The sequence below is a fragment of the Chryseobacterium antibioticum genome (genome assembly GCF_012927325.1).
In the GTDB taxonomy this organism is placed as follows: Bacteria; Bacteroidota; Bacteroidia; order Flavobacteriales; family Weeksellaceae; genus Chryseobacterium; species Chryseobacterium antibioticum.
Map to the genome: position 1 here is coordinate 1 of NZ_JABBGI010000013.1, position 55,898 is coordinate 55,898.

A 55,898-nucleotide genomic window follows, 5' to 3' on the forward strand; every position below is an offset into this window, starting at 1 on the left:
AAGACCTCAGAGATCAAACAAAAGAAATATAGGTAAATATAGAGCAAGAGCTAAACCCATAGTCTCTAAAAATCAAAAGGATAGCTTGTGATATTTTACTATCTTAATGACATTGGGCTAAAGCCCGCTTTCAATTTATAAGCCAGATAAAGGCTTTAGCCAAAACTTAAAAATTATAAAAGAAAAGGAGGTAAACGATTTTGCCATTTCTACTGTTTCTGCTATCTCCGGGTGGTTGAGGCCCCGAAGCAGTTACAACCTACTAAATAAAAAAAGACCGCTTCCTGAGAAACGGCCTTTGAATTTTTTTAATCTGAATGATTATTTTTTCTTAGCACCAGAAACTGCAGTAGATAAATCAGCTCCTGCTTTGAATTTAGCAACTTTTTTAGCAGCAATTTTAATCGGTTTTTTAGTTGCAGGGTTGATACCTTGTCTAGCAGCTCTCTCAGCTACTGAGAAAGTACCGAATCCTACTAAAGAAACTTTTCCATCTTTTTTCTTTAGAGTAGTTGTTACATTACCAATGAATGATTCTAAAGCAGCTTTAGCTGCAACTTTAGTGATTCCTGCATCTTTTGCGATTGCGTCGATTAATTCAGACTTGTTCATAATTTTTAATATTAAGTTAGTTCGTAATTATAGCAAATATAATACTATTTTCTAATTGTGCAATTATTTTATTAAAACTTATAAAATTTTTTTGCTTTTTGACGAAAACAGTTAAAATATGATAATTTGACTTTTCACGTAAAATCTACGTTACGGCTCACTAAAATCATGCCAAATGCTTATGAGTATTGACTTTAGCAAAAAATTAATATTATTTCATGTATTTATTAAATCCTGAATTTTGTATAAACTATTAATATTTTTACGGATATGTTTGCGTATTTTATAAATAATAGCTTAAAAACTTGTCTAATATAAAATTAAATAGCTGGGTATGTGGGAGTTTTAAAATGATTTCAAATGTCCGTTTTATTAATTTTTATTAATAAATTTGCAGTATGTTAATAGAAGTTTTCAAGTCAAAGATCCATAGGGTACGGGTTACGGCCTCAGACCTTAATTATATTGGGAGTATAACGATCGACGAAGATCTTATAGAAGCTGCCGGTCTGGTAGTGGGAGAAAGGGTCTATATCGTCAATGTCAACAATGGAGAACGTTTTGACACCTATGTGATCAAAGGAAAAAGAAAATCCGGAGAAGTATGCCTGAATGGCCCTGCAGCAAGAAAAGTACAGAGAGATGATATCATTATCATTATCGCTTATGCGCAGATGACGCCCGAAGAAGCGCAAGTCTTCCAGCCGAAAATTGTTTTCCCCGATGAAAAAACAAACCTTCTGACCTAATCCATGGAGAAACAATCAAAGAATCCTTTAAAATCAATACTAACAATAGTAATATCGCTTGCTTTTGCAGGCTTTTTTTTATGGCTTGCGTTAAAAGGACTTGATTTTAAAGTGATTAAGGTATCATTGGCGAAAGCTAATTATCTCTGGGTCCTTTTTGCTTCTGTATTTGGGATTCTGGCTTACTGGTTCAGGGCGATACGCTGGAACCTGATGCTGGAACCTATGGGACATAAAATTTCTAATTCAAACTCACTCTGGTCCATATCTTTTGGATACCTGATGAATCTTACCATTCCAAGAAGCGGTGAAGTGGCAAGAGCTACTGCTTTGTACGGGGTAGAGAAAGTTCCGGTAGATAAATCTTTCGGGACGATCATTCTGGAAAGAGTGGTAGATCTTATCTGCATGCTTGGGTTTTTGGGACTGACCCTGCTTTTTAAATATGAAGCAATTCTGTCTTTTTATGAAAACTCAGGCGTTAACATTAATCCTAATAAAATATTACTTATTGTTTCAGTCCTGGCGGTAGGGACAGTTGCATTCTTTGTATTTAAGAAGAAATTGGCCAACGTTCCGTTTCTAGGAAAGATCGTGAATTTTATTGACGGAATTTTCGAGGGACTGGCATCCATATTTAAATTAAAAGAAAAAGGGAAATTTATTCTTTATACTATAGGAATATGGGTTTGTTATTACTTTGCAGCCTATCTCGTATGTTTTGCACTTCCTGAAACTTCCAATTTCACTATTGCTGACGGCTTTTTCATTATCGTTGTTGGTACTTTGGGAATGATCATTCCTGCCAGTGGTGGAATCGGTGCTTTCAATCTGGCTATGAAGTTCGGATTTATGGCACTCTTTATTTCAATGGGGAAAAGTGCCGAATTAGGAGGTGAAATGGGGCTGACGTATTCATTCATCTCGCTTCCATTACAGATTACCATTATGTTGGTAATGGGGCTTATTTCCATTCCTATGTTGGCGAAAGCAAGAGAAAAACAGTTTCCGACCAAGAAATAAAAGATTAATTCAACAATACCTTTTCACTTCATATCAGTCCAATTTTTTAATTGGACTTTTTTAATGTTGATTTTAGCACCACCAACCTTATAGGTTTTTAAAACCTATAAGGTTTCCTTTTTCATATATCAGAGAAAATTAAAGAATAAATAAAGACAGGATGCTGATTTTTTTAACTGATATCTTTATGTTAAAACCCTATTAAAATTAAACATTACCGCATGCCATTCATTTTTTTATCAATAAATTTGGTCAGTTCACAAATCAAATTTATCTTAAACGAAAAATAATTAATAATCTAAAACACTATGGCAATTAATTTACAGAAAGGGCAAAAGATCGAGATAGGACTTACAAAAATGACGATAGGACTGGGCTGGGACCCAAATGAAGGAACAGGTTTTGACTTCGATCTGGATGCTTCTGCCATCATGATTGATTCCGACAGAAAATTAGTCAATGAGGAATGTTTTGTTTTTTATAATAACCTGCAGTCTCCAGACGGTGCACTGACTCATACAGGAGACGACCCGAGTGGTAAAAACAGTGATGGGGATGATGATGAGGCCATTATTGTAGATCTTGAAAAAGTAGATCCGAAAGCAGAAGAAATTCTTTTTGTAGTGACCATCGAAGATTTTGAAAGAAGAAAACAAAACTTCGGACAGGTGAGAAATTCATACATCAGAATTGTGGATAACAGCACCAACCAGGAGATCGCAAAGTATGAACTGGACGAAGATTTCTCTATTGAAACCGGAGTAGAATTCGGCAGATTATACAAAAAAAATGGAAGCTGGAAATTTGAAGCTTCAGGAATAGGCTACAGAGCAGACCTGGCATTCTTCCTAGAGAAATACTATAAAGGGCAGATCATTAAATAATTATATTTTCAAATACACAAAACTATAACTATGGCAATTAATTTACAGAAAGGTCAAACGATTGATTTAAGAAAAAATGACCGTGGAGAAAGTGTTTACGATCTTTCAAAAGTGACGATCGGTTTAGGATGGGATGTCAGAAAACAGGGCGGTTTCTTTGGGAAACTCTTCAGTAAAGAAACAGAATATGATCTTGATGCAGTAGCTTTTCTTTTAGATGGAAACGGGAAAGTAGCCAACCTTGGGAAAACGGTACAGACCAATGAAGGAAGGCAGATCGCACTTTATCAGGGGGACGTAGTTTTCTTTAATTCTATGCAGCATCCAAGCGGAAATATATGGCTGACCGGAGATAACAGAACCGGCGCAGGAGACGGAGATGATGAGCAGATCATCGTTAAGCTCGACCAGTTGGATGAAAGTTATCAGAAAATATTATTCCTGGTGACCATTTATCAGGGAAAACAAAATAACCAGCATTTCGGAATGATAGAAAATGCCTTTATCAGGGCGGTAGATGCCAAAGGTAAAGAAATTACAAAATATAGCCTTTCAGGGGATGCGAGTATGAACGGGAAATGTGCAATGGTCTTTGCAGAAGCATACCGGCACAATGGCGACTGGAAATTCCGTGCTATTGGTGAACCTCATCAGACAGATAATTTTATTGAAATTCTGAAGCAGTACGCATACAGCAATTAAACCTTACTATTGATCAAACTAAAAAGCCGGCAGCGGAAGTTGAAAACTTCCCTGCCGGCTTCAGAATTAATATCATCTTACCATGAGCAGGAGACTATTAGCATACTTTTTACTGGATACTTCAGGTTCTATGAATGGAGAACCTATCCAGGCATTGAATAATGGATTTAACGGGTTGATAAGCATGCTCCGTGCCGATCCACAGGCCATGGACAGCCTTCATTTGAGTGTAATCACTTTTGACCGCGAGGTTAAAAATATCATTCCGCTGATCGATCTGGCCAGTTTTTATCCGATGGAGATCACTTGTCCGGACAGTGGACCTACCCATACCGGTGCGGCATTGGAAATGGTTTCGGAATTGGTGAAGAAAGAACTTGTTAAGGGTTCATCAGACGAAAAAGAAGACTGGAGACCGCTGCTGTTTATATTTACCGATGGAAAACCTTCTGATATCCAGAAATACAGACAGATGATCCCCGTGATCAGAGACCTGGAATTCGGAGCTATTGTAGGCTGCGCGGCAGGTCCGAAGGCAGATGAGCAGTTTCTGAAGGAGCTTACAGACCACGTGGTAAAATTGGACACTACTGATTCCATAACACTTTCCTCATTTTTCAAATGGGTAAGTTCATCCATTACCATGGGAGGGAAATCACAGGGGACCGGAGAAAGCACACCACTGCCTCCGCCACCTTCCGAGCTTAATATTATTATCTAAATCACTTGTCTTTACTATAACATCATGAGAAGACTGCCCATTTATTTTTTAGTCGATGTCTCCGAATCTATGGTTGGAGATCCTATTGAGCAGGTACAGGAAGGTATCGCCAATATCATCAGAGAATTGAAGAAAGACCCCTATTCACTGGAAACGGTTTATATTTCGATTATAGGTTTTGCAGGAGAGGCTGAAGTCATTACGCCGCTTCAGGATATCATTAGCTTTTATCCACCGAAGATCCCTATCGGAAGTGGTACGTCACTGTCGCAAGGCCTTATTAAAGTAATGGACTGTATAGACAGAGATATTGTGAAAACCACTTATGAAAGAAAAGGCGACTGGAAACCTATCGTTTTTCTTTTTACAGATGGGGTTCCTACCGATGATGCGACAAAAGCTATCGAAAGATGGAACAATAAGTACCACGGGAAAACCAATACCATAGCTGTATCTATCGGTGAAAATACAAACTATAAGTTACTTGGTACTTTATCAGATAATGTTTTGCTGTTCAATAACTCTGATGAAAATTCTTATAAAGAATTTTTCAAATGGGTGACAGATTCCATTAAAACAACCAGCCAGAGTGTTACCGAAGCTAATAAAGAAGGAATTAATCTTTCGAAAATTGATTCCATTATTCTGGAAAAAGTAGATCCCCAACTAGAGCAAAAATTCCCTGACAATAATTTTGTAGTTCTGAATGGTAAATGTTCTGAAACCGAGAAGCTGTATTTGATGAAATTCAAGAAAACATTTGCGGAATCAGGGATACCGGGAATGTCCACAAGATATTACAGACTGGATGGAGCGTATAAAATTGATGAAAAAGCCTATTTCAGACTTTCATCTTCCCAGAAAAATAACCTTAAAATATCCATAGAAGAACTTCAGGGAGGTACTTCCTGTCCTCACTGTGCGAATCCTATCGCTTTAGCAACTTGTTCGTGCGGCGGAATTCACTGTTTGAAAGGGGAAGGGTACAACAAGTGTCCCTGGTGCGGAACTTCGGATTATTACGGGTTTTCAAGCGAAGGATTTGATATTAACAGAACACTAGGGTAGTAAAGAAAATCCTATTTGGGAGATCAAACAAAAGACATGGAAAAAGCGGCTATTTATAGGGAAAAAGAAGAATTTAAAGAAGTCCATCTGGTGCTTAAAAATGCCAGTTCAAAACAGTTTTATGAATTCAGTTTTGAGATGGATGACTTTCCGAATATAAAGATCAAAAATATCGCGAATCTGCATGAGACCGGACTTACATTTGAAAATAACAGGATATCCGGTATTCCATACACCAGCAGCGTTCATGACCTTGATATTGAATTTTACCATACCCATGACCAAAATAGCACGGAGATTAAAAAAGTGCATCTGTTCGTTAATGCCGATCCCAAAGACCTTTGGAAAAATATTCCTTCCGATACCAACGATATTTACGATAAACCCGATGAAATATCTTATCAGGGAAAATTTTCGGATAAAAAAATTACGGTTGTATCCAAACGAGGTCGTTCCCATGCTCATGAAGGAAAATTCAGGGATGATGATTTTGCGGTGAATGAACTTCCCGGAGGCTGGAGCATTATTTCCGTTGCTGATGGTGCCGGGTCTGCTGTAATGGCAAGAGAAGGTTCAAGACTGGCTGTTGTTTCAATAAACAGCTTTTTCAATTCTGGTAAAATGTTAACTGAGATCGAACAAAATACTGAAATCGTTTACAATACTTCTGAATCATCAGAAGAAATAAGGTCCAAAGCCAGAGAGAATATCATAAGATCACTTTATAAAGGAGTCCTGCATGTATATCATGTTTTGGATAAAACAGCTACGGAAAATTCCTTTTCCATAAAAGATCTTCATACAACGTTGATCTTTGGACTAATGAAAAAGTTTTATTTCGGTTATGTCATTCTTACGTTTGGAGTAGGAGACTGTCCCATCAATGTAATCAATCGTGATTTTTCTGAAGTAAAGCTTCTGAATACAATGGATGTGGGTGAATTTGGAGGCGGTACCCGATTTATCACCATGAAAGAGATCTTCAATGATGATATCGTTTCAAGATTTGGAATGACCTGTGTCAATGATTTTTCCTATCTCGTACTGATGACGGATGGTATTTATGATCCGAAATTCATGACGGAAAGCAAGCTTGAAGATACAGACAGCTGGAAAGCATTTTTTAACGATCTGGACGGAAATAATGATGACCGCACAAAAGTAGACTTTATCAACGATACCGATATTGATCAACAACTTCTGACATGGACCGATTTCTGGAGCCGGGGAAATCATGACGACCGAACACTAGCCATAATCTATTAAAACATGAAAAAGACCGTTAAAGTTGTTTCTGTTCTGGACACTGCAAAATCTTATGAATATATAGATGAAAGCCCGATCCGGGGCGGAGTGAAAGATGTTTATTTTTCGCCTGACAGGGAATATGTGGTCGCTTTTTACCGGAATCCTTTGGATGCCGGGCAGAAAGAGCGTATCATGAGGATTGTATCCACCTATCTTGGAAATATACAGTCCGGAAATTCATCAGAGTATTTTCTGAACGAGATATTCAGGTGGCCCTATGATATTGTAGAAAGGGATAAACTGACGGGAATTGTGGTTCCCATTTACCATAAAAAATTCTTCTTTGCGAAAGGATATATAGGATCAGATAATATTCAGGGGCAGGATAAGGTCGGGAAATGGTTCACTGCTCCCATGTTCAGGAATCAGCAGTATCCGTTGAGATTGGATCATTCAGAACTCGGAGATTGGCTGAGCTATTTTCAGATCACCATTAATATCAGCCGGGGAGTGAAGAAGCTTCACCAGATGGGACTGGCGCACTCCGATCTTTCCTATAATAATATTCTGATAGATCCGGTGACGAAATCGGCCTGCATTATTGATATAGACGGTCTTGTAGTCCCGAAACTCTTCCCTCCTGAAGTGATTGGAACTGCAGATTTTATTGCTCCCGAAGTTTTAAAGACGAAACATCTTAGCATGCAGGATCCAGGAAGACACCTTCCTAACCAGAAAACGGATCTTCATGCATTGGCAGTCCTGATTTATATGTACCTCTTCAGAAGACATCCTTTGAGAGGGAGTAAAATATGGGATCTGGATTCTGAAAAAGATGAGGTAATTTCCATGGGTGAAAAAGCTCTGTTCATAGAACATTCCCAGGATCCTTCCAATCATGTAAAAGCCGATCACCTGAGAAAATGGGATGCTTTCTGGGGCGATCCTCAAAAGATTCCTTACACCGCTGCGGGTCCTTATCTTTCTGAACTTTTTAGAAAAGCATTTATAGATGGACTTCACGATCCAATCAGGCGTCCTACAGCCAATGAATGGGAAACCGCATTGCTGAAGACCGCCGATCTGATTCAACCCTGTCACAATCCGGAATGTGCTGAAAAATGGTACGTATTTGACAACAGCAGTAACCCGAAATGCCCTTTCTGCGGCACTCCACATCGGGGAACACTTCCGGTTCTGGATCTGTACTTTAAATTCGATGATGAGGTTTGGAAACCTGAGAATCACCGATTGATGGTGTATCACAATCAGTATTTATTCAAATGGCATGTTTCCAGAAAGGTGATCCGAAACGAAAATCTTACGATGCAGCATAAAATGCCTGTAGGGTATTTTACTTTTCATGAAGGGAGGTGGGTGCTGGTCAATCAGAGCCTGACTTCCATGAAAGATGTTACGGAACAGAAAGAGATTCCTCCCGGATCTATGGTTGAGCTTACGGATGGCAAGAAAATACTTTTGTCTGCTGAAGAAGGCGGAAGGCTGGTCTTTGTTACTTTGGCGAATCAGTCATAAAAAATCCTATAGATTTTAAAAAACTTAAGTGTACTTCTTCTACGCAGAGTGCTAGGCTTAAAAAATAACTTAATTGTAAAGCTTTTGTGACTTTTGTGTTTGAAAAGAATTTGAATTGGTAGAGGCTTCAAGAGCTTCAGTTCCAAGTAATCTTTGTCGTCAGTGATAGTATATTTAAATCCCTCAGATTTCTCAGATAAAGCAGATTTGAATGATGATATAAAAATCTATAGATTTTTTTAAAAACTTAAGTGTACTTCTTCTACGCAGAGTGTTAAGCTTAAAAAATAACTTAATTGTAAAGCTTTTGTGACTTTTGTGGTTGAGAAGAATTTGAATTGGTAAGGGCTTCGGGAGCCTTAATCCCTTTGAAATTCCATAAAATAAGAATGTTCATCTTCACCCACCGTTTTAAAACCTAAACGGGTATATAGATGTTGAGCTTTATTGGTTTTTAAGACACTTAATTCTACTGTTTTCCCTTCTTTAGATGCTTCTTCAAGAATGTCTTTTAAAATCGTTTTTCCGAGTCCTTTGCCCTGTTGGGTGGGATCTATTTGCAGTTGCAGAATTTCCGTTTTATCATCAGCTTTGTTGATTTTCAATAATCCGGCAGGTTCATTATTTAAAAGGATAATATTCGCTTTGTCGAACTGATAAAGAATTCGCTGAAGCGTTGTTTCTCTGTCTGTTGGGAGATGAGAATCGGTGTAATGCGGATTCATGGTTTTCGTTCTGAGATCAAGAAGATAATCAATGTCGTTTTCTGAAGCTTTTCTGTAGGTAAGATCTGTGTTCATAGTATTTACTTTAATCCGATTTTTAGTCCCATTTCATTTTTCATATGCAGCAGAACTTCAGCATTTCCTTTGGCATCATCCACAGGATGGTGCGTATGTTCTGTTTTACGGAGATGCTTCCACTGCGCGAAAGTATCCTTTTCCAGTCCGCAGTAGAGATCAGAAAGCCTTCTTGAAGAATAGCCGAACGGATTTTTTCCGGTAAAATGATGAAAATACCAGCAGATGAACATCCAGTCGAAACCGTTGTTATCACTGATGAAAATTGGCCTTCCTTTCGAATTTTCTTTGATCCATTCTTCAAATTCCAGCATGACTTCTTTAGGATCATCAAAACACATGGTTTCTTCCCTGCTGAACCCGGAAACCGCTAAAGCATCCGGATTGAATTTTTCTGAAATAGGTTTCAGTTTTCCGTAGAAAGTAGTATCCAGTGCATCATTCACAAGGACTGCTCCAAAGCAGACCATCGAAAAATCTCCGGGAATCGGGCCATCCGATTCAATATCGACCATAAAATAGCTCATCTTTCATCTTTAATCAGACGAATATAATTAAAATTATGCACCCAATCCCCCGATTTTACACAAGTTCGAAAAAACTTAGTTTCCCGATTTTTATTTTAGTCTCCTTTAAAAGCTCAATTTCCTGATCAGGATCCGTTATCTTGATATCATTAATCTGAATGCCTCCGCTTTGGATCATTCTTCGGATGGCCGATTTGCTGAGGTCACTTTTAAGCCGGCTGCACAATTCCACTGCTGCCATTCTATTTTGGTGAGGTTGAAATGAGGCTAAAGAAACAGGTTCATACACTTTCTCTTCAAAGTTTTTATTTTGAAACTGACCGCTGAAAAATTCTTCTGCAAGGTCTGCCGCTGATTGATCGTGGTATTGCGTAATGATATTTTTAGCGACTCTCTTTTTGATATGCATCGGATTTTCTCCGTGTTCTAATTTTAATTTTAGATCTGACTTTTCTTCAGAAGTAAAGTTAGAAGCTAGATCAATAAATTCCTCGATCAGGCTATCCGGAATCGACATGGTTTTTCCAAACATTTCATTCGGTTCATCCGTCAGACCGATAATATTGTTCAAAGATTTACTCATTTTTTCCTTACCGTCCAGACCTTTCAAAAGAGGCATGCACATTACAACCTGCGCTGGCATCTGATGAGCTTCCTGAAGCTGTCTTCCCATGGTACAGTTGAAAAGCTGATCCGTTCCACCCATCTCAATATCACATTTAATCTGTACCGAATCAAAGCCCTGAAGGATAGGGTATACAAGTTCATGCATCGCAATAGGCGTGTTTTCCGTAAATCTTTTATTAAAGTCATTCCTGTGCATCAGCTGAGCTACGGTAACTTTTGACAGTAACTGGATGACTTCTGAAAAACTGAGTGCATCCAGCCAGTCAGAATTAAAAACAATTTTCGTTTTTTCCACATCAATGATCTTAGAAAGCTGATTGATGTAAGTTTGTGCATTGTGATTGACATCCTCAACACTCAAAGGTTTTCTGGCCTTATTTTTTCCCGTAGGATCACCGATTCTTGCCGTAAAACTTCCTACGACAATGACAATCTGATGCCCCAGATCCTGAAATTGTTTCAACTTTTTAAGCACGACAGCATGACCCAGATGCAGATCCGGAGCAGTAGGATCAAATCCCAGTTTGATCTTTAATTTTCTGTTTTCCAGTTCCGCCTGTTTGAGTTTTTGTTCCAGACCGTTTTCCGGAAGAATGATGGCTGTGTTTTCTTGTAATGTATTGATCATAATTATTTGGTTTTAAAACAAAAAAAGCCCGGACAATGCTGTCCGGGCTCTATATTGATATTAGATTATTCTTATTAAATTACAGATATAGAAAGTCTTCCCGAACGTTTGGCCGGGTAGTAATACTCACTGAAAAAAGGAAGACGCAATATGCTGTTTAAATGTTTCATTGATAATGTAAATATAAAAGCTTTTTGATGGTAATCCAATATTTAAACCATTAAGTTCCGCTGTAAAGTTCCATATCAGTTAAGATTTATAAAAAACTTACTGTTCTTTAACAGTTTATGAATCCTAATGGTTTAAAATAAAGGTTTCAAAACAATTTTACTTATCGCTCTTGAAGCTAATTCCATGCCATAAATTCCTTATAAGCAAAATAAAGAATCGTTATAAATAAACTGTATTTGATGATTTTTTTGTCAGCTTATAAGTCCTGAATAATAGAGGACTGACTGTCTGCTTTGTTAATGTCTTTTCCATTATTTATCAGTTTAAAGGTTAAAAACGGGTAGTGAATAGGTGTTTCTGATCTGTTCTTTCCATATTTCCACCTCCTCAAGAGAAGCTTTATCAGCTTTGTCAAAAAAGAAATGCTGAATGATTTCAAAACCGCTGTAGATAAAAATTCCGTTATCCGAAGTAAGGGTAAGTGCTTTATCCATTCCCATACGTTCATATTCCTCATGAGATTTTCCGTGGGTATTGATAATGACTGCTTTTTTACCTTTCAAAAGGCCTTTTTGCACCCCTTGGTCATAACGGTAAGCAAAGCCGTAGCTGAAAACGCGGTCGATATAGCCTTTCATGATAGCGGGCATTCCGGTCCACCAGATCGGGTAGATAAAGGTGATCTGCTCCGCCCGGGAAATATATTCCTGCTCCGTTTTTACATCATCCGAAAGCTGTCCTGCCAACTGTCCCTGGATATCTTCCAGTGAAAAAACCGGATCAAAGCCTATTTTGTTAAGGTCTCTTATTTCTATTTCGTGATTTTCTTTTTCCAGACTTTCAATAACGGTTTGAAGTAGATGGTTATTCAGGCTGTTTTCATTGGGATGGGCGTAAATGATTAAATGTCTCATCGTTTTATTGTTTAAATTAATGAGACAAAAGTAGAGCAGCGGGCAAAGCAAAAATTGTAAGAAAACGAAAAGGAATTATTCCGATCCTGAACGACAGATATCCTTCTGAAACTTTATATACTGAGATGGGGAAATACTGATGAAATGTTTGAAGTCATGAATAAGCTGGCTTTGATCGTAGTAGCCACATTCATCTATAATGCTGAACCATTCGATCTTTTTCCGGTTTTCCAGTTCTTTTTCAATCATGCCAATTGCTTTGAGAAAACGGCTGTAACGGGCAAGCTCTTTATAAGAATACCCGAACTGTTCTTTCTGCTTTAGCTGGATGTTTCTTTCACTCTGATGAGTTTGCTCTGCGATGGTTTTTACAGGATTCAGGCTGATGTTTTCAAAATTGCTCAGCAACCGGCTTGTTTCGTCCTGATCCTGAAGATAAGGCATACAAAATTTAAGAATGTGGGTGGTTTTTTCCTCAGGAGAAGAGAATTTTGAGATCTGATGCCAAAGATCCGTAAAACAATTGTCCTTCAAAAGTTCGTCCGGATGTGTTCCTTTATTGGAAATCATAGCTTTTCCAAAGAAGCGGTAAAAAGCATCGTCCTTAAAATTGGCGACCAGAATAGAGCTTCCCGGAGGTAATGTATAGTCAAATACCTGACGAACAGGTCCTAAAACAACACATTGATTCACCTCAACAGTAGTGTTTTCCTGAGTCGTCATAAAAGCATTAGCTCCAAAGCAGAAGAGCATAATCGTTTGGTAGGAGGGAAGCAGTGTCTTGGTAACAGGATTGGGAGAACTATTTTCTGCGAAATAAAAATGCGTGAACACGGTTTCAAATTCTTTGGGAACTGATATTTTAAGCTGGTGATATTCTGGCTGTGGTTCCTGCATTTTTTGGATTCTATGAGTTCAGGTCTTTCTCCATTTTATAGTTGGTAAGATCAATTCCTTTTACATTCACCGTTTGCTCTGTGATCATCCGAAACCCCATTTTTTCAAAGAAAGGTCTTGCTGTTTTGCTTACAGCAGCAGCCAATGTTTTTTCTTTCCGAATAGTGACTTCCTGTTCTATAAAGGTATACATTTTCCGGGCAATTCCCTGATGCTGAAAATCTTTGTGAACGAAAAGAAGATCAATATAATTCCCTCGTTCAAGGGTACAAAATCCTGCCATTTGCCCATTGATTTTGGCTACGATTACAAACTGACTGTTCATCACCTGCATCCATCTTTCTTCATTTTCCGTTCCCGATCTCCAGGCTTCGATCTGCTCGCTGTTGTAGTCGTTTTTACATACCGAAGTAATGGTATCTGTAAAAAGTCTGCGCATTTCCGACAGGTCACTAATATTTCCTTTTCTGATGATCATGACTCGCTGATGTATTTTTCTATATAAAGTTTCTGCTGCTCCTCAGTAAGTAAAGGATAAAACAGATTCATCTGAATAAGTGCATAATGCTTTACCGCTTCCTCTTTATTCATCTTGAAAGCAAGACTGTTGTGAATGATCCAGTTGTCTGCGATGATGAAAATCTGTGTGGTAAGGCTTCTCAGTATAAAATCAGGAATGTTATTTCTGAAAATGTTATTTTTCTGAAAACCTTTGAAAATAACCTGAAATTCATCCTTTCTCGTAATGTTGATGGATTCATACTGGGATTCTATGGCCGGGATGTTTTTTAAAATATCAAAAAAGTTCATAAAAATAAAACGGAAAGAATAAAAAACATCATACGTTGAAAAAGTAAAATGATACAGATCTTCCAGTGTTTTGTTTTCTATTTTCTGTAGATCATTCAGTAAAACATCCATTTTAAGGATCAGTTCAGAAAAAAGGATCTTAATAATATCTTCCGAATATTTAAAATGATAATGCAAATTTCCCGCACTGATATTCAGATCGGCTGCAATATGTCTTGTTGTGATATTATTATAGCCTTTTTCATTAAATAACTCTAATGCTTTTGATAATATTTTATCCTTCGTTTTCATGCATCAAATATAAGAGAGTTTAATTTATATTTCAAAATTAGAGCATTTGTTCTAATTTTAGTATATTTGCATCAGAAAATCGATCAGGATGGAAGGGAAAAAAATGTTCAATTACGAAACCACCGAAAGCAGAGATTCCCCAAAAGGAAAAGATGTGCAGGAGGCCTTAGTGAAAATACTGCAGATTATCATCGGATTGATTATGGCTATACTTCACATGTGATGAAAAATACAATTTCATATTGGTTTTTGTTGGGACTTGCAGGCTGGATATTGGTTGTTTTTCTGAGGGAAAAAGGGATTCTTATTCCGGTGATCAACAATCATTTTACAGATCTCATCACTGTTCCGATGTACGCTTACCTGATAAAATATCTGATGAATGAGGTATTGGGATATCACTGGCAGCCTGATTTTAAATTTATTTTAACCTCTGTACTATATTTGTCTATTCTTTTTGAAGTGGTCTGTCCTATGGTTTCAGAAAGATTTACAGGAGATATTCTGGATATTGTGGCTTATTTGACAGGAGGTATGACCTATTATTTAATGAAACTAAAGAGTTTTCGGCCCGCCAAATTCTATTTTAAAACAGGAAACCGGCAGAAATCCTGAACAAATCAGAATTCTACCGGTTGATATTTCATGATCAAAGTGATCTTCTACTGAAATAAAAATTTTAATTACTTCCTCCGCCTGCTCTGCTGGATTCCTCGAACTTCATTTCTTTCGTTGCTCCTTTCACATTATTGTTCCCAAATTTATACGTTACAGAAAGATAAATATTTCGGGTGATTCCTTTATTAAAATATTCTACATCATAATTAGGGTAATATTCTATCCCTTTGTTACGATTGGTATTCAGAAGGTCATTGACATACAGGTTGATCAACAGCTTTTTGTCCATCAGGTTTAGTTTCATTCCTGTATAAACCGAAGCATTAGCGTAATAATACGTATTTCCGTCCCTGTTCGGAAGATTGCTCCAAAGTCCGAGCATTAAAGTAAGCGTCTTGCTTTTATTCAGAAAGAAATTATTATCTACATTAAAGTTGGCGCTATATCCTTCAGGAGCAGCTATGGCAGTAGGATCGTAAGATTTTGTCTTGGCATAGTATCCATTCACGAAAATATTAGACTCCATCCATTTCAGTTTGTTGTAATTGTAGCTGATATTGATTCCAGCCTGGTCCTGATTGTAGAAGTTTTTAACGATGCTGTATTTTGATTTGCCTTCCACTACCTGGATTCTGTCCCAGTTATCTTTATTGTAGTTATAGTACAGCGTGACATTAAAATTGTTATTTAAAACATATCCGAACTCAAAATTATCTGAGAACGAAGGCAAGAGATAAGGGTTCCCTGTACTGTATTCAAATTCGGAAACATAGAATTTAAAGGGATTCAGGTTTCCAAAATAAGGACGTGAAATTCTCCTTGAATAGTTAAGTGAGAACGCGTGATTTTCATTTGGTTTATAGCTGATGTAAGCGGTCGGGAACAGTTTTCCATATTTAATTTTAGCTGAAGAATCATCATTCATGGAAATTCCTTCCAGAGTTGTATATTCATAACGAAGCCCGGCTTTTGCATCCAGTTTGTCATTGATTTTAAAGCTGGCCGATGCGTAGGCCGCATAATTCTGTTCATTATAAAAGAAAGTATTGGTCCTTTTGGTGTTAAGAATATACTGCTCGTCTTCAATATTGAAAAAATTAAATTCAGAGTCATTTTTGATTTTTGTATACTTCAACCCGGCTTCCGTTTTTACCTTTCCAAAAGTTTTCTCCAAATCTGCCTGACCGGAATAAATTCTGTATTTACTGACCGGGTTCGCGAAAGTGGAAACCTGATCAGAAGTAATGGTATTATAAAAATTTCTCGCATTGGAATTATTGAGCATCATATTCGCTGTTACGCTTAGCTTACTTCCCAACGAATCCAGTTTAACATCATAAAAGGCAGTCGCATTGTGAACATTTCTGCGGTTTTTGTTGCTGTAATTTGAGAATACATCGAGATAACCTTCCTTATCAAAAATATTGGCTTTGCTTTCACCCTTCTCCAATGGATTACTGAACGAATAGTTGTAATTGATTCCTACCAGATTTTTATCATTGATCTTATATTCTCCCTTCAAACCACCCCCTTTATAGCGGTAATTGTTGCTGCTGGTACTGTTGGTTTTCCAGTAATTGTTATCCGTAGTTCCGGTAAGATAATTATAAGAACGGTTTTCCCAATAATTGTCTCCAATAGACAGGTTTCCGGTAACCGACAATTTATCCCCTTGATAATTAAAAGTAGCACCGCTCCGTGTTGATGTTGTTGGCCTTCCTCCATAATAACTTCCTGAAGTCTGAAGCGAGCCGTTCCAGCCCAGATTAGCATTTTTCTTAAGGATAATATTAATCAATCCACTTTTTCCTTCCGCTTCATATTTTGAAGGCGGTGTGGTAATCACTTCAATCTTAAGAATATCATCGGACCGGATGGTTTTAAGATAATTGATAAGCTCCTGTCCATTCAGATTTAGCAATCGGTCATTGATCATCACGGCAACATTACTTTTCCCGGCAATGCTGATGGCATCATCTGTGGCCCGTACCATCGGTGTTTTGGCAAGGGCTTCTACCGCATCAATTCCCTGTGAGGCGACAGAATTTTCCACATTGAAAACCAGCCGGTCTACCTTTCTTTCAAACAGTTTTTTCTTTGCAGTCAGAGTCACCCCTTCAATTTTTTTCTCTACAGGTGCTTCTTTAAGCTGAATATCTTTTTTTGAGTTTCCTTTTACGGTAATTGTTTCGCTGTTGGTTTTTACACCGTCTTTTATGAGTTCAAGGATATAGTTTCCGTCTTCTTTTAAGGGAATTTTAAACATTCCGTTCTCATCTGTGATTGCAGAAAATTTTGTATTTGCTTTAGTGATCAGTACTTCGGTTTCCGGTGCCGGTTTGTTTTGCAGGTCGGTCACAGTACCTTCAATGCTTTGGGCAAAAAAATAAGAGGATGAGACAAGACTTAAAAGAAGAATAATCTTTCGATTCATGGTTGGCTTTTTATACATAACAGTTCATCAAGCGGCGACATTACATGAAAAGTGAAAAATATTTAAAGTGATTGGCCTCGCATCCGGTTTTCTTTTGATTATTTTTGTAAGTTATCCGAAAAATATTCCATCATGCACGACAAGCTTTTACAGTACATAGGTTCTGACTTTCATTTTAATTCTGATGAAATTGAAGCGATCAAACAGTACTTTGAGCCAGTCAGTTATTCTAAAAATACATTGCTGGAAAAAGCCGGAAAAATTCCTGGATATCTGTATTATATTGTATCCGGATATCTCAGGCTGTTTTATATGGATGAGAACGGTAATGAGGTCACTACCCATGTCAATTGCCCTCCCGGATTTTTCACCTCTTATACCCATTTTATCAGCCAGACTCGTTCAGAAGATCATGTAGAATGCATCACCGACTGTGAGCTGTTAAGGATCACCAAAGAGAACCTTGATCAATTGGTCAACAGCAGCCAGAGTATGAAGGATTTTAGCATCTCCGTATTTCAGCAGTCCATTGCTTACCATGAAAACCGTTCCAAAGAACTGTCTGTATTAAATGCAGAACAGCGTTACTTAAAGCTCATAGAGAATTATCCGGAAATCATTCAGAATGTACCCATTCAGTATATCGCCTCTTTTCTAGGCATGAAACCGGAAAGCCTCAGCAGAATCCGGAAAAAGATCATTAACTAACAAAAGTCAAGTGGTTCCCGATCCGGGAAGATGAACTTTGCCGTATTAAAATCAATGGAATGACAAAGAATAATCTGAGCCTCGTTTCCGGGGCCAACGGACATTTGGGAAATAATCTGGTAAGACTTTTATTGAAAGAAGGTATTCCTGTACGGGCTGCTATAAGAAATAAAAACAATACAAAACCTTTTGAAGGGCTGAACTGCGAAATCGTACAGGCTGATATCACAGATAAAGCTTCCTTTGTTAAAGCATTGCAGGGCGTAGAAACATTTTATGCCGTAGGCGCTTCTTTTAAATTGTGGGCGAAAGATCCCAAAAAAGAAATTTATGACGTTAATATCAACGGTACCCGTAATACCATTGAAGCTGCGGCCGAAGCAGGCGTAAAGAAGATCGTTTATGTAAGTTCCATCGCTGCTTTGAATTATACAAAACTTCCGGCAAACGAAAGTGGGGGTTATAATCCGGATAGGAGAGATATGTATTACAATTCTAAAAATGATGGCGAAAAACTGGCTTTCGAATTGGCACAAGAACTGGGTATTGAACTGGTTTCCGTGATGCCTGCTGCCATGATCGGAAGTGAAGCTTTTTTTCCACTGAATGTCTCTTATCATATCCTGAAACTGATTCTGAACAAAGAAATTCCGGTAGATACAAAAATTACTCTGAATTGGATCGATGTAAAGGATGTTGCCAAAGGATGTTACTTAGCGGCTCAAAAAGGACGTTCAGGGGAACGCTATATTTTGGCGAATGAAGAATGCATGACGATTACAGATACGACTGCTTTGGCCGCTAAACTTTATCCCGAATTGAATTTGAAAGTGCCTAGTGCTGTCCCAAAACCATTGCTGTATGCTATTGCAGGGATGATGGAGCTGACTGCTAAACTAAGCGGAAAACCTCCTTTGCTCACAAGGAAAGATATTGCCATGTTTTCCGGACTGCAGCAGAATTTCGACATTTCCAAAGCCAGAAATGAATTGGGATTTGATCCTAAAAGTCCCGAGCTGGCGGTAACCGAAGCACTGGCTTACCTGATGAAAAATAAAAATATTCTGGGGGCTTGAAAAAGCCTCTTTTTTATAAGGTATGAAGCTTGATAATTGTTCCTTTATAGTATTTGGTAAGGTCATAAAGCTCCCCGAAATAATGCTGCAGGTCGAGATGATTATGCTGCTCAGAACCTTTTGTGCGGAACTGATCTTCTGCGAGAGCATATAGAGCAGGGTAATCTGTTTTCAAATAATGGGAAAGCACGGTGCAGCTTCCTTTTTTTTCCAGGGCAATGTCCGTGAAAAACAGACCGTAGACCAAAAACTGGTTGAAATGTTGAGCATCCACCATAAAATCCAGATTCTGTTTTGAATAATTTTCATAATCTGAAAGAATGTCCTGAAATAGCTGTACGTTTTCTTTTTTCGGGATTTCGTAAAAAAGATCAATTCCATGGATGAAAAGCTGGGTTTTAGCCTCTTCACTGTCTGTTGGAAAGGTACTGGTGAACCAGGTAAAAATACTTGAGAGTTCTTCTTTGGAAAGATGGTCTACAGAATCTTTCACCTTATTTTTAATGATCTCAAGACTCACTTTGGCATCATCATGAAGGAAGACGATAACGCCTTCCTCTTCGCGGCAGAGTTTATTGTACAAATTGATTTTGGCAATATTGGGATTGGTTTTGATGAAATACAGTTCTTCTGCCATTGCTTTGTACCACATGATTTATTTGTAAAGTGGTAACTAAAGATACAAAATATGTAGGGACTATAACTGAAAATGTTATGCGATCAATTATTAATTGTTTTGACGGTTTCATGAAGTGCCATTCTGTTTCCTTCAGAATCTTCAAATTCAGCTACTGCGAAACCATATTTTTCATTGATTTTTTTCGGATAGAGGATCTTTCCTCCATTCTGAAGCACTTTACTCAGCGATTCATCGATGCTTTCTGTTTTAAAATAGATAGACTTATCTATTTTTTATATATCTTTGTAAAAATTTTCGGGATGAAAAAAGAAAAAGTACAGGAAAGGATCATCAGGGTGGCTTCAGATCTGTTTTACAGACAGGGGTTCAATTCAACCGGTATTAACCAGATTATTGCTGAAGCAGATATTGCCATAGGATCGCTGTACAACCACTTCACTTCCAAAAATGATCTTCTTCAGGCTTATCTGATCAAAGAAGAGACAGAATGGTTCAAGGGGTTTGAAGAACATTCTGCTAAAATTTCGGAACCCAAACAAAAAATCCTCTCTTTACTAGATTACCGTAAAAAGTTGCAGAAATCCTCAAAATTTGGAGGCTGTCATTTCATTAAAATTAGTGCCGAAGTGGGAGACAGCAGTCCTGTGGTTTCTGATTTTGTAAAAAAACACAAAGGTAAACAGAAAGAAATGATCAGAACACTGGTCAACGGATATGCAGAAAGTAAAAAAGAGTTTGATGCTGATTTAACCACAGAAAGTATTTTTCTATTGATAGAAGGAGCTGTAGTAAGTTCTACCATCAATAAAAATGCAGATTCTTTTGATCAGATTCAAAAAATGATTGAGGTGCAGCTGCCTTAATTTTTTTACTAAATAATATATAGATATATCTATATAAAAATGAATAATAAATATTTAAAATTGATGGTGATATTATCCGGTCAGCTCCTGACTATTATGGATATTTTCATTATCAATGTGTCCATCCCATCCATTCAGCGTGACCTTCATGCTTCCAATGGAGAAATGCAATTGATGATTGCGTCTTATCTGATTGGTTTTGCTTCATTTCTGATTACAGGCGGAAGGTTAGGGGATATGTACGGGCGAAAAAAGATCTTCATGACCGGGTTGGTATTTTTTATGCTGAGCTCTGTGGCTTGTGGAGTTTCGTCCGGTGCAGCTCTGCTCGTCATCTCAAGGTTTATTCAGGGAATCAGTGCGGCGCTTATGGCTCCGCAGGTCCTGTCGATGATACAGATTTTATTTACAGGACATGAAGAAAGAACAAAAGCAATGGGATGGTATGGAATAACAATCGGGCTGGGTACCATTTTAGGGCAGTTTCTGGGTGGTTATTTTTCATCATTGACCGTGATGGAGGAATCCTGGAGACTTATTTTTCTGATCAATATTCCAATCTGTATGCTGGCTTTATTTTTCAGCAAAAGAATCTTAACTGAATCTAAAATGACAGTTGGGAAAAATACCTTTGATTTCTTCGGAGTTATTGTGCTGGCGGCCGGACTGTTCTGTTTTACGTATGCCCTCACTATGTCTGAACATCAGGGAATTCAGATGAAAAGTATACTGTTGGTCTTACTATCAGCAGGTATTTTAGTTTATTTTGTCAAAATTCAAAAGATGAGGTTGAAGTGTGGAAAATCTTATCTGATTGACTTTACATTATTCAACTATACCAATTTCAATCTGGGAATTCTGGCGGTTTCTTTTTTCTTTATTATGCTGGATTCTTACTTTTATATTCTGTCACTGTTTTTTCAGGATGGACTGCAGATCGGGGCCTTGGCTGCCGGAGAAATTATTGTTTTCCAGGGACTTGGTTTTATTCTGGCTTCCTTGTTTTCATCGAAATTCATTTTACGGTATGGTAAAAAATTTTTAGTGAGTGGATTGGTCCTTATCATGACCGTTCTTATGCTGCAAATCTTTTTATTTAATAAGGAAACTCCCTTTTTCATGCTTTGTCTGTTGCTGTTTTTTCACGGAATTGGCGTAGGTTCTATTATTCCCTCGCTGGCTACGATTGCGCTGTCCGGACTGCCGCAAAAGCTGGCGGGAAATGCTTCAGGAGTTTACAACACTTTTCAGCAGGTAGCTGCTATCGTAGGAATTATTGCAGTGGGAAGTGTTTTTTATCATTTCCTTGGAGTAAAGCCTTCACCACAGCATTATCATACTGCTTTTTCAATCGCTTTGGCCGTCAATATAATTTGTCTTTTTATTGTTTTATTTTCTATGGTAAAGGTTCCGGAAAGTATACTTCCAAAAAGGAAGATGTAGTGATTATTTTTTTACGGACTGCAATGTCAATTTTGCGATGTTTCTTGTGATCTCCGTGGGTGAGTGGCAGTCACAGTTGCTGAGTCCTATAACGTAAATATCCTCAGAAGGAATATACACGCCCATACTTTTAAACCCGAAAATACTTCCGCCGTGCTCCCTGTCCGGAGTACCATTGATATCTTTGAGGTGCCATCCGTATCCATAAGTAAATTCCTCGCCACTGTTCAGCTTATATTTCTGAAAGGCTTTTTTCGTTTCAGATGTATTGAGCAGTATGTTCTGGTTTAAAGCTTGTTGCCATTTCACGAGATCATCAACTGTAGACATCAGGGAACCGGATGAGAAAGGAACACTGAAACTGATGACGGTTTTATTGACAAATCCATGTTCTTTCTGATGGTAACCGTAAGCTCTTTTGGGAATAAGTTGTCGGTCGGTGGCATAATAAGAGTGGCTCATACCGGCTTTTTCGAAAATATTTTTTTTGATGAAATCTTCATACGTCTGTCCTGAAACCAGCTCAATAATATGACCTAATACCACATATCCCGAATTGTTATATTCAAATTTTTCTCCGGGAGCAAAATCTACAGGTTCGTTTTTGAAGAAGTCCACCATCATTTCGGGTTTCATTTCTTTCTGTGCAATGGTGGATAAAGCTTTCATTTTTGTAAAATCTTTGATTCCTGAAGTATGGGTCAACAAATGGTGTATAGTGATTTTATCACCGGAAGGATAATCTTTTATGTATTTTGAAAGAGGATCATTGACATTTAGTTTTCCCTGCTGTTCCAGTATCAAAACAGCTACAGCGGTAAACTGCTTGGTCATAGACCCGATCTGGAAAACATGGTCCGGTGTCATATTGACATCCAGCTCGAGATTGGCTTTCCCAAAAGCTTTACGGTACATCGTTTTTCCATTTTTTGAGACCAGAAATGCGCCTCCAGGCTCATTTTGATTGCCGAATCCGCTAAGGATAAGACTGTCTATTTTCTTCTCATAGGTTTGAGCATGACTATTTCCGGAGAAAAATAATAGAAATAGAAGGGCTGTTAAAAGTTTTTGAGTCGTCATAATTATTGTTTTGTTATGCAAAGATATGAATATTTACTATTACTATGTTATGCTTTATAGTGATTGAGTAAAAAAAATGACCGATGTGATCATTTATTATTTTCTGCAGGACTTTACAATCCTGTTTTTATTTGTGGAAATGGATAGTTGCAGCCGTAGTTGATCATGTTTTATCTTTGATTTTGTTTCATGGCCCGGATCAGTTTATCATTACGTCGGTCTGCTCTTGCATTGTTTAAAGATAAAGCAGCCCAGATCGCAGCAGGAAGCCAGCCAATGACTGTGATTTGTAAAATTAGACAGATAATTCCGGTTAAAATTTTCCCGCGGAACATGAAGGAAAGAAAAGGGAGTAAGATAGCTAGTAACATGATTATATTTTAATTTTTATGGTTTTTAACTTTAAATACACTTCTTTTCAGAGAGCATTTGGCTGCTTTCTCCAAAATGGAATGTTCATGCTTAATCAGTTGATCCTCCAATAACTCAGCAATCATTTCCGCGACGTCTTCCGGGCGTCTGCGTTGGTCTAGGGTTTCATAAAGCTGTTCAACGGTCGTCATGATAAAGTCAAAATTATTAAAAAATGTTGATTAAGCCAGAGAGAAAGTCATTTTTTCATTTTCTGATTCAACTGTTTGCTGGTAATGAATATGAAAAGTAATGTTAATAATATTCAGAGATAGATTTTGTTTTCATCATTATCAGTCCTGATAGTCAATGATTTCATATTCAATATTTTCGTTTTCGATGTATGTTTTCAATAGGTCGAGGTCTTTCCATACATAGGAAGAACTGTATTGGCAGATGTACATTCCATCATTCTCAAAGATAATGCTGATATTCGGCATTGTTCCATTGTTTCCGGGCTGCCTGAAATCCCAGAATGTTTTATTGTTAAACTCATATTTTTTGTCAAACGTTTTATCATTTTCAAATAAATACTGAATTTTAATAATCTGTTTCTCGGTAAATTTTGCTGTTATTTTGTACTCGAAACCCATTAATGGTATAGTTTTTAAATTTGCGTGACAGGATTTCCTATTAGTTTGCGATTGAAATGTCTGTAAAAGAAAGTGGCTGAAGCAAGAGCGCAATATTTTTTAGTACTTTCTGATTTTCACACAGGAAGCATTTTTAATTTTTACTTTTCTCCCTACTTTTTTTAATAAACCGGTTGTAGCATCACGTTTGAATACAACAATAGTTCCACTCCCGCCGTTGGCTATGATTAAAAACTTTCCGGACTCATCGATGTCAAATACTCTTGCGTGTTTCCCTAAAATTGACTGGTATCCCACATTTTTTAAGGTTCCGTCTCCAAGAATGGAGAAAATGGCTATATTATTTTCGACACCACGATTGGAAGCATATAAAAACCGTCCATCCGGTGAAATGTGAATGTCGGAACTTTCAAAATTTTCTTTGTATTGGTCCGTATGCGTATTGATTCTTTGAATGCTTTTCAGCGTAGAATTTTCATACTGATATGCATTGACCGTTCCTGATAATTCTTCAATACTGTAGGCGAATTTTCCATTGGGATGAAAGGTAAAATGCCTTGGTCCACCTCCTAAAGTGGTAGGTATGTACGGTGGTTTCGCGGCTTGCATAGGCTCCGCTTTATCAGTTTCAAACGTATAAGATCTGATTTTATCTGCCCCCAGATCTGGTAAGAATACATGAGTGAAGTCCGGTGAAAATACAGCAGCATGAATATGGGATCTGTCCTGCCTGTCTTCATTGATACTTCCCTCGGAAAACTGAAAATTCTGTACCGCAGGATGTAGGGTTCCATCTTCAGAAAGAGGATATATGGAAGCGCTGCCTTCTGTGTAATTGGCATTCACTACCCATTGACCATTTCTGTGAACGCTCACATACACCGGGTTTTCGCCACCACTTTTCTGACTGTTTATAAAAGTAAGCGTTTCATCTTTGGGGTTGAATTTAAAACTGCTGATACTTCCGGCATTGGGCGTTTTACTTTCTGTACAGGCTAATACATATTTCCCATTGGGGGATAAAGTGAGAAATGAAGGGTTTAAAATTCCTTTCACTGATGTTACCTTGGATAATTTCCCTTTGATGGTATCCAGCTTATAGACATAAATTCCCTCGGTTGTTTTATCCCGGTTGAATGATCCAAAAAATACATAGGTATTTTGTGAATATACATTGATACAGATTAAAATCAGGGCGATCAGGCTTACTATTTTCTTCAATTTTATTTAGTTTTTTATAGAGTGGTGGTATTTGGAGAGTGAGTTTGATAAAGGCTTATCTTTTTGACTGTTCTGTTTTATAATCTTCTTCTTCCAGGGATGGCAGCCAGTGGGTCAAATCTGAAAAACGCATAATATGAAAACAATCGTAGCCTCCTAAAAGCTTTTTTTCGGTGGTCAGAAGTAAGGTTACCTTTTTGGGGAAGCATCCGAATTTGGCTTCATAAATAGATAATCCTTCAAAAAAATTATTGAGAATATAGGGAGCCTGGCGACTTCCATCTCCATATTTCAGAACCGAATTGATTATTTTCACCATCATTGAAAAATGAAGTTGGGATGCATTATTCTGATCAAGACGCTTGTACGCATAAGACAATTCTTTGTGGGCGGTGATGTTGTTGGGGCTTTGAATAAGTATTTTTTTTGCTGTTTCAATGGCTTCAGTATAATTTTTATTTTCGTTGAGTTGGTATGCTTTATTGGCTAAACTGTCCAAATACTTTGGATGTATTGCATTCGTATGTATTTTGTATTTGGTAAGGCTGATGATTTGTTCCTCAGTGAGCAAGGTGTCTAGTTTCGCTATTTGAGCTTCAATATTTTTGAAATAATAAATGGAATTCTTCCGGGTTGATTCATCAATGGAGGTCTTAAATTTTGGAATAGTACTTTTTGGAGCTTCCGCTTTATTATTGGCTTTGCTTTTTACCTCTATCACTTTAACAGCAGAATTTCCATCAGGATTATTTTTGGAACCGTAATTTTTTACTTCTTCAGGAGTTGGAGGTAACGGGGGAGCCTGTCCAAAACTCAGGTTGAATAGAAATACAATAAAAAAGGTGAGGTAATAGTTTTTAGTCATTTTGAGAGTCAGTTTTGCTGTTTTATATTATTCAATATCAATTTTATGGTAAGTCATCCATCGTTGCAGATTTCCCACCATTCTTTTTAAATGGTCTTCATTTAGGAAAATATTCGTCCAATACTCAAATCTGTCACATTGGATACTGATGTAGTACGTCATGATGGCTAAACAGGCGAAAGGTAAAAAATCTTTTTCTTCCTGGCTTATTTCAGTAACTGTTACATATCCTTTTAAAAAGCTGTCTGCTTTTATCTGATACTCATTTTCATTGAGGTTGGTAGAGAATAATTGATATAAGAAGTATGAAATGTCTAGACATAAAACACCGTTGCCACTAAAATCAAAGTCAAAAAAAGTGACCTCTTTTTCATGATCTAGGTGCATATTGTCAAACCAAACATCGAGATGTACGGCGCCATATCGCAGTGATGGTTTGCTGATTGTATCAAATTTGAGAGCTAAAAAACCGGACAATTTTTCTAAAAAAATAATTTCATCTGTGGTATTCCTGAAAAAATCTTTGGTCCTCAAAATAGCATCTGAAAGTAAAATTTTGGGATCATAGGTGATTCTGTTGAGCGTGAAATTTTCTGTTGATTGATGAACTCTGGCTAATTCCTGACCTATCAGAAAACTGGTTTCAGGTGAAAATTTTGCAGTTTTTGTCCCCTTTGCATACGAAAATAAGACCCCGAATCTTTTTCCCTCCGGTGCATTAATTTCCTGAATGTATTCATTCGATTGGTCTGCTATTGGATAAGCAACCGGCCTGTTATTTTCTTTTAAATGGGTTAAAAGTCTTAATTCTTCCTCTATTTCTGATTTTGTTCTCCAATCACAAGTGTACACCCGGAAAACATATTTTTCTTCCCCATCTGTAACGATGTAAAGATGGTTCATGGCTGCCCGGAATAGTTTACATTCCGTTTGGTTGCTCAGATGATATTGTTGTTGAATAAACTGGCTGAGTACATTAGGTGAAAGTGTACTGTGTATTACCGGAAATTTCTCTGTCATTCGTGTTTTACGTTGTCATTAGTTGCTATCGTAAAGGATGCTTTAGAAAGCTTTTTTACTGCCGTGAAAATACAAAAAAACTAAATAAAGTAACCTTTTTTCGATTCAAATTTTAACCCCGTATTTTGTGAATACAATTGATGGACAATCTTTATCTATTCTTAATTTCTCATGATTTCCTGTTCAATATTCATTAATCTTTTTGACCAACGATCCAATAGTGTTTTTCTCTCTTCATCCGTAAGCCTTTCTACGGAATAAGTGATTTCCGGCTGTAAAACTGAGAAGCCAAGAAATTCCAGAATGCCACGATGTATTGGAAATAGAATTGAGTTGATATCACCGTATTTGTCCTCCACATAATTTTTTTGAGGTCCGCCGGTTGTCACAGACAGCATTGCTTTTTTTCCCCGTTGAAAAACCATTGTCATAAAATTTTCCATTGTCATAAAATTTCCCCATGGTAAAAACCTTGTCGATCCAACCTTTTAGAATTGCCGGAACCGAAAACCAATACAATGGAAATTGCCAGATCATGATTTCGCACCATTCAATCTTTTCCTGTTCCGAGACGATGTCCGGCATCAATGTAGATTGTTGTACAGCAAATAATTCTTCATTCTGCTGTTTGAAGTAATTTGGATTTTCTAATTGGGTAAAGTTGCCTTTTCCACTTACAGGCTGATAATTTTCCTGATATAAATCAGTGGTTTTAACCTCGTGACCAGCTTCTTCCAGACTTTTGATTGCCGTATTAAACAGAGCTGCATTGAAACTTTTTTTTTCAGGATGAGCAAGGATGATCAGTATTTTCATATTTTTGAATTTGTACTATAATTTATTGAGTTACAAAATTATTTTTAGTACACTACATTTGCAATAACTATCTAAACAGATAGGCTAAATAAAATTGAAATGAAAACAGAATGCATTGGTGATCACGTGAAATTGGAAGGCAAAATCTACCCTTGTACTGTAAGTCTTACTATGGATTTGGTAGGAGGAAAATGGAAAGCTGTTATCCTTTACCACTTGAAAGAGGGGTCTAAAAGATATAACGAACTTCGTAAAGAACTGCCGACAGTTACCGAGATGACCCTGAGTTTACAATTGAAGCAATTGGAAAAAGACGGTTTGGTATCCAGGAAAGTATTTGGTGAAAAACCGCCCATTAAAGTGGTGTACAGCCTCACTGATCTTGGGAAAACTTTTATTCCTGTTTTAGATGCGATCACGGAATGGGGAAACCAGATTGTCACTGAAAAAGGGGAGTTTATCCATGCTTTTGAAAAAGAATAGAATAAAATTTTACATTTAAATCTATTGCTTTCCTATGTCAATAGACGGCTACATATATGGCTTCAGCCCTTATTTTTTCAGATGTTGTTGGAAATATACAAAATGATGTTCTATTGATTTATTCCAGTATTCCGTATTATGATCACCCGGTTGACTGGTAAAAGTTACAGGAATTTTAAGACCGTCGGTTTGCTGTTTCAGTTTGGCAGAATTTGAATATAAAATATCCTCCGTTCCGCAGTCAAAGATAAAGGCTTTCTTAAAATCCGGATGTTGTTTCAAAAGGGTGGATATGCTGTACTGGCTCCAATTTGCCGTTTTTGGATTGCCTATATTGGCTGTTAAATCATCAATCAATCTATTGTTTTGCCAAAAGTGTTGACTTACTTTCTGGAAATTCGGATAATCAACTTCAAGAGCTCCGCTTGTAGAACCTGCTGTATTGAAATAGTCCGGGTGTACAATAAAATACCGTAATGCTCCGTAACCACCCATACTTAGACCGCTGATAAAAACATTTTTATCATCAATATTAAATGAACGATGTACTTTCGGAACTAGTTCTTTGAAGAAAAAATCTTCATACTGCGAGTTTTTATTTGTTGGGCTGTTGATGTAATAAGAGGTAAAACCGTCTGGTGTAACGATGATAAAACCATATTGGTCAGCTAATTTTTGTAAGTCTGTTGTTTGCGACCATTGTTTGTAATTTTCGCTATAACCGTGTAAAAGATAAACCAAAGGGAATTTTTCTTTTTCATTATATGCTTTTGGCTTAAAAACCAGAACGGTGTCCGATGGGGCCAGATATTCAGATTTTATCATCCATTTTTCCTGCGCTTTTAACGAAATGGTTGTTAGTAATCCGATCATGATGCTTATTGCCTTGTTCATATTGCGTATTTTTATTGCAAAATTCAGCAAGTATTTTGTTGTGTACAATAACGAACAAAATTGTGAGCCTTTAAAAATAATAGTTATGCGTAAAGAAAATTCCACCAATGCGGTTAATGAACAGTTTTTGTTTCAGGTCTGTGAGCTCAACTCAGCGGTTGCCATGATCAGCGGACGCTGGAAGTCGCAAATTGTGTATTCCATTTCACAAGGGAACAATAGGTTTCATTTGCTGAAAAAGGAATTACCGAATATTTCTGAACAGGTTTTAGGCCGTCAACTCAAAGAACTGGAAACTCATGCCGTCATTGTCAAAAAAGAAATTCCTGAAACTGTTCCTGTTGGGATTCAATATGTTTTGACTAATAAAGGTCTGGATTTAATTCCTATTTTAGAAAGTCTCTGCGACTGGGGGAAAACGTATGCTGAGGGTAAAGAAATTTCGGCTTGTCCGATGGCTTAGTTGAATTACTTGGTTAGTTCACTTTTCCGTTTTGCGCTTTAAACCCATCCCGTATGGCTGCTTCAAATATATCAAGGTTAATATCTTTGAGCGTTTTGAACTTAATACAATACCCGGTCACGCTTGCTTTTCCTATTTTATCTCCATACGTTTGGGATAGATAGGTCTTATCGGCAATGCTGAGAATATAGACAGAGATTCCGGTTGTGTTGGCACTGATTCCAATTTGATAAAATCCCCTGGTTTTTCCACCGGCATATGGTAGGGTTTGGAACCCATATCCGATATTAGGATTAGAAACTGTTTTGCCTTCACTGTTTTTACCATCCAGAAACCATAATTTACATTCCGGCCCAATTTCCAGAATGATGCGGTGCAGCTCTTGCATATCGCTGCGTTTGGGCTCAGGCTGGCTGGTTATATATTCTATGATTTGTTCTTGTATGTTCATAAATTTTAGGCTGTTTACTTGCAAATACCGGAGAAATAGAGCGGTTAAATATATAAAAAAGTTCAATTTAAACCTTTAACTTACGTTTTGTCAAGATTATGTTGTACGTCAAATTCTTCATTTTTTGAATCTTACGATTATCCTTGTTCTTTGACCTTCATCAACTCCAAAAATGAAACTATATATATGGGTAGAATCATTGTCCCACCTAACAATTTTCTGCCACCATAATCGATTTTTTCGCTTTTTTCTTCGCCTTTTTTCGATAGCTTTTTAGAGATATTATTTTTATTAAATTTATACAACTTATCAATAAATGGAGTCTTTGTTTCGTCTTGATTCCAGCTATATTCAATTAAACGAACAATACTGTCATTTTTAGTGAAAAAATAAGAAACTTCTGTATCTAAATTTGCTGTATCTCTCCGAAAAATTAAAGGTTGATCAAATTCATACTGGTCTAAATCTGGAAAATATTCTTTTGACAAACCAATATTAAATGGTTTTGTATACTGAATTCCGTTATTTGTTTTTTCGATTTTCTTAATATCTGAGAATTTTATTTGTTCAAATTCAATTGCAGTATTTTTAATTTTCACATTCTCAAGATTATTTTTATTCTTACAACTTATTAATATTGCGAGTAAAACAAAAAATTGGATATATATTTTCATGAGCTCATATTTAATAAAATGTTGTATAGCATATTGTCGCTTACTGTCAGTCGTTGTATTTTTACTACTTTATTATAAAAATAGAGAAAATTTCAACTTAGTAATTCCATGATTCTTGTTCATCAATAGACAGCTTTGATGTAGTCAAAGTCGCCAATGTAACTTACTTTTTTTGTTTCATATAGTTTAAAAGATCAAGGATGTGTTGTCGCGTATGTCCGTGAAAAATAAGTTGGAAATACCAAAGTCCATCAGCCCAGCTATTGTTTTCAATTCGCCATTTGATTTGTAAAAGGTCCGTGATTATATCGCTCAAGTCGTCAATGGCACCACCAATTCCGTTGTCCTTTTGATTGCTAATATCGTTGATGTCAAGGACTGTTTTGTACAAACCAAAATGTTCAAAATTAGTTGCAACATTGTGCCTGATGTCCGGAAGTTGTGATTTGTCAAAGTCTGGATAATTTGCTTCGTCAAATGTGTATTCTATGTCAAAATAAAACTTGTAAATTTTCACAAGCTGTTGTTCCAGCAATTTTTCTTTGTCATTGACTTTCAAGTTGGGTTGAAGTCCATACTTAATAATTTCGTTTATTGTAGGAATTAACTCTGTCATTGCAATATTGTTGGTGTAAAATATCTGCTAACAGAAAATGGAGCAAATATTAGATATGTATAGGAATTACTAAGAGATAGAAGCTTCATAACGGTATGCATATTAAGGATTTAAAGAAAAAGAGAATAAAAGTCCTTTAGATTTCTAAAGGACTTAAGTCTTCAGATAAAACTCAGAATTACCCAAACGCTCTCTTCAGCAAGCTCTCCACTTTAGGTTCACTTCCTCTGAAGCTTTTATACAGTTCCATCGGATCTTTTGTTCCGCCTGAAGAAAGCAGTACTTTGTATTTGGCAGCAGTTTCCGGATTGAAAATTCCGGTTTCCTTAAAATACTGGAACGCATCTGCATCCAGAACTTCAGCCCATTTGTAAGAATAGTAACCCGCAGAATATCCACCCTGGAAAATATGGGAGAAACTAGGACTCATCGCCGTTTCCGGATTGATAGGATAAAGCGTTGTTGCTTTTGTGTACTTATCCTCAAACGCTTTCACGCTTTCACCTTCCAGTTCTGCCACTTTCGTATGGTAGTTCATATCCAGAAGTCCGAAACCAAGCTGTCTCATCGTTTGATAGCCTTCCATAAAGTTTTTGGATTGCTCTATCTTTTCGATCTTTTCATCCGGAAGCACCTCTCCGGTTTTATAATGTTTGGCAAATGTCTTTAAAAATTCAGGCTCGTAGCAGAAATTCTCCAGAAACTGAGAAGGCAGTTCTACAAAATCCCACTTCACAGAAGTTCCGGAAAGACTTGGGTATTGCGTATCCGCCATCATCCCGTGAAGCGCATGCCCGAATTCATGAAATAAAGTCGTCACTTCCTGGAAAGTCAGTAAGCTCGGTGTATCTTTTGTTGGTTTGCTGAAATTACAAACGATAGAAATATGTGGACGGAAGTTTTCGTCGTCTTTTTTATACTGATTTTTATAGCTGGTCATCCAGGCTCCGGCTCTTTTACCTTTTCTCGGGAAATAATCTACATAAAGCAAAGCTTTGAAGCTTCCATCTTCAGCCTTCCCGATTTCCGTCTCAGACACTTCATACACCTTTACATCCTCATGGTATTTCGGAATATCATTTCTCTCCTCAAAATGAAGTCCAAAAAGTTTTCCAGCCAGCCCGAAAACAGCATCCTGTACCTGATCCAGTGGGAAATAAGGCTTCAGTTCTTCATCATTAAAGTCATATTTCTGTTTGCGGAGTTTTTCGGCATAGAAAGTATGATCATAACCCTGCAGTTCTTCGATTCCGTCTGCTTTAGCCAAAGATTTTAATTCCTCAATCTCCTTGTCTGCGTAAGGTTTCGCTTTCGTTAAAAGTTCATTTAAAAAGTCAAAAACTTTCCCCGGAGATTTAGCCATTCTTTCTTCCAGAACATAATCTGCATAGTTTTGATAGCCTAATAATTCTGCTTTTTGTTGTTTTAATTGTAGAAGTTCCTTAATCAGTTCCTGATTGTCAAATTCTCCACCATCAAAAGATTTTTTACCGCTCGCCAGAGCAATTTCCTTTCTCAATTCACGGTTTTCAGCATACGTCATGAAGGGAATATAGCTTGGATACTGCAAGGTAACAACCCAACCTTCAAGTTCTCTTTCTTTAGCTTCTTCGGCATATTGGTCAAGGATAGCCTCCGGAATTCCTGCCAGATCTTCTTTATTCGTGATATGTTTGAAATAAGCATTGGTAGATGCTAACACATTCTGTCCGAACTGCAGAGATTTTAAAGAAAGATCCATATTGATCTTCTGTAGTTTTTCTTTGTCTTCCTCATTTAGAAGGGCACCACTTCTGACAAAACCTTTATAGGTTTCGTTCAAAAGCATTTGTTGTTCTTCATTCAGGGTATAGTGCTCTTTTTCGTCGTATACTTTTTTGATTTTGCTGAAAAGGGCTTCATTTTGAGAGATCTTTGACGAATATTCCGTTAAAAGTGGAGAAACTTCCTGAGCCAGCTTTTGGATCTCGTCGCTTGTTTCTGCAGAATTTAAATTGAAAAAAATATTGGAAACCACATCAAGCTGTTCTCCTGAGTAAGCCAATACTTCGATGACATTTTCATAGGTTGGTGCCTCAGAATTGTTAACAATAGCATTAATTTCATCTTCAGATTTTTTGATCAGTTCCTGGAATGCAGGAAGGAAATCTTCATTTTTAATACCGTTGAAAGGTGCTGCGTGATATGGTGTGGTAAATTTCTCTGTTAAAATATTCATTGTTCGATTTTTAGGTAACGTAAATTTAATGATTCATTGAGAATCACAGCTGAAATGCGCAAAAATAATGCCCCAATATCAAGATGTGACAAAAATGCTTTATCTTTAATAATCTTGTCATATGAAAAGAGGCGAGGAGGGTGGAATGACTAATTTTGAAAATAATAAACCACAAAAGACTGAACAATGAGATTGCTCAAGTATTTCAAGCTTTTAGGGTTGAAAAATAAAACAAGTAACTCAAAATATCAAAACTATGAAAACACTCTTAAAAATTCTTGGCGTAATCATCCTTTTAGCTGTAGTATACGCCGTGATTGCAATGCTGGTTTTCAGTAAGAATTACCACTTTGAAAAATCAGTAGTCATCAATGCACCAAAAGAAAAAGTATGGCAGCATGTAGGTTCATTAAAAGAATACAATGTCTGGGATCCATTTTCCAAAGCTGATAAAGATATTGTGATCACCTATTCCGGAGCCGGAGATAAGGTAGGAGATTCTTACCACTGGAAAGGCAATGACAAAGTAGGAGAGGGTGAGCAATCTATTACAGAAAGTGTACCCAATGACAAATTAGTAACTAAGCTTCATTTTATCAAACCTTTTGAAAGTGATGCTAAAGCGTCCTTTGTTTTGGCTCCAGAAGGAAACGGAACAAAAGTCACCTGGTCAATAGATTATGAACTGACTGCAATAATGAAAATCATGAAACCTATGATGGATATGAATATGAAAAAGGTATTTGATCAAGGGCTGGGAGACCTTAAAAAGCTTTGCGAAAAGTAAAAAAATATAAGCCTTGTAGAAAATACAAGGCTTTTTTTTGTGCATTTTTTCAAGAATCAAAAAAATCTGCGGGAATTCAAGTTTAATCAGCTTCTGCTATTCTGTTTTAGCAATACAGCGGGTAAGATTCTCATTGCCGTCTTTCTTGATCAGGATATTATCTTCAATACGAACTCCGCCGATGTCATACCATTTTTTAAGTTCCGTCCAGTTGATATCATCATGGAATTTCTTCTGCTGATAGGCACTTTCGAGGATAGCGGGCATGAAATAACAACCAGGTTCCACAGTGATAAGATGATTCTCTTCAAGTTCAAGGTCAACCCTCAATCTCGCTCCGAAATACGTCTGCGGATTAATATTTTCATCCTGTCCCGTATCACGCACTCTCAATCCTACCAGATGTCCCACGCCGTGAGAATAGAAAAGGGAAACAATTTCCTTTTCGATCAGGTCACTAAGATTTCCTTTTAACAGACCAAGCTGCAGTAAGCCTTCTGTAATGACTTTAGCCGAATGGATGTGAACATCTCTCCATAAAACCCCTGCTTTTGACATGGCGACACATTCATGATAAGCTTTTAATACGATAGAGTAGAGATCTTTGTGCTGAGAAGACATTTCTCCCGAGGAATAAAACGTTCTGGTAACATCTACACAGTAATCAAAAATATCAGCGCCTGCATCCACCAGGACAAATTCATTTTCTTTGATGATCTTTTGAGAAGGCAGTGCATGCAGAATTGCGGCATTACTTCCGCTACCCACAATGGTTTCATAAGGAACCGTGTCGGCGCCTTTTCTGAAAATTTCAGACTCATATGCGATCTGAAGTTCCCTTTCCGTCATTCCCGGTTTCAAAACGGAAGCTATTTTCTGATATCCGGCGTTGGCTAATTCTGCAATGTGTCTGATAAAACGGACCTCTGCTGCATCTTTTTTTCGCCTTGTTTGGTCTAATAAAGTTCTCAGTTCAAAAGCCTCAGGTGAAGAATCTTTTGCCTGTCCCAAATGAAAAACCTTCGAAAAATGCTGACTTTCCAAAAATCTTTCGAGAGTATTGATGTTTTTTCCGGGAGAGGAGACAAGGACGTCATTTTTTTCTCCCTCCCAAAAGATCTCCTCATTGGAAATTTCTTTATGGAATTCAATCCATCCAAGATCTTTGCTGTATAATACAACTTCAGTTTCACGTCTTCTTAAAGTAAGCCAGAAATAAGCCGGATGAGGCAGAAAAGGATACGTGGAATCAAGCCCTCCCGGTTTTTGTATAGGATGTCCTGAATGGATCAGGACAGCATCTTGGGCGTTGAGTACAGTATTCCATTGAGAACCGACCTGTTCTCTCCGTATCTTAATTTGTTCTTCAGAAAAGTATAAATTGTGAATCATTGGTTTGTTTTTATGAAGAACGAAAATATCAATTATTATTTTAAAAAATTATTATCTTTATGTAAAGATTAGATTTATGGAGAAGATCGTATTTGTGAAAAGTGATATAAGAAATTATGTCAAAACAGTTATCTCTGAGAAAATAGAAAAACTTAAAAATTTCATAGAGTTTACCCTGGAAGCAAGTCGTGATATTAAAAAGACCCCAAAGTATGACAGTATGAGAGAGGAGATGCAGGAGGAGATCTACCAGATGCAGCGCCAGCTGGGAGCTTTGAATGATCTTAACCGAAATATGTCCAAGGTTCTGAATAATTCCACAGAAAAGATACAGCTGGGTTCTTTGGTGATCACCAACAAAGCCCGTTTCTATATTTCAGTTTCATTGGGAGAGTTCTTTTTTGAAGGAGACCGTTTTTATGCCATCTCTCCGGAAAGCCCCATGGCTAAAAAGATGATGGGAATGAAATCCGGAGATGCTTTCACCTTGAATAATATCCATCAGGAGATTGTGGAGGTGATTTGATTGTGGAGAAGAGAATAAAGAATAAAGAATAAAGAATAAAGAATAAAGAATAAAGAATAAAGAATAAAGAATAAAGAATAAAGAATAAAGAATTTTACGGTAAACTTAGCAATCAACAACTAAAACATTCATCTACTCTAAACTCTAAACTCTAAAACTCTAAAACTCTAAAACTCTAAAACTCTCAAACTCTCAAACCCAATAACCCCGCAATCCGTACAACTATGACATTTGAAAAATTACGAACCAATAGATTGAATCAATGGGTGATGATTCACTTACGATATTTAATAGGATTTGCATTTTTCCCTTCCGGGCTGACAAAATTAATGGGAAATAGATTTACGGCTCTTTCAACGGATACACCGATAGGGTATTTCTTTGAAGCCATGTATCAGACGGGATTTTACTGGAATTTTTTAGGACTTTCCCAGGTTGTGGCAGGAATTTTACTGATGACACAGCGGTTTGCCCTTCCTGGAGCTCTTATGTTTTTAGCGATATTAAGTAATATATGGATCATTACCATAAGCCTTTCCTTTACCGGAACATGGATCATCACTTCTCTGATGATGATGGCTGTTATCATACTGCTGATCTGGGATCATCATAAACTGTTTCCTATCCTTGGGTATAATCAGACGATGGTCGTAAAAGCATACCCGGATCCGGGCCGTTCCTGGATCAATGCTGGACTCATTTACACAGTTTGTCTTCTCTTCTTATCATTTCCAGGGTCTGTATCTCAAGGTGTAGAGCGATGGATTTCGAGAGGATGCGTGATGATCATTGTCCTCACATTGGTATTCACTCATTATAAAGTATATAAAAACCGAAGCGTATTGTTGAAAAATCAGGCTTAAATCAATGTAATGCATTCAATTACATATCGTAAATTTGCAGCATGAATAAAGCGGAAATTTTAAAAGAAATCATAGAGCAGAGAAGAAGTATATTCCCGAAAGATTATTCTGAAACTGAAATAGCTCAGGAAATTATAGATGAAATACTCCATTCAGCGACATTAGCCCCGAATCATAAGCGCACAAAACCATGGCGTTTTAAAACTTTCAGAGGGGAAGAAAAAGCGGCACTAGCTTCAGAAATGCAGGCTATTTACAAGGCTACACAATCTGAGCAGACTTTTTTAGAGAAAAAATATCAGGATATTGGTTTTAAAATCAATAAAGCAAATGCTGTCATTTCTATTACAGTCAACTTCAGTGGTATGGTTCCGGAATGGGAAGAGATCGCTGCCGTTTCTATGGCCGTTCAGAATATGTATCTTACCTGTACCACCAATAATGTAGGCTGCTATTGGAGTTCTCCCGGTCTTGTCAATCACCTTAAAGACTCTCTGACCATTGAAGAAAACCAGAAATGTCTGGGACTTTTCTATATGGGAAGTGTAGACCAGTATAACAATTGATCAGCTGGACAGTTTACCAGTGAATTCTTCGTTCAAGAAGATCAAAACACGATTACATCACCAGATCGGTAAATTGTTACATTTAATAATTGTCGGATAATATTTTTTATATATCTTTGCACTCTTAAATATTTAACTGGGACGAGTTCCCATAAAATTCACAACATTATGTCAGTAAAAATCAGATTACAAAGACACGGTAAAAAAGGTAAGCCTTTTTTCCACATCGTGGTTGCAGATTCTAGAGCAAGAAGAGATGGTAGATTCATCGAGAAACTAGGAACTTACAACCCAATTACTAACCCTGCAACTATCGATTTGAACGTTGACGCTGCTGTAAAGTGGTTAAACAACGGTGCTCAGCCAACTGATACTGCAAAAGCAATCCTTTCTTACAAAGGTGCTCTTTACAAAAAACACTTACAAGGTGGAGTTGCTAAAGGTGCTTTTGACGAGGCTGAAGCTGAAAAAAGATTCAGTGCTTGGGTAGAATCTAAAGAACAAAAAGTACAAGGTAAAGTAGAAGGTTTAACTAAAGCTCAAGCTGATTCTAAGAAAGCTGCTTTAGACGCTGAAGCTAAAGTAAACGAAGCTAGAATTGCTGCTGCTGCACAAGTTGAAGCTGATGCTAAAGCTGCTGAAGAAGCTGCTAACGCACCTGCTGAGGAAGTTGTGGAAGCTACAGAAGGAGAAGCTCCTGCTGCTGAAACTGAAGAAAACACTGAAGCTTAATAATAAACCTGTATGCGTAAAGAAGATTGCTATTTACTAGGAAAAATCACACGCAGACATGGCCTTGCGGGAAATGTTATCCTTAAACTGGATACCGATCAACCCGAGCTTTACAATAAATTGGAATCAATATTCGTTGAAATCAACGGATTATTGGTTCCATTTTTTATTGAAAGATCAGCTTGGAGCAAAAATGATGCTCTGAACCTTGCCTTTAAAAACTCTTCTGAAACACTGGTAGACCAATCTTTAGGGAAAAGCGTTTACTTACCGCTTACTACACTTCCGAAACTTTCCGGAAAACAGTTTTACTATCATGAGATCATCGGTTTCGATATTCTTGATCAAAATGATAAAGAATGCGGTGTGATAAGATCTGTAAACGACCAGACTGCCCAAAACTATTTCGTTACCAACCTGGATGGAAAAGAAGTAGTGATTCCTATCATCAAAGACTGGATTCTTGAAGTGGACAGAGAAGAACGGTTTATTAAAATGCAACTTCCGGAAGGACTTATCGACGTTTTTTTAGTGTCCTCTAAAAAAGACGAATAATCTAGTTTTTCAGATAATAGACCTGAAATTTCCCCTCTTTCATATTACTTACTAAAAAATATTTCCCCGTTTTGGTCTTTATAGGCTCAGAAGCGACTATTTTCGTATGGTCTTCTTTGGTGGAAACCGTTTTGTCACCGAGTTTTACATCATAATAATACATATAAACCGGATTATATCCGAAAGAAGCTACAAAATGATTTCCTGTGCTGAACCATTGGTTTCCGGAAACAATTTTATCCTTTACGCTAAACGATATAGTATCTCTGTACTCTTTACGGATTTTGGGTGAAAAATTGTTCTCTTCCTGAGACAGTTTTATCTTATGGCGAAGTTCTATATACAAAGAATCACTTTCTTCAGAAAATTTTTCAGAAGTTTTTTTCAGAGATCCCAGAAGATTTGAAGATACGAAGTAGGCCTTTTTCTGATTAGGATTAACCAAGTAATTGTCATCATAAGCCGCGTAATTCAAAATTTCGGAGTTTACATCTTCCGGGATCAGCAGGATCTGATCTGCTTTCTTCAAAATGTTTTTTTGAAGAACAGCCTGCTCATCAGCTATTTTTCTCAATAATACAGAATCTTTTTCAGGCTCTCCCACATGAAGAAGATGCTCATATTTCTTGCTGACATCATTGAGATCATATATAGGAAGAATTTGTTTGTAACGGAAATCCGGAGCCAGATATTTCCGGTTATTAGCATATAGATTACCGGCTGTATCCACGAAAGCAAGATTGTTGATATTCGGTCTGTTTTTCCAATGCTCAAAAATGGCCAGCTTGCCTTCAGTCATTATAAAAATCATGTTGGTGCTGTTTTGGTAAGAATCTGTGAGCGGGAAATTATAAACAAACAGGTAATTATCTTTAACCAGATACCTGCAGTTGTCCTTCTGTGAAAGCGGAAGCTCCATGACCTTTTCTAAAACAATGGTTTTATCTGAAAAATGGGGAAATTCTGGGATCTCAGGATGTTTGTCTTCTTCTACATCAGTTTTGGGACTGTAGCATGATGATAAAACGAAAAGTGACAGTATAAGTGAAATCCTCATGGGTTATTTTTAATAAAGATACATTTTTTACCTATTCATTCGTATCCGGAAATTCCTGTTCTGCTTAAATAGGATATTAAAAAATATAAAATACCTCAATAACAAAGACTTCACAAAAAAAAATGAGTGACTATCATTAATCACTCATTATTTATTATTCATTACGATTGCTCATTACTTATTGTGAACAGCCGGCAGAAGATATTCCTCAACTATTTTATCTGCCTGTAAATGGGCATAAGGTCTGTTGTAGGCTTTAGCTGTAATGACAATCACAACAGGAATTTCTGTGAAAATAATAATTTTATTTCCTCCGTTTCCACTGGATTGATACGCTTCAAAATTTTGATTGCCTACTTTATACACTTTCCTCCAGAATAAATAGCCATATCCTTCAAAATCCGGATTGTCTGTGAAGTAATTGGTGAAAGATTTCTTTACCCAATTTTTGTCAATAATATTTTGACCATTCCACATTCCGTTGTTTTTATAGAGCTGTCCGAATTTTGCAAAATCCAGCGTTCTCATGCGAAGTCCACCAGCCAGAGAAGGCCTGTGTTGTGGCGTAAACTGCCATTTGTAATTCGTAATTCCAAGAGGTTGGAATAACTTTTTTCCGGCATAGTTTTGCAAGCCTTTAGGAACTTTTTTATCTAAAATATCCCCTGTCAGTACAACACCGGCAGTGAAATAGCTCCAGCTTTTTCCAGGTTTGTTTTCGGTGGTCGGTAGATCCAGGATAAACTTCACCCAATTTTCTGTAGGATACATATTTTCTTCATTTCCCGGAGATTCTTCATCCATATCATTGCCATCAAAGCCGGAACTCATGGTCAAAAGGCTTTTTATGGTAATGCTGTCTTTGTGAGAAGAATAATTTTTGAACGGTTTCAGATCATAGAATTCTTTCAGTATCAGGTTTTCATTTTTAATATATCCATCTTTAATGGCGATACCCATCAGAGCTGAGGCAAAGGATTTACCAACCGAACGCGTATCCTGCAATGAATCTCTTCCGGACTGACTGAAATATTCCTCCAGAAGAAGCTTTTCATTTTTGATGATAACAATACTGGTGATATCTCTGAACCTGTTCTCTGCAATTTTCGTATTTAAAAGCCTGATTTTTTCCTGATCAAATTTTTCATCAGACACTTTCCATCCGCTGTCAGGTTGTATCTTTTGAATGGCAATTTGCTGCTCCGAAATACTTTTATGAGGAACCTTTAACTGAATTTCACCCGCTGCAATCGTATTTCCAACCTTTAACGATGACGTTTTCAGGTAGGGCTTGATTTCAATTTTTAAAAGATGATTCCCTTCTTCCAGTGCATCAATTCCACCATTACCCAGATAAAATCTCATCCACATATATTTCCCCCATGAATCCTCATTTTTTGAACTTAATAATGGAATTCTTAAAGTGGTTTTCTTCTTTTTATCTTCCGGTAGTCCTGCTCCGGTATTTAAATTTTCTGTATAAATTAATTTCTCGTCTACATAGAAATTGAATTGATAATTTCCTTTTTTCAGCAATTCATCAGAGGACAAAGACGGATCGATCTGATGTAAATAATTGACCAGAGAATTGTCCATAAAAACACGAATGTCGAGATCTTTATCCTCCTGAAAGACCATCGTTTTGAGAAAATCCGATTCTTTTATCTGGTCTGGAGCAATAACTTTATCCAGAAAAATAATCTTGTTGATGTATTTTTTATGAATAGGTTGTAGGATAACATTAGGCTCTGCAACATTTTTTGACTGGCCTGAAGAAAGTCCAAAACTAAGAAGCAAAACAAACACTAGAATAGATTTCATTGTAATATTTTATCTGAGCAAAAATAGGAACTGCTCTTCACAAAAAATAGAATGAAATTAACATTATTATTTCTTCAGAAGGTTTTTGTACCGCAAAGGAGTAATGCCCGTATTTTCTTTGAACGACCGGATGAAGTGACTTTGATCTGCAAAACCACATTCCAGGGCTACTTCGGCCAAAGATGGGTAAGTATTGAGAAGTGTTAAAGATTTATTGATCTTCAGTTTTCTGATATACGCTCCTAAACTGCAGTGAAAATGTTTCTGAAAGTCCCGGCTTAGATGGACCGGATGAATGTCTATTGTTTTAGAAAGATCTGTCAGGTTCAGTTTTTCTGTGAAATTTTCATGCAGTATTTCATCAATCTTACGCACCCAACCTGGTTTTTTATCGGAGTGTTCAACCTTATCTGATAATTCACTGAAAATATTAAGCAAAAGCTCGTGAACAGATAGCTCAAAAGAAGGGTCATTTAATTTTGTTTCTCTGAAAATCTTATACATCAACAATTTTAAAGCTGGATTTTTCAAATTAAAGCTTCCTTCAATACTGTCTTTTGAAATCTGAAATTTCTCAAACCAGTTTTCAGTCACTTCAAGATGAAATCCTCTCGTAAATACATCCGGTTTGATGTTGTAATGAGCATCTTCCCAGTGGTGATAGAGCAGTGTTCCTGCCGGACAGTCATAGATTTCTTTTTTGTTGCCTTCTTTCATATTTCCCTGCAATATAAAAGTGAAATAAGCATTTTCATGATAATGCCAGTCGACGAAAGGGTGCGTGTATTCGGTATCCGTAATGGTCAATCCATCAAAACGAAGCGTTTCATTAGTCTGTCCAAAAAATTCACCATTATAGAGGTTTTTCATACTATAGTTTTTGTTTTAAATTTTCAATCTGTTCGTACATTTTATTGAAAAATATTTTTCTATCCCTGTTTCCGGACGTGTTCAGAGATTTTGAATTTTTAATCTGATGTTCAAAATAATTTATTGCTTCGTTACAGGTTTTAGCATCATTGATCAGAATATAACCAAACATATTCACAGGTATAGCAAAAAGGGATTGGTGAGGATGATGAAAAAAGATGTCATTAGAAAGATGCATCAACTCATTTTCATACAGGTGAAATTTTGGATTGTTTTCTGTTTTTTGTTCAATATATTCTATAAGTTCTTTGAGCTCTTCCAGAATAACCTGACCCTCATTTTTTTGTAAAAGCCCCGTTTCATAATAAAATAAGACCTGTTGCAAAATACTGGAAATGGTCCTGTCATTCCATAATTCTACGATATTTTGCGCTTCATACTTTTTCTTGAGTTCCTGAGTGTTTGATTCAAAATAAGGAGGCGAAAACTTCAGAAAAGGAATAAAAACCTGCTTCGCATTAAGCAGATTCATCCAGACATAAATTTTAAAACGTGAAAGCAATGTATCTGAAAGTGTATAAAAAAACGGAATGTCCTTGGCGGAATAATAAATAGTCATCTCATCAGAAAGGGGCAGATTTTCAAAAATGTTGAGATTATTCTGAAAAAAAGACTGTAAATCTTCTGTTTCGTTCACCACTGAAGTTTTCTGAACCACAAGCTGCTGGTCTGAGGTTATAAATTGATTGAGAGAAATCTGATAATATTTGGCCAGTTCCAAAGCCTCTTCAAAACTGAACTTTGCTTTCAGAGACGTTCTTCTGTGTGATGCATCATAACTTATATTCAGAATATTGGCAATCTCATCATTCAAAGATTTATCACCGATTTTTCTGCGAATTTCCTTAAGTAAAAGTTCCTGATACATGGTTTTGTGATTTTCACAAATGTACTTCTTTATTTTAATTTTTTTTCGCATTCGGATTGGTGTTTTTCACAGATACTTTTGAAGTGTAATTTTAAAACAATGAGTTATGAAAACAAATTTTATGATCATGATCTCCCTCTTTGCAGGAAGTGTGGTCAGTGCTCAGGACAGTTTAAATACGATATCATATAAGCCTAAGTTTATTGCTTTTTCACCTTCCAAAGAAACTAAAAATGTTAATGGAGTGCTTATTAAATATTACGATGAGATTGATCAGGAAATACAGCCTAAGAAAGTCAATGGGGTTGGATTGGGGTTTAATGGTTTAGGGATTTTCTTTCCCGTATTGTTTCTTGTCAATATTACATCCATCAACAATTGGGGCATTAATGATATTGGTTCAGAACCTTTACCCGATAAAATGAATACAATTAACGGGATGCAGCTCTCTATCGTCAATATGGAGCCTACAGTTACGAATGGACTGGAATTGAGTTTGTCCAGTAATATAAGTGCGCCTTCGGTGATCAACGGAGTTGCCGTTTCACCACTGTACAATTTTCATCATACCACAAAAGGAGTGACCGTTTCCACTTTTGCGAATGTAAGTCAAAAGTGCAGAGGTATTCAGGTAGCTTTGATTAATGTCTGCAAAGATTCAAGGGGAATACAGATTGGCTTTTGGAATGAAAATGAAAAAAGAAAAATGCCTTTGATCAACTGGAATTTTAAAAATAAAAAGTTATGAAAAAGTTACCATATCTGCTTATCGCAATCAGATTTATCCTTGCTCCAATCATTTTGTTATTAGCGTATTTCAAAGGTACAGAATCAAGATTTTTAATTTTAGGATTCATGTATTTCGGATTATTAACCGATATCTTCGATGGAATCATAGCTCGAAAGGTGGGCGTTTCATCAGAAAAATTAAGAAGACTTGATAGCCAGACCGATTTGATTTTTTGGCTTTCGTTGGGATTTGCGTCCTATTTCCTGAATCCTGAATTCATTAAAAATGAATGGTGGGGAATTCTTTTAATCTTTGTCATGGAAGCACTTTGCTACATCGTCAGTATCTGGAAATTTGGGAAAGAAACCTGCACTCATGCTTTTCTGTCAAAAATGTGGGGCTTGAGTCTGCTGATTGCTTTTACGTATTTAATAGGTTTTCAGCAAGCAGGTTGGGCATTTTATCTTACGGTTGTACTGGGATTTGTATCTCATATCGACGTGATTTTAATTGTCTTGCTGCTTCCAAAATGGCAATACGACATCCCAAGTTCCTATCACGCCTGGAAAATCAGAAACGGAAAAGAGAGGAAAAAAACAGTATTCTTTAATTAAAGTAAGGAAGTTCGGAGATGGAAGAGGGAAGTCATTGAGGCCGAAAAGAGCAATGCCAGTCTTATTTTAAACGCTGCTTTATCAAATTTTACCACAACTGTCAGAAATTATAAGCCCAACGTTAACTTCCAGCCCCCTCTTCCAACTTCCTGCCCCTTAAATCTACCCAAATAATATTTACAGCATAGTTTTAGATTGAATATTTTGATAAATGATTTTTTAAAAAGACAGCGTAATCATCAAGTTGCGCTGTTTTTTTGTAACTTTGCAGACGTTAATTTTTAAACGAAAATTTATAATCAACAAATGAAAAAGCAGACGATTAAAGAAATCCTACAGGATTACAAGAAAGTATTACATCATGACATTACTGTTTACGGATGGGTAAGAGCATTCCGTTCAAACCGCTTTATTGCCCTTAATGATGGATCTACGATTAATAATTTGCAAATAGTTGTTGATTTCGAAAATTTTGATGAAGAAATCATCAAGAAAATCAGTACAGCTTCTTCTCTTAAAGTAGTGGGAGAAGTGGTAGAAAGCCAGGGAGCTGGCCAGACGGTTGAAATTATTGCTAAAAAGATCATTATTTTAGGGGATAACTTCACAGAAGAACTTCAGAACACCATTCTTCAGCCTAAAAAACACAGTTTAGAGAAGCTTCGTGAGCAAGCGCATTTAAGATTCAGAACCAATGTATTTGGAGCTGTTTTCAGAGTACGTCACGCCGTGAGTTTTGCCGTACATGCATTCTTTAACCAAAACCAGTTCTTCTATATCAATACACCCATTATTACAGGTGCAGATGCAGAAGGTGCAGGAGAAATGTTCGGTGTAACGAACTTTGACCTGAACAATATGCCAAGAACTGAAGACGGTGAGATTGATTTTGCACAGGATTTCTTCGGTAAAAAAACCAACCTGACGGTTTCCGGACAGCTTGAAGGAGAAACTGCAGCCATGGGATTAGGAAGAATCTATACCTTCGGACCCACTTTCCGTGCAGAAAACTCAAACACCACAAGACACCTTGCAGAATTCTGGATGATAGAGCCGGAAGTAGCATTTAACAACCTTGAAGACAATATCGATCTTGCGGAAGATTTCTTAAAATATGTGATCCAGTACGTTCTTGACAACTGTAAAGATGATCTTGAATTCCTGGACAAACGTTTTGAAGAAGAACAGAAAGGAAAACCTGAAAAAGACAGAGCAAAAGAAGGTCTTATCGAAAAGCTTCAGAATGTAGTGGCTAAACGTTTCAAACGTGTAAGCTATACAGAAGCTATTGAGATCCTGTTGAACTCAAAAGAAAATAAAAAAGGAAAATTCCAGTATCCGGTTGAAAGCTGGGGAACGGATCTTCAGTCTGAACATGAAAGATACCTGGTTGAAAAACACTTTGAAAGCCCGGTGGTATTGTTCGACTATCCAAAAGAGATCAAAGCTTTCTATATGAAACTGAACGATGATAATAAGACTGTTGCAGCAATGGACGTTCTTTTCCCAGGTATTGGGGAGATCATCGGAGGATCTGAAAGAGAAGCAAGACTTGATGTTTTAAAACAGAAAATGGAAGATATGCATGTAGATGCAGAAGAACTTTGGTGGTACCTTGATACCCGAAAATTCGGTTCTGTGCCGCATGCGGGCTTCGGTTTAGGGTTGGAAAGACTGGTTCTTTTCGTAACAGGAATGACCAATATCAGAGATGTGATTCCTTTCCCTAGAACGCCGAAAAGCGCTGAATTCTAGATCAATAAAAAAAGCCTTAATGTAAAAATTAAGGCTTTTTTATTTTCTAATAGTTTATTATGTTAATAAGTATAATGCAAAAATCATGCTAAATGTATTTTTTGTCGAATTAATTTATTAAATTCGTAGAATATGTTATGTTAAAACACAAAGACTAATATGCTTAAACAACACTTACAACTCAAGTTAGGACAGAAGCTGGCACCTCAGCAGATCCAGCTGATGAAGCTTATTCAGCTTCACACACTGGAATTCGAAGAGGAGCTGGAAAGAGAGCTAGAAGAGAATCCTGCTTTGGAAATTGTAAAGGAAGATCCTAAGGAAGACGATTTTTCTTCTCTTGAAGATGCTTATCAGGATGAAGGGACAGCAAGTATTGAAACAGATTTTGATGTCAACGATTATATCTACGATGACGAACCCAACTATAAAACGGCATCCAGCAACTATTCTCCGGACGATGAAGAATTTGATAACGAAAGTCTCCTGACAGAAGGACAGTCTTTATATGACTATCTTCTGGAGCAGATCCGTTTGATCAATATCAGTGATGAGGATGAGAAAATCGCAGAATATGTGATCGGAAATCTTGACACGGACGGATATTTAAGAAGAGAGATCAAAGCGATTGTAGATGATCTTGCTTTTTCGCAGGGAATTTATACCACCAAGGAAAAAGTAGATGATATCTTAGAGAATTATATCCAGAAACTTGATCCGCCTGGGGTAGGAGCACGTGGCCTTCAGGAATGCTTGCTGCTTCAGATCGAAAAGAAAGTAAGCTCTGATAAAGCAGTTTCTCTGGCTGCCAATATCCTAAGATATCAATTCGATGCCCTTACCAATAAGCATTACAATAAGATCATCCAGAAGTATGATATTGAAGAAGAGGATCTTAAAGATGCTTTGGACGAAATCTCAAAACTTTCTCCAAAAGTAGGCGGGAACTTTGATACACAGACGATCACCATCAACCAGGAAATTATTCCGGATTTTGTGATCCAGGTGAAAGACGGAATGGTCATCCCAATGCTTAACAGCAAAAATGCACCAACTTTAAGAGTGTCTGAAGAATATAAGGATATTTTGACCACCTATTCCCACGATAAAAACTCTTCGGAGCATAAACAGGCTGCCTTGTTTATCAAACAGAAATTAGACGCGGCAAAATGGTATATCGATGCTATCAACCAGCGCCAGAATACCCTGTTACAAACGATCACGGCTATTGTGAAATTTCAGAAAGAATATTTCATTACAGGTGATGAAAAATCACTGAGACCCATGATTCTGAAAGACATTGCAGATATCACTGGATTTGATATTTCTACCATTTCAAGAGTAGTAAAAAGTAAATATGCTGATACATCGAACGGAATCCTTTATCTGAAAGACTTGTTCTCAGATAGTCTGACCAATGATGATGGGGAAGAAGTTTCTACCAAAGAAATCAAAATGCATCTTCAGGAAGTGATCAGTAAGGAGAATAAGAGAAAACCTCTTACAGATGATGCTCTGGTAGTCATCCTGAAAGAACAGGGCTACAATATTGCCAGAAGAACGATCGCTAAATACCGTGAACAACTTAATATTCCGGTTGCGAGATTAAGAAAAGAACTTTAATAAGTTGCCTATAAATAAGTAAAAGCCCGGTATTTCCGGGCTTTTCTTTGTTTTTAAATTGAAAATCTCTGTGGTAGCTTTTTAGATACGTTGTTTTGCTTTATCCAGTTCGAGTTCTTTAATAGAAATCTCACGCATTTCCACTTTTCGTATTTTCCCGGAGATGGTCATGGGGAATTCGTCCACAAATTTCCAGTATTTCGGAACTTTATAATGCGCAATTCTTCCTTTACAGTACTCCAGAAGTTCGGCTTCTGTTATATCAAAGCCTTTTCGGACTTTTACCCAGGCCATCACTTCTTCCCCATATTTTTCACTTGGAATCCCGATGATCTGTACATCAAGAATATTGACATACGTGTACAGAAAGTCTTCGATCTCTTTAGGTGAGATATTTTCACCACCACTGATGATCAGGTCTTTTATTCGTCCCGAAATCGTAATATAACCTTTATCGTCCATTACGGCCATATCTCCGGTATGCATCCATCGGGCGTCGTCCAGTACCTTTTTTGTGTTTTCGGGATCATTCCAGTATTTCAGCATTACAGAATAGCCTCTCGTACAGAGTTCACCGTGCTCGCCACGTTCTACCGTCTTTCCGTTTTCGTCAATGATCTTTATTTCAAGATGATCCTGAACGGTTCCTACAGTACTGACCTGCTTTTCCAAAGGTGTCCCGATCAGGGTCTGGGTAGAAACAGGAGAGGTTTCCGTCATTCCGTAACAAATGCTCATTTCTTTAATATTCATGAGGTTTTCCACCTTTTTCATGATCTCCGGAGGACAGATGGATCCTGCCATGACCCCGGTTCTTAAATTTGAAAAATCATAGGTGTCAAAATCCTTAACCGCCAGTTCAGCGATGAACATGGTGGGAACTCCGTATAAAGAGGTACATTTTTCATCAGAAACCGTTTTCAGTGTAATATCCGGATCAAAGCTGTCATTGGGAATTACCATGCATGCCCCGTGAGCGGTACAGCATATATTGCCGATTACCATTCCAAAACAGTGATAAAACGGAACAGGAATACAAACGCGATCTTTCTGTGAATATTTTAAACGTATCCCTATAGAATATCCGTTATTTAAAATATTGTGATGGGAGAGAGTGACCCCTTTTGGAAAACCCGTCGTTCCGGAAGTATACTGAATGTTCACAGCATCATCAAACTGCACATGTTCCTCAAAACTGTGAAGCGTGTCATCTGAAATATCCTGCCCTTTATTTAAAAAATTTTCCCAGTTATCATCAAAGAAAATTTCATTTTCCAGACTGGGGCAGACTTCCTTAGCATACTCTACCATTTCCTTATAATTGCTTGTTTTAAAGCTTAAGGAAGAAAAAATAAAACGAATTCCCGATTGGTTGATGACGTAAGTAAGTTCATGAGTTCTGTAAGCAGGATTGATATTAACCAAAATGGTTCCTATCCGGGCTGTAGCATATTGAAGGAGTACCCATTCATAGCGGTTTGAAGACCAGATTCCGATTCTGTCTCCGGCTTTTGCGCCTAAAAAAATTAATGCTTTTGCAACAGCTGTGGTCTGATTATAAAACTCCTGGTATGTCGCTCTGTAATTCTGATGAACGCAGACTAAAGCTTCCTGATTAGGGTATTTTTCAACAGTCTTTTTAAGATTTCCTCCGATCGTTTGTCCCAATAATGGAACAGAGGAAGCTCCGTAGACGTAAGATAATGGCATAGTTTAAGATTTGGTGGAATAAAATTAATGAAAAATCTTTAACTGATGCCTGTTTATGCTAATTTTCCTGAGATTCTATGTCTTTAAGCTGTTTTAAATTTCTGTCGAGTTTTCGGATAATAATGCCGTACACAAGTCTGTAATAAAGCCAGATCAAAAGTACACATAATACCGTACTTACAACGATTCCGATAATAACGATAATCAGGTTGGAGTTGTCCGGCTGTACATTTTGGGAGTTTAATACATAAAAGATGAATGCAGTAAATACAAAGGTAAAAGCAATCAGAAGGGCAATACTGATCAGGATAAAAGCGTTGACGGTCTTCTTGAATTTAATGATTCTTATAATGAGACCTTTCAGGTTTTCTTCGATCTTTATTTTGCGGTAATTCTGATAAAATTTAAGGACGAAATAGGCCGTGATAAGCAGACTTAAAATTTTTATAGCTAAATAAGCATGATCAAAATTGGTTTCTATTTCAGGGGCCTTCTGGGCGCCAAGTTTTTCCAATATTTTACGGAAACTGTCTGACTCTTCATCCTGAAAGAAATAAAATAATCCAAGAACGGAAAAGAATAAAAATTCTGCAACGCTGATCCAGAAAATGTACTTCACATAATTGCGTGATTTTCTGTTCAGCATCTGAAGGATTTCAGTGCTGTCGTATTTCGGTTGAACAGGTTGTTCCTGCCATGTTTTCTTAAAGCTGTCTAAATCAAAATCAGGCATATTTTTCCATCTGTTCTTTAAGGGTTTTCTTTAATCTGTTCATTTTCACACGGGCATTGACCTCGGTGATTCCAAGGTTTTCTGCAATATCCTTATAGGGCAGGTCGTCAAGATACATCATTACAATCGCTCTTTCTACGTTGGGGAGGGTTTTGATCACGGTATACAGAAGCGAGATCTGCTGCTGCTTATCGTCGTCATCCTCCACAAAATCTCTATGGTTGATGTCCAACTCATTCGTAGGAAGGCTTTTGCTTTTTTTTCTGAAAAGAGTAATGGCTGTATTAAGTGCTACGCGGTACATCCACGTAGAAATTTTAGAGTTCCCTTTAAAAGAATCGTAGCTTCTCCAAAGCTGCAGTACGATCTCCTGAAACAGGTCCTCTTCATCTTCAAGAGAATTGGTATACAGACGCGAAACTTTAATAATCAGGCCCTGATTATCTTTAATAAGCTGCGCAAATTCTTTTTCTCTGGAAGTCATAGATATATAATGGCACGAAGATAATAATAATGCAGTGATTTGTTGATATGATGACAGGATAATTTAATGATTTGGATAGGTGATGTTGATTTATAAATAGAGTAATCTAAATCCTTGCATCATCACATCACCAAATAATCCGTATCTTTGCAACCGCGAGAAAATCGGCTTGTTGATTCCTGTTTCGACAGGGGTAGGAAAGTCCGGACACCATAGAGCAGCAAAGCGGATAACATCCGTCACCCGTGAGGGTAGGACAAGTGCAACAGAAAGCAGGTACAGTTCGGCTGTAGTGAAACCAGGTAAACTCTTTGCGGTGCAATGATAAGTATATCGGTTCTTTTCAGCAATGGAAATTAGGGGCGGCTCGTCCTGAAAGCCGAGGGGTAATCAGCTCAAGTTTTGCAGCAATGTAAGACGCAGATAAATAACAGGCACTTCTCAGGAAGAACAAAATCCGGCTTATAGATTTTCTCGTGATTTTTATGTACGTTACAAAACTGTTTATAAAAAATAAAAGCGGAGACCAAGTCTCCGCTTTTATTATGGATATATTTGAAAATACGTTATGGTGTCAGTACCTGTGATCGTAAACCATTCTGCAGAACCGTCCGGTGTAGAAAAATAGTCAACGCTGGTAATGCATGAATTAGGAGTAGCATTTCCAACACTTTGATTGAATCCGATTACCTTGTTTCCTGTTCCGGCATAATACATCTGGAATTTTGAAGTGACCCACTTCGTGTTGTTAGCAATGACACCACCAGGCATAAGACTTGGATTGTTCCATAATCTTATGGTTGAAGGCGACGGCCCAAGTGTTACAATCCAATTGGTGATTGGATACAGAGAACTATTGAATTGATCTCTGTAATTTTCTATTTTCCAGGCAAGGCCATTTCCCATGTGTGAATCCGCAGGGATAATCATGGTGGCAGGATCATTGTTCATGACGGCAGGAACACAGCCGTTGAGATTCATAGCCATAAGATTTCCGTGAAAATCATGGGGAGAATAATTGTTAAGCATAAACATTCCCTGCGAATAAGCCAGTGATGCTGCCGTTATTCCTACTACTGTTAAAATCTTTGTCATAGGTTACTTGTCAAATTTAATATTTTTACGGATCTCATCGCTTTTCTGCATATAGATCTGGGTAGCCCAAACGATGATCTGGCTCATGTCGCCACCGGTTTTTCTTGTCAGTTCAGCTTCCGTAACGCCCGTGGAAAGGATTAATTCTTTAGAAGCAGGCACAAGAAGCGCTTTTCTTCTGTCACTCAGTTCCGAAGTATTTCTTTTTCTTTCCTCTTCCGTGGGTCTGTTTTGCGGATCTCCAAGGCTTTTAAAAGCTTTGTCGAAGTTTTCCATCTGCGGAGTTTTCATGCTTTCTACTGTATTCACAGCGCTCCCTTCATTATTACATGATATCAAAGTTAAAGCGGCAAAAGCAGCTGATAAAAGAAGTTTTTTCATAATTAATTAGATTTAGGTTTGATTAATAAATTTGTAAGTAAGAATAGGTGATGTTCGCTATCGTAATATTGACCATTCTGCATCTCCGTAAGGCGTTGAAATATACCCGTTGGCACTTGTACAAGGATCAGGAGATTCACCGATCAATCCACTGAAACCAGGCTCCGGATTGGAAGTTCCTGCGTAATACATCTGAAACTGGGAAGAAGCCCATTTAACATTGGTAGAAATAACGCCACCCGGTGCTATGCTCGCATGGTTCCAGGCTCTTATCTGAGATGTAGTAGGGGAAAGCTGAAGTGTCCAGTTGGTTGTAGGATATAAAGAACTTGTATATTGGTCTTTGAAATTCTTGTAAGCCAGTTCTTTACCGTTGCCTGTATGCGAATCCGCAGGTACGGTGATTGCTGTTGGAGTGCTGGATGTTACGTAGGGGTGGCAGCCTCCGGCAAAATTATGAGCACCAAGAGTTCCTTGAAAATCAAAAGCAGTAGAATAGTTATTAACGATCATAATGCTGTGCTGCGAATAGGCATATGAGAGGAACGTAAGTGAAATGATGGTGAATATCTTTTTCATGATTTTATAATTAGTTTAAGTATTCGAAATCTGATCTTTAGTAAAGTTGCAGATAAGTGATCCCACTAATGACAAATATTTCTGCACTGTTGTCTCCTGATGCCGTAGCAAAATAAGTCAGGGGATTGGGGCTGCAGGGATTGGGGAGACCTAAATTAGCCTGGAATTCAGGGTTTGATGTGTTGGTTCCGGGAAGCGTGGTGTAAAACTTGGTAAAGTACCATCGGGTAGTGTTTGAAATAGTACCACCGGGAGATAGATTTATATCATCCCAAGGCATGATAGTAGGTGTATTAGGATTCAAATAGACTACCCAGTTGGTCGTTGGATATAAAGAGTAAAACTGGTTCAGATAATCTTTATAGACCAATTCATGTCCGTTACCGATATGAGAATCAGCAGGAACTACAATTTCAGCTTCGTTTGCCACCCGTGGATAACATCCCACAGAAGAATTGCCGGCAATCATAAAACCGTGATAATCATATTTTGAATAATTATTAATGACCAGCATTCCCTGTGAATAAGCAAGAGAAGCCGCTGCTGTTCCCAGTAGTAATAAAACTTTTTTCATAATTAAATTAATAAAGTTGGATATAGGTATAGGTAGTGCCCCCGCTCGCTATCGTAAATATTTCAGCACTGTTATTTCCTGTGGAAGTAATAAGATAATCGGATGCAGTGTAACAGGTATTTCCTGCAAGTGTTACAGCACCGTTAAAATTATCCGGAGCAAGCGTTGTGGTTCCGGGGTAATACATCACAAACTTTGTGGTTGCCCATTTTGTATTGTTGGATAAAACTCCACCAGGCATTACAGAAGGATGATTCCACAATCTTGATATACCTGGCGCTACTGATGTACTTACATACCAGGCAGTCATTGGATATAAAGAAGAAGTGTACTGGTCCTTGTAATTAATGTATTTCAATTCATTTCCGTTACCCATATGCGAATCGGCAGGAACTGTCACCATATCCGGATTGTTGGAGATGATGTAAGGGTAGCATCCCCCTGAAAAATTATTAGCCACAATGAATCCCGAAAAATCATAGATAGAATAGTTGTTGAGAACAAGAGTTCCTCCCTGAGAATAGCCCAGAGAAAAAGCGGCTAGGCCTAATACTGTTAGTAATTTTTTCATGATGATTAATTTTAAGATTTGATGTTTTTACGGATTTCGTTACTTTTCTGCATATAGATCTGCGTAGCCCAAACGATGATCTGGCTCATGTCGCCACCGGTTTTTCTTGTCATTTCAGCTTCTGTAACACCTGTAGAAAGAATAAGTTCTTTGGATGCAGGAACCAGAAGTGCTTTTCTTCTGTTGCTGAGCTCAGAAGTATTTCTTTTTCTTTCTTCTTCAGTAGGTCTGTTCTGTGGATCTCCTAAGCTTTTAAAAGCTTTGTCGAAGTTTTCCATTTGCGGAGTTTTCATGCTTTCTGCAGTATTGACTGCAACGCTCTCATTGTTACATGATGCTAAGGTTAAAGCGGCAAAAACTGCCGATAAAAAAAGTTTTTTCATAGTTAAATCATTTTAATAAAGATTGATATAAGTGTAATTTATTCCACCGCTTGATATCATAAACATTTCCGCGCTGTTACTTCCGGATGGTGTAGTGAAATAGTCAGGAGCCAGATAGCAGGAATTTCCTGCGACACTTAAATTGGCATTGAAATTATCCGGTGCATTAGTAGTGGTACCAGCAATACGCATTTGAAATTTTGTAGCCCCCCATCTTGTATTATTAGAAACAGGGGAGCCGGGCATCACAGCAGGGTGGTTCCATAATCTTGGGGGTCCGGCGGTGGCTGAGAGGCTTACATTCCATTCAGTTACCGGATATAGCGATGAAGTATACTGATCTCTGTAGTTATCATACCGCAGCTCAGTTCCTGTGCTCATATTGGCATTGGCAGGAACGGTGATCATGTTAGGATCTTTTGAACTTACATAGGGATAGCATCCTCCCGCAAAATTATGGGCAATGATAGCACCGTAATAATCATAGGGTGTGTAGTTATTCACAACGAGCGTCCCTCCCTGCGAGTATCCCAGAGAAAAAGTGGCTAAGCCTAATACTATTAGTAATTTTTTCATAACAATTAATTATTTGTCAGATTTAATATTTTTACGGATTTCGTTACTCTTCTGCATGTAAATTTGAGTTGCCCAGACGATGATCTGGCTCATATCACCACCGGTTTTTCTGGTCAGCTCAGCCTCTGTTATTCCTGTAGAAAGAATGAGTTCTTTGGAGGCCGGAACCAGAAGCGCTTTTCTTCTGTCGCTCAGTTC

The 55,898-nt window shown here is 37.4% G+C and carries 65 protein-coding genes, 1 other RNA gene and 1 pseudogene (1 of these 67 running past the window's edge); 27 read left to right on the forward strand and 40 right to left on the reverse strand.

Annotated features, from left to right (window positions below):
* Positions 1-321: 321 nt before the first annotated feature.
* Positions 322-612: an HU family DNA-binding protein gene (locus HHL23_RS11210; protein ID WP_034706527.1), complete on the reverse strand. Its 291-nt coding sequence runs from the start codon at positions 610-612 to the stop codon at positions 322-324.
* A gap of 398 nt (positions 613-1,010) precedes the next feature.
* On the opposite strand from HHL23_RS11210, the gene panD reads away from it, so the two are divergent.
* The 8 genes from panD (at position 1,011) to HHL23_RS11250 (ending at position 8,543) form a co-directional block, all read left to right on the forward strand.
* A complete protein-coding gene (gene panD, locus HHL23_RS11215) occupies positions 1,011-1,361 on the forward strand; it encodes an aspartate 1-decarboxylase (RefSeq protein ID WP_034709952.1) in 351 nt (116 codons plus the stop codon).
* Positions 1,362-1,364: 3 nt separating this feature from the next.
* Complete coding sequence (locus tag HHL23_RS11220) at positions 1,365-2,384, forward strand: lysylphosphatidylglycerol synthase transmembrane domain-containing protein (RefSeq protein WP_169234899.1); 1,020 nt, start codon at positions 1,365-1,367, stop codon at positions 2,382-2,384.
* 308 nt (positions 2,385-2,692) lie between these two features.
* Positions 2,693-3,268, forward strand: a complete 576-nt coding sequence (locus tag HHL23_RS11225) for a TerD family protein (RefSeq protein WP_169234900.1) — start codon at positions 2,693-2,695, stop codon at positions 3,266-3,268.
* Between the two features lie 30 nt (positions 3,269-3,298).
* On the forward strand, positions 3,299-3,970 hold the full coding sequence (locus HHL23_RS11230; RefSeq protein ID WP_169234901.1) for a TerD family protein: 672 nt from the start codon (positions 3,299-3,301) through the stop codon (positions 3,968-3,970).
* 82 nt (positions 3,971-4,052) lie between these two features.
* A complete protein-coding gene (locus HHL23_RS11235; RefSeq protein ID WP_169234902.1) occupies positions 4,053-4,691 on the forward strand; it encodes a vWA domain-containing protein in 639 nt (212 codons plus the stop codon).
* 24 nt (positions 4,692-4,715) lie between these two features.
* Positions 4,716-5,759, forward strand: a complete 1,044-nt coding sequence (locus tag HHL23_RS11240) for a TerY-C metal binding domain-containing protein (RefSeq protein WP_169234903.1) — start codon at positions 4,716-4,718, stop codon at positions 5,757-5,759.
* Between the two features lie 15 nt (positions 5,760-5,774).
* Entirely contained in the window at positions 5,775-7,025 is a 1,251-nt protein-coding gene (locus HHL23_RS11245; protein WP_169234904.1) for a PP2C family serine/threonine-protein phosphatase, read from the forward strand.
* A gap of 3 nt (positions 7,026-7,028) precedes the next feature.
* Entirely contained in the window at positions 7,029-8,543 is a 1,515-nt protein-coding gene (locus tag HHL23_RS11250) for a helix-hairpin-helix domain-containing protein (RefSeq protein ID WP_169234905.1), read from the forward strand.
* A gap of 359 nt (positions 8,544-8,902) precedes the next feature.
* Here HHL23_RS11250 and HHL23_RS11255 read toward each other — a convergent pair whose 3' ends face one another.
* The 7 genes from HHL23_RS11255 to HHL23_RS11285 all read right to left on the reverse strand — a co-directional run bounded on the left by HHL23_RS11255 (position 8,903) and on the right by HHL23_RS11285 (position 14,208).
* Positions 8,903-9,343, reverse strand: coding sequence for a GNAT family N-acetyltransferase (locus HHL23_RS11255; protein WP_169234906.1), 441 nt, complete (start codon positions 9,341-9,343; stop codon positions 8,903-8,905).
* 5 nt (positions 9,344-9,348) lie between these two features.
* Positions 9,349-9,870: a 3'-5' exoribonuclease domain-containing protein gene (locus tag HHL23_RS11260; protein WP_169234907.1), complete on the reverse strand. Its 522-nt coding sequence runs from the start codon at positions 9,868-9,870 to the stop codon at positions 9,349-9,351.
* A gap of 55 nt (positions 9,871-9,925) precedes the next feature.
* Complete coding sequence (tyrS, locus tag HHL23_RS11265) at positions 9,926-11,125, reverse strand: tyrosine--tRNA ligase (RefSeq protein ID WP_169234908.1); 1,200 nt, start codon at positions 11,123-11,125, stop codon at positions 9,926-9,928.
* A gap of 494 nt (positions 11,126-11,619) precedes the next feature.
* Complete coding sequence (locus HHL23_RS11270) at positions 11,620-12,210, reverse strand: NAD(P)H-dependent oxidoreductase (RefSeq protein WP_169234909.1); 591 nt, start codon at positions 12,208-12,210, stop codon at positions 11,620-11,622.
* Between the two features lie 75 nt (positions 12,211-12,285).
* The gene (locus HHL23_RS11275; protein ID WP_169234910.1) at positions 12,286-13,107 is read right to left on the reverse strand and encodes a helix-turn-helix domain-containing protein; all 822 of its coding nucleotides are present in this window, start codon (positions 13,105-13,107) and stop codon (positions 12,286-12,288) included.
* 10 nt (positions 13,108-13,117) lie between these two features.
* Entirely contained in the window at positions 13,118-13,585 is a 468-nt protein-coding gene (locus HHL23_RS11280; RefSeq protein WP_169234911.1) for a GNAT family N-acetyltransferase, read from the reverse strand.
* Positions 13,582-14,208, reverse strand: coding sequence for a TetR/AcrR family transcriptional regulator (locus HHL23_RS11285; RefSeq protein ID WP_169234912.1), 627 nt, complete (start codon positions 14,206-14,208; stop codon positions 13,582-13,584). The genes HHL23_RS11280 and HHL23_RS11285 overlap by 4 nt, the downstream gene beginning before the upstream one ends.
* Before the next feature lie 88 nt (positions 14,209-14,296).
* Here HHL23_RS11285 and HHL23_RS22745 point away from each other — a divergent pair, with 88 nt between their 5' ends.
* Entirely contained in the window at positions 14,297-14,431 is a 135-nt protein-coding gene (locus HHL23_RS22745; protein WP_259828881.1) for a hypothetical protein, read from the forward strand.
* Positions 14,431-14,823 carry a hypothetical protein gene (locus HHL23_RS11290; protein WP_169234913.1) on the forward strand — a complete coding sequence of 131 codons (393 nt, stop codon included), beginning with the start codon at positions 14,431-14,433 and terminating at the stop codon, positions 14,821-14,823. Before HHL23_RS22745 ends, HHL23_RS11290 begins: the two co-directional genes overlap by 1 nt.
* A gap of 64 nt (positions 14,824-14,887) precedes the next feature.
* Here HHL23_RS11290 and HHL23_RS11295 read toward each other — a convergent pair whose 3' ends face one another.
* Positions 14,888-17,260, reverse strand: a complete 2,373-nt coding sequence (locus tag HHL23_RS11295) for an outer membrane beta-barrel family protein (protein ID WP_169234914.1) — start codon at positions 17,258-17,260, stop codon at positions 14,888-14,890.
* 132 nt (positions 17,261-17,392) lie between these two features.
* On the opposite strand from HHL23_RS11295, the gene HHL23_RS11300 reads away from it, so the two are divergent.
* Positions 17,393-17,968, forward strand: coding sequence for a Crp/Fnr family transcriptional regulator (locus tag HHL23_RS11300; RefSeq protein WP_169234915.1), 576 nt, complete (start codon positions 17,393-17,395; stop codon positions 17,966-17,968).
* Between the two features lie 59 nt (positions 17,969-18,027).
* Positions 18,028-19,044: an NAD-dependent epimerase/dehydratase family protein gene (locus tag HHL23_RS11305; protein ID WP_169234916.1), complete on the forward strand. Its 1,017-nt coding sequence runs from the start codon at positions 18,028-18,030 to the stop codon at positions 19,042-19,044.
* A 13-nt stretch (positions 19,045-19,057) separates the two neighbouring features.
* On the opposite strand, the gene HHL23_RS11310 is transcribed toward HHL23_RS11305, so the two are convergent.
* Both HHL23_RS11310 and HHL23_RS22750 read right to left on the reverse strand, forming a co-directional pair.
* The gene (locus HHL23_RS11310) at positions 19,058-19,696 is read right to left on the reverse strand and encodes a hypothetical protein (RefSeq protein ID WP_228464721.1); all 639 of its coding nucleotides are present in this window, start codon (positions 19,694-19,696) and stop codon (positions 19,058-19,060) included.
* Between the two features lie 68 nt (positions 19,697-19,764).
* The gene (locus HHL23_RS22750; protein WP_262889238.1) at positions 19,765-19,899 is read right to left on the reverse strand and encodes a VOC family protein; all 135 of its coding nucleotides are present in this window, start codon (positions 19,897-19,899) and stop codon (positions 19,765-19,767) included.
* Between the two features lie 84 nt (positions 19,900-19,983).
* On the opposite strand from HHL23_RS22750, the gene HHL23_RS11315 reads away from it, so the two are divergent.
* Positions 19,984-20,547 carry a TetR/AcrR family transcriptional regulator gene (locus HHL23_RS11315; protein WP_169234917.1) on the forward strand — a complete coding sequence of 188 codons (564 nt, stop codon included), beginning with the start codon at positions 19,984-19,986 and terminating at the stop codon, positions 20,545-20,547.
* A 39-nt stretch (positions 20,548-20,586) separates the two neighbouring features.
* Positions 20,587-21,990, forward strand: a complete 1,404-nt coding sequence (locus tag HHL23_RS11320) for an MFS transporter (RefSeq protein WP_169234918.1) — start codon at positions 20,587-20,589, stop codon at positions 21,988-21,990.
* Positions 21,991-21,993: 3 nt separating this feature from the next.
* Here HHL23_RS11320 and HHL23_RS11325 read toward each other — a convergent pair whose 3' ends face one another.
* The 8 genes and pseudogenes from HHL23_RS11325 to HHL23_RS11360 all read right to left on the reverse strand — a co-directional run bounded on the left by HHL23_RS11325 (position 21,994) and on the right by HHL23_RS11360 (position 27,996).
* A complete protein-coding gene (locus HHL23_RS11325) occupies positions 21,994-23,070 on the reverse strand; it encodes a serine hydrolase domain-containing protein (RefSeq protein ID WP_169234919.1) in 1,077 nt (358 codons plus the stop codon).
* Between the two features lie 170 nt (positions 23,071-23,240).
* Positions 23,241-23,441, reverse strand: coding sequence for a YqaE/Pmp3 family membrane protein (locus HHL23_RS11330; RefSeq protein WP_194306299.1), 201 nt, complete (start codon positions 23,439-23,441; stop codon positions 23,241-23,243).
* A gap of 9 nt (positions 23,442-23,450) precedes the next feature.
* The gene (locus HHL23_RS11335) at positions 23,451-23,633 is read right to left on the reverse strand and encodes a hypothetical protein (RefSeq protein ID WP_169234920.1); all 183 of its coding nucleotides are present in this window, start codon (positions 23,631-23,633) and stop codon (positions 23,451-23,453) included.
* A gap of 141 nt (positions 23,634-23,774) precedes the next feature.
* Positions 23,775-24,074, reverse strand: a complete 300-nt coding sequence (locus HHL23_RS11340; protein ID WP_169234921.1) for a hypothetical protein — start codon at positions 24,072-24,074, stop codon at positions 23,775-23,777.
* 99 nt (positions 24,075-24,173) lie between these two features.
* The gene (locus tag HHL23_RS11345; RefSeq protein ID WP_194306300.1) at positions 24,174-25,295 is read right to left on the reverse strand and encodes a lactonase family protein; all 1,122 of its coding nucleotides are present in this window, start codon (positions 25,293-25,295) and stop codon (positions 24,174-24,176) included.
* Positions 25,296-25,350: 55 nt separating this feature from the next.
* Positions 25,351-26,160 carry a DUF4919 domain-containing protein gene (locus tag HHL23_RS11350; RefSeq protein WP_169234922.1) on the reverse strand — a complete coding sequence of 270 codons (810 nt, stop codon included), beginning with the start codon at positions 26,158-26,160 and terminating at the stop codon, positions 25,351-25,353.
* Positions 26,161-26,187: 27 nt separating this feature from the next.
* Entirely contained in the window at positions 26,188-27,180 is a 993-nt protein-coding gene (locus HHL23_RS11355; RefSeq protein WP_169234923.1) for a phosphotransferase enzyme family protein, read from the reverse strand.
* Between the two features lie 161 nt (positions 27,181-27,341).
* Positions 27,342-27,996 (reverse strand): annotated as a pseudogene (locus tag HHL23_RS11360) (NAD(P)H-dependent oxidoreductase).
* 99 nt (positions 27,997-28,095) lie between these two features.
* Here HHL23_RS11360 and HHL23_RS11365 point away from each other — a divergent pair.
* Positions 28,096-28,479 (forward strand): winged helix-turn-helix transcriptional regulator, encoded by a 384-nt coding sequence (locus HHL23_RS11365; protein WP_169234924.1) that lies wholly within the window; start codon positions 28,096-28,098, stop codon positions 28,477-28,479.
* Positions 28,480-28,548: 69 nt separating this feature from the next.
* Here the strand turns inward: HHL23_RS11365 and HHL23_RS11370 are convergent, their stop codons facing one another.
* Entirely contained in the window at positions 28,549-29,373 is an 825-nt protein-coding gene (locus tag HHL23_RS11370) for an alpha/beta hydrolase (RefSeq protein ID WP_169234925.1), read from the reverse strand.
* Between the two features lie 85 nt (positions 29,374-29,458).
* Between HHL23_RS11370 and HHL23_RS11375 the strand changes: the two genes are divergently transcribed.
* The gene (locus tag HHL23_RS11375) at positions 29,459-29,836 is read left to right on the forward strand and encodes a winged helix-turn-helix transcriptional regulator (RefSeq protein ID WP_169234926.1); all 378 of its coding nucleotides are present in this window, start codon (positions 29,459-29,461) and stop codon (positions 29,834-29,836) included.
* Between the two features lie 13 nt (positions 29,837-29,849).
* On the opposite strand, the gene HHL23_RS11380 is transcribed toward HHL23_RS11375, so the two are convergent.
* From HHL23_RS11380 to HHL23_RS11395, 4 genes are all read right to left on the reverse strand, one after another.
* A complete protein-coding gene (locus HHL23_RS11380) occupies positions 29,850-30,287 on the reverse strand; it encodes a DUF1801 domain-containing protein (protein ID WP_169234927.1) in 438 nt (145 codons plus the stop codon).
* Positions 30,288-30,424: 137 nt separating this feature from the next.
* Entirely contained in the window at positions 30,425-30,961 is a 537-nt protein-coding gene (locus HHL23_RS11385; RefSeq protein ID WP_169234928.1) for a hypothetical protein, read from the reverse strand.
* Positions 30,962-31,124: 163 nt separating this feature from the next.
* A complete protein-coding gene (locus HHL23_RS11390) occupies positions 31,125-31,577 on the reverse strand; it encodes a DUF5063 domain-containing protein (protein WP_169234929.1) in 453 nt (150 codons plus the stop codon).
* 178 nt (positions 31,578-31,755) lie between these two features.
* Entirely contained in the window at positions 31,756-33,795 is a 2,040-nt protein-coding gene (locus HHL23_RS11395; protein WP_169234930.1) for a M3 family metallopeptidase, read from the reverse strand.
* A gap of 256 nt (positions 33,796-34,051) precedes the next feature.
* Between HHL23_RS11395 and HHL23_RS11400 the strand changes: the two genes are divergently transcribed.
* Entirely contained in the window at positions 34,052-34,582 is a 531-nt protein-coding gene (locus HHL23_RS11400) for an SRPBCC family protein (protein ID WP_169234931.1), read from the forward strand.
* 96 nt (positions 34,583-34,678) lie between these two features.
* Here the strand turns inward: HHL23_RS11400 and HHL23_RS11405 are convergent, their stop codons facing one another.
* Positions 34,679-35,974 (reverse strand): M24 family metallopeptidase, encoded by a 1,296-nt coding sequence (locus tag HHL23_RS11405; RefSeq protein ID WP_169234932.1) that lies wholly within the window; start codon positions 35,972-35,974, stop codon positions 34,679-34,681.
* 76 nt (positions 35,975-36,050) lie between these two features.
* Here HHL23_RS11405 and HHL23_RS11410 point away from each other — a divergent pair, with 76 nt between their 5' ends.
* The 5 genes from HHL23_RS11410 to rimM all read left to right on the forward strand — a co-directional run bounded on the left by HHL23_RS11410 (position 36,051) and on the right by rimM (position 39,216).
* Positions 36,051-36,500: a hypothetical protein gene (locus HHL23_RS11410; protein ID WP_169234933.1), complete on the forward strand. Its 450-nt coding sequence runs from the start codon at positions 36,051-36,053 to the stop codon at positions 36,498-36,500.
* A 224-nt stretch (positions 36,501-36,724) separates the two neighbouring features.
* On the forward strand, positions 36,725-37,363 hold the full coding sequence (locus HHL23_RS11415; protein WP_169234934.1) for a DoxX family membrane protein: 639 nt from the start codon (positions 36,725-36,727) through the stop codon (positions 37,361-37,363).
* Between the two features lie 41 nt (positions 37,364-37,404).
* A complete protein-coding gene (locus tag HHL23_RS11420) occupies positions 37,405-37,929 on the forward strand; it encodes a nitroreductase family protein (protein ID WP_169234935.1) in 525 nt (174 codons plus the stop codon).
* A gap of 168 nt (positions 37,930-38,097) precedes the next feature.
* Positions 38,098-38,661, forward strand: coding sequence for a 30S ribosomal protein S16 (locus HHL23_RS11425; protein WP_169234936.1), 564 nt, complete (start codon positions 38,098-38,100; stop codon positions 38,659-38,661).
* Between the two features lie 12 nt (positions 38,662-38,673).
* Entirely contained in the window at positions 38,674-39,216 is a 543-nt protein-coding gene (gene rimM / locus HHL23_RS11430) for a ribosome maturation factor RimM (protein ID WP_169234937.1), read from the forward strand.
* Position 39,217: 1 nt separating this feature from the next.
* Here the strand turns inward: rimM and HHL23_RS11435 are convergent, their stop codons facing one another.
* From HHL23_RS11435 to HHL23_RS11450, 4 genes are all read right to left on the reverse strand, one after another.
* Positions 39,218-40,273, reverse strand: coding sequence for a hypothetical protein (locus HHL23_RS11435; RefSeq protein WP_169234938.1), 1,056 nt, complete (start codon positions 40,271-40,273; stop codon positions 39,218-39,220).
* Between the two features lie 174 nt (positions 40,274-40,447).
* Complete coding sequence (locus tag HHL23_RS11440) at positions 40,448-42,094, reverse strand: serine hydrolase domain-containing protein (RefSeq protein ID WP_169234939.1); 1,647 nt, start codon at positions 42,092-42,094, stop codon at positions 40,448-40,450.
* A gap of 66 nt (positions 42,095-42,160) precedes the next feature.
* Positions 42,161-42,964, reverse strand: a complete 804-nt coding sequence (locus HHL23_RS11445; protein WP_169234940.1) for a helix-turn-helix domain-containing protein — start codon at positions 42,962-42,964, stop codon at positions 42,161-42,163.
* 1 nt (position 42,965) lies between these two features.
* Positions 42,966-43,943 (reverse strand): XRE family transcriptional regulator, encoded by a 978-nt coding sequence (locus HHL23_RS11450; RefSeq protein ID WP_228464723.1) that lies wholly within the window; start codon positions 43,941-43,943, stop codon positions 42,966-42,968.
* 55 nt (positions 43,944-43,998) lie between these two features.
* Here HHL23_RS11450 and HHL23_RS11455 point away from each other — a divergent pair, with 55 nt between their 5' ends.
* The 4 genes from HHL23_RS11455 (at position 43,999) to rpoN (ending at position 48,614) form a co-directional block, all read left to right on the forward strand.
* Positions 43,999-44,640, forward strand: a complete 642-nt coding sequence (locus HHL23_RS11455; RefSeq protein WP_169234941.1) for a hypothetical protein — start codon at positions 43,999-44,001, stop codon at positions 44,638-44,640.
* The gene (locus tag HHL23_RS11460; RefSeq protein WP_169234942.1) at positions 44,637-45,236 is read left to right on the forward strand and encodes a CDP-alcohol phosphatidyltransferase family protein; all 600 of its coding nucleotides are present in this window, start codon (positions 44,637-44,639) and stop codon (positions 45,234-45,236) included. The genes HHL23_RS11455 and HHL23_RS11460 overlap by 4 nt, the downstream gene beginning before the upstream one ends.
* A 306-nt stretch (positions 45,237-45,542) precedes the next feature.
* A complete protein-coding gene (gene asnS / locus HHL23_RS11465; RefSeq protein WP_169234943.1) occupies positions 45,543-46,991 on the forward strand; it encodes an asparagine--tRNA ligase in 1,449 nt (482 codons plus the stop codon).
* 159 nt (positions 46,992-47,150) lie between these two features.
* Entirely contained in the window at positions 47,151-48,614 is a 1,464-nt protein-coding gene (rpoN, locus tag HHL23_RS11470) for an RNA polymerase factor sigma-54 (RefSeq protein ID WP_169234944.1), read from the forward strand.
* Positions 48,615-48,695: 81 nt separating this feature from the next.
* Here the strand turns inward: rpoN and HHL23_RS11475 are convergent, their stop codons facing one another.
* Genes HHL23_RS11475 through HHL23_RS11485 form a run of 3 tightly spaced genes read right to left on the reverse strand, consistent with a single transcriptional unit; the run spans position 48,696 to position 51,541 of the window.
* Positions 48,696-50,324 carry an AMP-binding protein gene (locus tag HHL23_RS11475; protein WP_169234945.1) on the reverse strand — a complete coding sequence of 543 codons (1,629 nt, stop codon included), beginning with the start codon at positions 50,322-50,324 and terminating at the stop codon, positions 48,696-48,698.
* A gap of 58 nt (positions 50,325-50,382) precedes the next feature.
* Complete coding sequence (locus HHL23_RS11480) at positions 50,383-51,057, reverse strand: beta-carotene 15,15'-monooxygenase (protein WP_169234946.1); 675 nt, start codon at positions 51,055-51,057, stop codon at positions 50,383-50,385.
* The gene (locus tag HHL23_RS11485; RefSeq protein ID WP_034729370.1) at positions 51,050-51,541 is read right to left on the reverse strand and encodes an RNA polymerase sigma factor; all 492 of its coding nucleotides are present in this window, start codon (positions 51,539-51,541) and stop codon (positions 51,050-51,052) included. The genes HHL23_RS11480 and HHL23_RS11485 overlap by 8 nt, the downstream gene beginning before the upstream one ends.
* Positions 51,542-51,697: 156 nt before the next feature.
* Between HHL23_RS11485 and rnpB the strand changes: the two genes are divergently transcribed.
* Positions 51,698-52,022: RNase P RNA component class A (gene rnpB / locus HHL23_RS11490), an RNA gene on the forward strand.
* 62 nt (positions 52,023-52,084) lie between these two features.
* Here the strand turns inward: rnpB and HHL23_RS11495 are convergent.
* The 8 genes in view from HHL23_RS11495 to HHL23_RS11530 are tightly spaced (at most 57 nt apart) and all read right to left on the reverse strand, a layout consistent with a single transcriptional unit that may run on beyond the window.
* Positions 52,085-52,636: a hypothetical protein gene (locus tag HHL23_RS11495; RefSeq protein WP_169234947.1), complete on the reverse strand. Its 552-nt coding sequence runs from the start codon at positions 52,634-52,636 to the stop codon at positions 52,085-52,087.
* A 3-nt stretch (positions 52,637-52,639) separates the two neighbouring features.
* Entirely contained in the window at positions 52,640-53,017 is a 378-nt protein-coding gene (locus HHL23_RS11500) for a hypothetical protein (RefSeq protein ID WP_169234948.1), read from the reverse strand.
* Positions 53,018-53,074: 57 nt separating this feature from the next.
* Positions 53,075-53,596, reverse strand: coding sequence for a hypothetical protein (locus HHL23_RS11505; RefSeq protein ID WP_169234949.1), 522 nt, complete (start codon positions 53,594-53,596; stop codon positions 53,075-53,077).
* 37 nt (positions 53,597-53,633) lie between these two features.
* Positions 53,634-54,170, reverse strand: coding sequence for a hypothetical protein (locus HHL23_RS11510; RefSeq protein WP_169234950.1), 537 nt, complete (start codon positions 54,168-54,170; stop codon positions 53,634-53,636).
* A 7-nt stretch (positions 54,171-54,177) separates the two neighbouring features.
* On the reverse strand, positions 54,178-54,741 hold the full coding sequence (locus tag HHL23_RS11515) for a hypothetical protein (RefSeq protein ID WP_169234951.1): 564 nt from the start codon (positions 54,739-54,741) through the stop codon (positions 54,178-54,180).
* Between the two features lie 11 nt (positions 54,742-54,752).
* Positions 54,753-55,124: a hypothetical protein gene (locus tag HHL23_RS11520; RefSeq protein ID WP_169234952.1), complete on the reverse strand. Its 372-nt coding sequence runs from the start codon at positions 55,122-55,124 to the stop codon at positions 54,753-54,755.
* A 12-nt stretch (positions 55,125-55,136) separates the two neighbouring features.
* Positions 55,137-55,700 carry a hypothetical protein gene (locus HHL23_RS11525; protein ID WP_169234953.1) on the reverse strand — a complete coding sequence of 188 codons (564 nt, stop codon included), beginning with the start codon at positions 55,698-55,700 and terminating at the stop codon, positions 55,137-55,139.
* A gap of 9 nt (positions 55,701-55,709) precedes the next feature.
* A protein-coding gene (locus HHL23_RS11530) for a hypothetical protein (RefSeq protein WP_169234954.1) crosses the window boundary here: on the reverse strand, positions 55,710-55,898 show its 3' portion. 189 nt of this gene lie beyond the right edge of the window; 189 of the gene's 378 nt are visible here — the last part of the coding sequence; the start codon falls outside the window, past its right edge — the gene reads right to left on this strand; it ends in the stop codon at positions 55,710-55,712.

Coding starts and splice junctions, on each gene's coding strand:
- HHL23_RS11440 (WP_169234939.1), bottom strand. CDS start 42,094: ATGAAATCTATTCTAGTGTTTGTTTTGCTTCTTAGTTTTGGACTTTCT.
- HHL23_RS11255 (WP_169234906.1), bottom strand. CDS start 9,343: ATGAACACAGATCTTACCTACAGAAAAGCTTCAGAAAACGACATTGAT.
- HHL23_RS11415 (WP_169234934.1), top strand. CDS start 36,725: ATGACATTTGAAAAATTACGAACCAATAGATTGAATCAATGGGTGATG.
- HHL23_RS11325 (WP_169234919.1), bottom strand. CDS start 23,070: ATGACGACTCAAAAACTTTTAACAGCCCTTCTATTTCTATTATTTTTC.
- HHL23_RS11500 (WP_169234948.1), bottom strand. CDS start 53,017: ATGAAAAAACTTCTTTTATCAGCTGCTTTTGCCGCTTTAACTTTGATA.
- HHL23_RS11230 (WP_169234901.1), top strand. CDS start 3,299: ATGGCAATTAATTTACAGAAAGGTCAAACGATTGATTTAAGAAAAAAT.
- HHL23_RS11450 (WP_228464723.1), bottom strand. CDS start 43,943: ATGCGAAAAAAAATTAAAATAAAGAAGTACATTTGTGAAAATCACAAA.
- HHL23_RS11340 (WP_169234921.1), bottom strand. CDS start 24,074: ATGGGTTTCGAGTACAAAATAACAGCAAAATTTACCGAGAAACAGATT.
- HHL23_RS11420 (WP_169234935.1), top strand. CDS start 37,405: ATGAATAAAGCGGAAATTTTAAAAGAAATCATAGAGCAGAGAAGAAGT.
- HHL23_RS11335 (WP_169234920.1), bottom strand. CDS start 23,633: ATGACGACCGTTGAACAGCTTTATGAAACCCTAGACCAACGCAGACGC.
- HHL23_RS11365 (WP_169234924.1), top strand. CDS start 28,096: ATGAAAACAGAATGCATTGGTGATCACGTGAAATTGGAAGGCAAAATC.
- HHL23_RS11400 (WP_169234931.1), top strand. CDS start 34,052: ATGAAAACACTCTTAAAAATTCTTGGCGTAATCATCCTTTTAGCTGTA.
- HHL23_RS11475 (WP_169234945.1), bottom strand. CDS start 50,324: ATGCCATTATCTTACGTCTACGGAGCTTCCTCTGTTCCATTATTGGGA.
- HHL23_RS11405 (WP_169234932.1), bottom strand. CDS start 35,974: ATGATTCACAATTTATACTTTTCTGAAGAACAAATTAAGATACGGAGA.
- HHL23_RS11270 (WP_169234909.1), bottom strand. CDS start 12,210: ATGAGACATTTAATCATTTACGCCCATCCCAATGAAAACAGCCTGAAT.
- HHL23_RS11510 (WP_169234950.1), bottom strand. CDS start 54,170: ATGAAAAAAGTTTTATTACTACTGGGAACAGCAGCGGCTTCTCTTGCT.
- HHL23_RS11505 (WP_169234949.1), bottom strand. CDS start 53,596: ATGAAAAAGATATTCACCATCATTTCACTTACGTTCCTCTCATATGCC.
- HHL23_RS11355 (WP_169234923.1), bottom strand. CDS start 27,180: ATGACAGAGAAATTTCCGGTAATACACAGTACACTTTCACCTAATGTA.
- HHL23_RS11380 (WP_169234927.1), bottom strand. CDS start 30,287: ATGAACATACAAGAACAAATCATAGAATATATAACCAGCCAGCCTGAG.
- HHL23_RS11495 (WP_169234947.1), bottom strand. CDS start 52,636: ATGACAAAGATTTTAACAGTAGTAGGAATAACGGCAGCATCACTGGCT.
- HHL23_RS11390 (WP_169234929.1), bottom strand. CDS start 31,577: ATGACAGAGTTAATTCCTACAATAAACGAAATTATTAAGTATGGACTT.
- HHL23_RS11320 (WP_169234918.1), top strand. CDS start 20,587: ATGAATAATAAATATTTAAAATTGATGGTGATATTATCCGGTCAGCTC.
- HHL23_RS11305 (WP_169234916.1), top strand. CDS start 18,028: ATGACAAAGAATAATCTGAGCCTCGTTTCCGGGGCCAACGGACATTTG.
- HHL23_RS11220 (WP_169234899.1), top strand. CDS start 1,365: ATGGAGAAACAATCAAAGAATCCTTTAAAATCAATACTAACAATAGTA.
- HHL23_RS11235 (WP_169234902.1), top strand. CDS start 4,053: ATGAGCAGGAGACTATTAGCATACTTTTTACTGGATACTTCAGGTTCT.
- HHL23_RS11210 (WP_034706527.1), bottom strand. CDS start 612: ATGAACAAGTCTGAATTAATCGACGCAATCGCAAAAGATGCAGGAATC.
- HHL23_RS11480 (WP_169234946.1), bottom strand. CDS start 51,057: ATGCCTGATTTTGATTTAGACAGCTTTAAGAAAACATGGCAGGAACAA.
- HHL23_RS11285 (WP_169234912.1), bottom strand. CDS start 14,208: ATGAAAACGAAGGATAAAATATTATCAAAAGCATTAGAGTTATTTAAT.
- HHL23_RS11460 (WP_169234942.1), top strand. CDS start 44,637: ATGAAAAAGTTACCATATCTGCTTATCGCAATCAGATTTATCCTTGCT.
- panD (WP_034709952.1), top strand. CDS start 1,011: ATGTTAATAGAAGTTTTCAAGTCAAAGATCCATAGGGTACGGGTTACG.
- HHL23_RS11525 (WP_169234953.1), bottom strand. CDS start 55,700: ATGAAAAAATTACTAATAGTATTAGGCTTAGCCACTTTTTCTCTGGGA.
- HHL23_RS22745 (WP_259828881.1), top strand. CDS start 14,297: ATGGAAGGGAAAAAAATGTTCAATTACGAAACCACCGAAAGCAGAGAT.
- HHL23_RS11290 (WP_169234913.1), top strand. CDS start 14,431: ATGAAAAATACAATTTCATATTGGTTTTTGTTGGGACTTGCAGGCTGG.
- HHL23_RS11520 (WP_169234952.1), bottom strand. CDS start 55,124: ATGAAAAAACTTTTTTTATCGGCAGTTTTTGCCGCTTTAACCTTAGCA.
- HHL23_RS11395 (WP_169234930.1), bottom strand. CDS start 33,795: ATGAATATTTTAACAGAGAAATTTACCACACCATATCACGCAGCACCT.
- HHL23_RS11280 (WP_169234911.1), bottom strand. CDS start 13,585: ATGATCATCAGAAAAGGAAATATTAGTGACCTGTCGGAAATGCGCAGA.
- HHL23_RS11515 (WP_169234951.1), bottom strand. CDS start 54,741: ATGAAAAAATTACTAACAGTATTAGGCCTAGCCGCTTTTTCTCTGGGC.
- HHL23_RS11385 (WP_169234928.1), bottom strand. CDS start 30,961: ATGAAAATATATATCCAATTTTTTGTTTTACTCGCAATATTAATAAGT.
- HHL23_RS11250 (WP_169234905.1), top strand. CDS start 7,029: ATGAAAAAGACCGTTAAAGTTGTTTCTGTTCTGGACACTGCAAAATCT.
- HHL23_RS11455 (WP_169234941.1), top strand. CDS start 43,999: ATGAAAACAAATTTTATGATCATGATCTCCCTCTTTGCAGGAAGTGTG.
- rpoN (WP_169234944.1), top strand. CDS start 47,151: ATGCTTAAACAACACTTACAACTCAAGTTAGGACAGAAGCTGGCACCT.
- HHL23_RS11410 (WP_169234933.1), top strand. CDS start 36,051: ATGGAGAAGATCGTATTTGTGAAAAGTGATATAAGAAATTATGTCAAA.
- HHL23_RS11225 (WP_169234900.1), top strand. CDS start 2,693: ATGGCAATTAATTTACAGAAAGGGCAAAAGATCGAGATAGGACTTACA.
- HHL23_RS11370 (WP_169234925.1), bottom strand. CDS start 29,373: ATGAACAAGGCAATAAGCATCATGATCGGATTACTAACAACCATTTCG.
- tyrS (WP_169234908.1), bottom strand. CDS start 11,125: ATGATCAATACATTACAAGAAAACACAGCCATCATTCTTCCGGAAAAC.
- HHL23_RS11240 (WP_169234903.1), top strand. CDS start 4,716: ATGAGAAGACTGCCCATTTATTTTTTAGTCGATGTCTCCGAATCTATG.
- HHL23_RS11275 (WP_169234910.1), bottom strand. CDS start 13,107: ATGCAGGAACCACAGCCAGAATATCACCAGCTTAAAATATCAGTTCCC.
- HHL23_RS11485 (WP_034729370.1), bottom strand. CDS start 51,541: ATGACTTCCAGAGAAAAAGAATTTGCGCAGCTTATTAAAGATAATCAG.
- HHL23_RS11375 (WP_169234926.1), top strand. CDS start 29,459: ATGCGTAAAGAAAATTCCACCAATGCGGTTAATGAACAGTTTTTGTTT.
- HHL23_RS11300 (WP_169234915.1), top strand. CDS start 17,393: ATGCACGACAAGCTTTTACAGTACATAGGTTCTGACTTTCATTTTAAT.
- rimM (WP_169234937.1), top strand. CDS start 38,674: ATGCGTAAAGAAGATTGCTATTTACTAGGAAAAATCACACGCAGACAT.
- HHL23_RS11330 (WP_194306299.1), bottom strand. CDS start 23,441: ATGTTACTAGCTATCTTACTCCCTTTTCTTTCCTTCATGTTCCGCGGG.
- HHL23_RS11350 (WP_169234922.1), bottom strand. CDS start 26,160: ATGACTAAAAACTATTACCTCACCTTTTTTATTGTATTTCTATTCAAC.
- HHL23_RS11315 (WP_169234917.1), top strand. CDS start 19,984: ATGAAAAAAGAAAAAGTACAGGAAAGGATCATCAGGGTGGCTTCAGAT.
- HHL23_RS11445 (WP_169234940.1), bottom strand. CDS start 42,964: ATGAAAAACCTCTATAATGGTGAATTTTTTGGACAGACTAATGAAACG.
- HHL23_RS11310 (WP_228464721.1), bottom strand. CDS start 19,696: ATGTGGTACAAAGCAATGGCAGAAGAACTGTATTTCATCAAAACCAAT.
- HHL23_RS11295 (WP_169234914.1), bottom strand. CDS start 17,260: ATGAATCGAAAGATTATTCTTCTTTTAAGTCTTGTCTCATCCTCTTAT.
- HHL23_RS11425 (WP_169234936.1), top strand. CDS start 38,098: ATGTCAGTAAAAATCAGATTACAAAGACACGGTAAAAAAGGTAAGCCT.
- HHL23_RS11260 (WP_169234907.1), bottom strand. CDS start 9,870: ATGAGCTATTTTATGGTCGATATTGAATCGGATGGCCCGATTCCCGGA.
- HHL23_RS11435 (WP_169234938.1), bottom strand. CDS start 40,273: ATGAGGATTTCACTTATACTGTCACTTTTCGTTTTATCATCATGCTAC.
- asnS (WP_169234943.1), top strand. CDS start 45,543: ATGAAAAAGCAGACGATTAAAGAAATCCTACAGGATTACAAGAAAGTA.